53 protein-coding genes, 2 tRNA genes and 2 pseudogenes are annotated in these 51,426 nt (G+C 62.6%); 22 read left to right on the top strand and 35 right to left on the bottom strand.

The genetic code is table 11. From position 1 onward, the window contains the following. Positions 1-177: helix-turn-helix domain-containing protein (locus EA473_RS23295; protein ID WP_133306930.1), on the bottom strand; the 177-nt coding region annotated here is incomplete at its 3' end. Between the two features lie 56 nt (positions 178-233). Beyond that, positions 234-740 (bottom strand): DedA family protein, encoded by a 507-nt coding sequence (locus EA473_RS20240; protein ID WP_124197434.1) that lies wholly within the window; start codon positions 738-740, stop codon positions 234-236. A gap of 269 nt (positions 741-1,009) precedes the next feature. On the opposite strand from EA473_RS20240, the gene EA473_RS20235 reads away from it, so the two are divergent. After that, complete coding sequence (locus EA473_RS20235; protein ID WP_124197433.1) at positions 1,010-1,759, top strand: type IV pilin N-terminal domain-containing protein; 750 nt, start codon at positions 1,010-1,012, stop codon at positions 1,757-1,759. A 1,025-nt stretch (positions 1,760-2,784) separates the two neighbouring features. Then, positions 2,785-3,714, top strand: a complete 930-nt coding sequence (locus tag EA473_RS22455; protein ID WP_165875347.1) for a hypothetical protein — start codon at positions 2,785-2,787, stop codon at positions 3,712-3,714. 507 nt (positions 3,715-4,221) lie between these two features. Here EA473_RS22455 and EA473_RS20220 read toward each other — a convergent pair. Beyond that, positions 4,222-4,295 (bottom strand) — tRNA-Phe (locus EA473_RS20220). Positions 4,296-4,508: 213 nt separating this feature from the next. Here EA473_RS20220 and EA473_RS20215 point away from each other — a divergent pair. Next, positions 4,509-4,955 carry a DUF7344 domain-containing protein gene (locus tag EA473_RS20215; RefSeq protein ID WP_124197431.1) on the top strand — a complete coding sequence of 149 codons (447 nt, stop codon included), beginning with the start codon at positions 4,509-4,511 and terminating at the stop codon, positions 4,953-4,955. Positions 4,956-5,395: 440 nt separating this feature from the next. Here EA473_RS20215 and EA473_RS20210 read toward each other — a convergent pair. Beyond that, positions 5,396-5,469 (bottom strand) — tRNA-Val (locus EA473_RS20210). A 60-nt stretch (positions 5,470-5,529) separates the two neighbouring features. Here EA473_RS20210 and EA473_RS20205 point away from each other — a divergent pair. Continuing rightward, positions 5,530-6,021, top strand: a complete 492-nt coding sequence (locus EA473_RS20205) for a DUF192 domain-containing protein (RefSeq protein ID WP_124197430.1) — start codon at positions 5,530-5,532, stop codon at positions 6,019-6,021. A gap of 68 nt (positions 6,022-6,089) precedes the next feature. Continuing rightward, on the top strand, positions 6,090-8,087 hold the full coding sequence (locus tag EA473_RS20200) for an ABC transporter ATP-binding protein (RefSeq protein WP_124197429.1): 1,998 nt from the start codon (positions 6,090-6,092) through the stop codon (positions 8,085-8,087). 174 nt (positions 8,088-8,261) lie between these two features. Here the strand turns inward: EA473_RS20200 and EA473_RS20195 are convergent, their stop codons facing one another. Together EA473_RS20195 and EA473_RS20190 are read right to left on the bottom strand one after the other, a co-directional pair. Further along, positions 8,262-8,603: a DUF5789 family protein gene (locus EA473_RS20195; RefSeq protein WP_124197428.1), complete on the bottom strand. Its 342-nt coding sequence runs from the start codon at positions 8,601-8,603 to the stop codon at positions 8,262-8,264. 57 nt (positions 8,604-8,660) lie between these two features. Next, a complete protein-coding gene (locus EA473_RS20190; protein WP_124197427.1) occupies positions 8,661-9,623 on the bottom strand; it encodes a phosphatase PAP2 family protein in 963 nt (320 codons plus the stop codon). A gap of 107 nt (positions 9,624-9,730) precedes the next feature. On the opposite strand from EA473_RS20190, the gene EA473_RS20185 reads away from it, so the two are divergent. Then, positions 9,731-10,468 (top strand): creatininase family protein, encoded by a 738-nt coding sequence (locus EA473_RS20185; protein ID WP_124197426.1) that lies wholly within the window; start codon positions 9,731-9,733, stop codon positions 10,466-10,468. Between the two features lie 30 nt (positions 10,469-10,498). Here the strand turns inward: EA473_RS20185 and EA473_RS20180 are convergent, their stop codons facing one another. Both EA473_RS20180 and EA473_RS20175 read right to left on the bottom strand, forming a co-directional pair. After that, positions 10,499-10,939, bottom strand: coding sequence for a DUF5790 family protein (locus tag EA473_RS20180; RefSeq protein WP_124197425.1), 441 nt, complete (start codon positions 10,937-10,939; stop codon positions 10,499-10,501). A gap of 292 nt (positions 10,940-11,231) precedes the next feature. Next, the gene (locus EA473_RS20175; RefSeq protein WP_124197424.1) at positions 11,232-11,612 is read right to left on the bottom strand and encodes a dihydroneopterin aldolase family protein; all 381 of its coding nucleotides are present in this window, start codon (positions 11,610-11,612) and stop codon (positions 11,232-11,234) included. Between the two features lie 84 nt (positions 11,613-11,696). Here EA473_RS20175 and azf point away from each other — a divergent pair, with 84 nt between their 5' ends. Beyond that, a complete protein-coding gene (gene azf / locus EA473_RS20170) occupies positions 11,697-12,440 on the top strand; it encodes an NAD-dependent glucose-6-phosphate dehydrogenase Azf (protein ID WP_124197423.1) in 744 nt (247 codons plus the stop codon). 108 nt (positions 12,441-12,548) lie between these two features. Here the strand turns inward: azf and EA473_RS20165 are convergent, their stop codons facing one another. The 3 genes from EA473_RS20165 to EA473_RS20155 all read right to left on the bottom strand — a co-directional run bounded on the left by EA473_RS20165 (position 12,549) and on the right by EA473_RS20155 (position 15,348). Next, entirely contained in the window at positions 12,549-13,163 is a 615-nt protein-coding gene (locus tag EA473_RS20165) for a DUF309 domain-containing protein (protein WP_124197422.1), read from the bottom strand. Between the two features lie 246 nt (positions 13,164-13,409). Beyond that, positions 13,410-14,507 (bottom strand): aminopeptidase, encoded by a 1,098-nt coding sequence (locus tag EA473_RS20160; protein WP_124197421.1) that lies wholly within the window; start codon positions 14,505-14,507, stop codon positions 13,410-13,412. Between the two features lie 124 nt (positions 14,508-14,631). After that, positions 14,632-15,348, bottom strand: a complete 717-nt coding sequence (locus tag EA473_RS20155) for a queuosine precursor transporter (protein ID WP_124197420.1) — start codon at positions 15,346-15,348, stop codon at positions 14,632-14,634. 447 nt (positions 15,349-15,795) lie between these two features. Here EA473_RS20155 and EA473_RS20150 point away from each other — a divergent pair, with 447 nt between their 5' ends. Together EA473_RS20150 and EA473_RS20145 are read left to right on the top strand one after the other, a co-directional pair. Beyond that, positions 15,796-15,990: a cold-shock protein gene (locus tag EA473_RS20150; RefSeq protein ID WP_006087767.1), complete on the top strand. Its 195-nt coding sequence runs from the start codon at positions 15,796-15,798 to the stop codon at positions 15,988-15,990. Positions 15,991-16,330: 340 nt separating this feature from the next. Next, positions 16,331-16,606 carry a PadR family transcriptional regulator gene (locus EA473_RS20145; RefSeq protein ID WP_124197419.1) on the top strand — a complete coding sequence of 92 codons (276 nt, stop codon included), beginning with the start codon at positions 16,331-16,333 and terminating at the stop codon, positions 16,604-16,606. 28 nt (positions 16,607-16,634) lie between these two features. Here EA473_RS20145 and EA473_RS20140 read toward each other — a convergent pair whose 3' ends face one another. Further along, on the bottom strand, positions 16,635-17,132 hold the full coding sequence (locus EA473_RS20140; protein WP_124197418.1) for a DUF7382 domain-containing protein: 498 nt from the start codon (positions 17,130-17,132) through the stop codon (positions 16,635-16,637). A 425-nt stretch (positions 17,133-17,557) separates the two neighbouring features. Here EA473_RS20140 and EA473_RS20135 point away from each other — a divergent pair, with 425 nt between their 5' ends. Continuing rightward, positions 17,558-18,022 (top strand): DUF7311 family protein, encoded by a 465-nt coding sequence (locus tag EA473_RS20135; protein WP_124197417.1) that lies wholly within the window; start codon positions 17,558-17,560, stop codon positions 18,020-18,022. 176 nt (positions 18,023-18,198) lie between these two features. Here EA473_RS20135 and leuD read toward each other — a convergent pair whose 3' ends face one another. The 8 genes from leuD to EA473_RS20095 form a co-directional block, all read right to left on the bottom strand. Continuing rightward, the gene (leuD, locus tag EA473_RS20130) at positions 18,199-18,840 is read right to left on the bottom strand and encodes a 3-isopropylmalate dehydratase small subunit (RefSeq protein WP_124197416.1); all 642 of its coding nucleotides are present in this window, start codon (positions 18,838-18,840) and stop codon (positions 18,199-18,201) included. Continuing rightward, positions 18,837-20,258 (bottom strand): 3-isopropylmalate dehydratase large subunit, encoded by a 1,422-nt coding sequence (gene leuC / locus EA473_RS20125; protein ID WP_124197415.1) that lies wholly within the window; start codon positions 20,256-20,258, stop codon positions 18,837-18,839. The genes leuD and leuC overlap by 4 nt, the downstream gene beginning before the upstream one ends. Continuing rightward, positions 20,255-20,536: a hypothetical protein gene (locus EA473_RS20120; RefSeq protein WP_124197414.1), complete on the bottom strand. Its 282-nt coding sequence runs from the start codon at positions 20,534-20,536 to the stop codon at positions 20,255-20,257. Before EA473_RS20120 ends, leuC begins: the two co-directional genes overlap by 4 nt. Positions 20,537-20,546: 10 nt before the next feature. After that, complete coding sequence (gene ilvC, locus EA473_RS20115; RefSeq protein ID WP_124197413.1) at positions 20,547-21,605, bottom strand: ketol-acid reductoisomerase; 1,059 nt, start codon at positions 21,603-21,605, stop codon at positions 20,547-20,549. Then, positions 21,598-22,269, bottom strand: a complete 672-nt coding sequence (gene ilvN / locus EA473_RS20110; protein WP_124197412.1) for an acetolactate synthase small subunit — start codon at positions 22,267-22,269, stop codon at positions 21,598-21,600. Before ilvN ends, ilvC begins: the two co-directional genes overlap by 8 nt. Continuing rightward, positions 22,266-24,071 carry a biosynthetic-type acetolactate synthase large subunit gene (gene ilvB / locus EA473_RS20105; protein WP_124197411.1) on the bottom strand — a complete coding sequence of 602 codons (1,806 nt, stop codon included), beginning with the start codon at positions 24,069-24,071 and terminating at the stop codon, positions 22,266-22,268. Before ilvB ends, ilvN begins: the two co-directional genes overlap by 4 nt. 320 nt (positions 24,072-24,391) lie before the next feature. Then, positions 24,392-25,600 (bottom strand): LeuA family protein, encoded by a 1,209-nt coding sequence (locus EA473_RS20100; RefSeq protein ID WP_243645328.1) that lies wholly within the window; start codon positions 25,598-25,600, stop codon positions 24,392-24,394. 447 nt (positions 25,601-26,047) lie between these two features. Further along, positions 26,048-26,641, bottom strand: a complete 594-nt coding sequence (locus tag EA473_RS20095; RefSeq protein WP_124197409.1) for a winged helix-turn-helix transcriptional regulator — start codon at positions 26,639-26,641, stop codon at positions 26,048-26,050. Positions 26,642-26,909: 268 nt separating this feature from the next. Between EA473_RS20095 and EA473_RS20090 the strand changes: the two genes are divergently transcribed. After that, positions 26,910-27,200 carry a DUF5779 family protein gene (locus tag EA473_RS20090; protein ID WP_124197408.1) on the top strand — a complete coding sequence of 97 codons (291 nt, stop codon included), beginning with the start codon at positions 26,910-26,912 and terminating at the stop codon, positions 27,198-27,200. A 127-nt stretch (positions 27,201-27,327) separates the two neighbouring features. On the opposite strand, the gene EA473_RS20085 is transcribed toward EA473_RS20090, so the two are convergent. The 3 genes from EA473_RS20085 to EA473_RS20075 form a co-directional block, all read right to left on the bottom strand. Beyond that, positions 27,328-28,014, bottom strand: coding sequence for a VOC family protein (locus EA473_RS20085; protein WP_124197436.1), 687 nt, complete (start codon positions 28,012-28,014; stop codon positions 27,328-27,330). 126 nt (positions 28,015-28,140) lie between these two features. After that, positions 28,141-28,467 (bottom strand): hypothetical protein, encoded by a 327-nt coding sequence (locus EA473_RS20080; RefSeq protein WP_124197407.1) that lies wholly within the window; start codon positions 28,465-28,467, stop codon positions 28,141-28,143. 122 nt (positions 28,468-28,589) lie between these two features. Next, on the bottom strand, positions 28,590-29,084 hold the full coding sequence (locus EA473_RS20075) for a hypothetical protein (RefSeq protein WP_124197406.1): 495 nt from the start codon (positions 29,082-29,084) through the stop codon (positions 28,590-28,592). A 105-nt stretch (positions 29,085-29,189) separates the two neighbouring features. Between EA473_RS20075 and EA473_RS20070 the strand changes: the two genes are divergently transcribed. The 6 genes from EA473_RS20070 (at position 29,190) to EA473_RS20045 (ending at position 35,448) form a co-directional block, all read left to right on the top strand. Further along, complete coding sequence (locus EA473_RS20070; RefSeq protein ID WP_124197405.1) at positions 29,190-31,643, top strand: heavy metal translocating P-type ATPase; 2,454 nt, start codon at positions 29,190-29,192, stop codon at positions 31,641-31,643. A gap of 257 nt (positions 31,644-31,900) precedes the next feature. Next, the gene (gene nirK, locus EA473_RS20065) at positions 31,901-32,971 is read left to right on the top strand and encodes a copper-containing nitrite reductase (protein ID WP_243645327.1); all 1,071 of its coding nucleotides are present in this window, start codon (positions 31,901-31,903) and stop codon (positions 32,969-32,971) included. A gap of 23 nt (positions 32,972-32,994) precedes the next feature. Continuing rightward, on the top strand, positions 32,995-33,567 hold the full coding sequence (locus EA473_RS20060) for a halocyanin (RefSeq protein ID WP_124197403.1): 573 nt from the start codon (positions 32,995-32,997) through the stop codon (positions 33,565-33,567). A gap of 32 nt (positions 33,568-33,599) precedes the next feature. Beyond that, the gene (locus EA473_RS20055; protein WP_124197402.1) at positions 33,600-34,268 is read left to right on the top strand and encodes an SCO family protein; all 669 of its coding nucleotides are present in this window, start codon (positions 33,600-33,602) and stop codon (positions 34,266-34,268) included. Between the two features lie 3 nt (positions 34,269-34,271). Next, positions 34,272-34,799 (top strand): TlpA family protein disulfide reductase, encoded by a 528-nt coding sequence (locus EA473_RS20050; RefSeq protein WP_124197401.1) that lies wholly within the window; start codon positions 34,272-34,274, stop codon positions 34,797-34,799. Next, on the top strand, positions 34,792-35,448 hold the full coding sequence (locus EA473_RS20045) for a cytochrome c biogenesis CcdA family protein (RefSeq protein WP_124197400.1): 657 nt from the start codon (positions 34,792-34,794) through the stop codon (positions 35,446-35,448). Before EA473_RS20050 ends, EA473_RS20045 begins: the two co-directional genes overlap by 8 nt. Before the next feature lie 385 nt (positions 35,449-35,833). On the opposite strand, the gene EA473_RS20040 is transcribed toward EA473_RS20045, so the two are convergent. The 7 genes from EA473_RS20040 to EA473_RS20010 all read right to left on the bottom strand — a co-directional run bounded on the left by EA473_RS20040 (position 35,834) and on the right by EA473_RS20010 (position 42,023). Next, a complete protein-coding gene (locus tag EA473_RS20040) occupies positions 35,834-36,523 on the bottom strand; it encodes a hypothetical protein (RefSeq protein ID WP_124197399.1) in 690 nt (229 codons plus the stop codon). A gap of 70 nt (positions 36,524-36,593) precedes the next feature. Continuing rightward, positions 36,594-38,324, bottom strand: coding sequence for a cytochrome c oxidase subunit I (locus tag EA473_RS20035; RefSeq protein ID WP_124197398.1), 1,731 nt, complete (start codon positions 38,322-38,324; stop codon positions 36,594-36,596). Further along, a complete protein-coding gene (locus tag EA473_RS20030; protein WP_124197397.1) occupies positions 38,325-38,870 on the bottom strand; it encodes a cytochrome C oxidase subunit II in 546 nt (181 codons plus the stop codon). A gap of 551 nt (positions 38,871-39,421) precedes the next feature. Beyond that, entirely contained in the window at positions 39,422-39,799 is a 378-nt protein-coding gene (locus EA473_RS20025; protein WP_124197396.1) for a hypothetical protein, read from the bottom strand. A gap of 154 nt (positions 39,800-39,953) precedes the next feature. Continuing rightward, the gene (locus EA473_RS20020; RefSeq protein WP_124197395.1) at positions 39,954-40,199 is read right to left on the bottom strand and encodes a hypothetical protein; all 246 of its coding nucleotides are present in this window, start codon (positions 40,197-40,199) and stop codon (positions 39,954-39,956) included. Between the two features lie 415 nt (positions 40,200-40,614). Next, entirely contained in the window at positions 40,615-41,709 is a 1,095-nt protein-coding gene (locus tag EA473_RS20015; protein ID WP_124197394.1) for a sensor histidine kinase, read from the bottom strand. A 71-nt stretch (positions 41,710-41,780) separates the two neighbouring features. Next, positions 41,781-42,023: a HalOD1 output domain-containing protein gene (locus tag EA473_RS20010; protein WP_207890223.1), complete on the bottom strand. Its 243-nt coding sequence runs from the start codon at positions 42,021-42,023 to the stop codon at positions 41,781-41,783. Between the two features lie 279 nt (positions 42,024-42,302). Between EA473_RS20010 and EA473_RS20005 the strand changes: the two genes are divergently transcribed. Both EA473_RS20005 and EA473_RS20000 read left to right on the top strand, forming a co-directional pair. Beyond that, complete coding sequence (locus EA473_RS20005) at positions 42,303-42,986, top strand: hypothetical protein (RefSeq protein ID WP_124197393.1); 684 nt, start codon at positions 42,303-42,305, stop codon at positions 42,984-42,986. Positions 42,987-43,054: 68 nt separating this feature from the next. Then, complete coding sequence (locus EA473_RS20000; protein WP_124197392.1) at positions 43,055-43,477, top strand: hypothetical protein; 423 nt, start codon at positions 43,055-43,057, stop codon at positions 43,475-43,477. Positions 43,478-43,898: 421 nt separating this feature from the next. On the opposite strand, the gene EA473_RS19995 is transcribed toward EA473_RS20000, so the two are convergent. Continuing rightward, positions 43,899-44,108, bottom strand: coding sequence for a ribbon-helix-helix domain-containing protein (locus tag EA473_RS19995; protein WP_121741256.1), 210 nt, complete (start codon positions 44,106-44,108; stop codon positions 43,899-43,901). Between the two features lie 89 nt (positions 44,109-44,197). Between EA473_RS19995 and EA473_RS19990 the strand changes: the two genes are divergently transcribed. Next, positions 44,198-44,527: a DUF5789 family protein gene (locus EA473_RS19990; RefSeq protein ID WP_124197391.1), complete on the top strand. Its 330-nt coding sequence runs from the start codon at positions 44,198-44,200 to the stop codon at positions 44,525-44,527. Positions 44,528-44,741: 214 nt separating this feature from the next. Here the strand turns inward: EA473_RS19990 and aglJ are convergent, their stop codons facing one another. Beyond that, the gene (gene aglJ / locus EA473_RS19985) at positions 44,742-45,761 is read right to left on the bottom strand and encodes an S-layer glycoprotein N-glycosyltransferase AglJ (RefSeq protein WP_124197390.1); all 1,020 of its coding nucleotides are present in this window, start codon (positions 45,759-45,761) and stop codon (positions 44,742-44,744) included. A 200-nt stretch (positions 45,762-45,961) separates the two neighbouring features. Here aglJ and EA473_RS19980 point away from each other — a divergent pair, with 200 nt between their 5' ends. Next, a complete protein-coding gene (locus tag EA473_RS19980) occupies positions 45,962-46,252 on the top strand; it encodes an antitoxin VapB family protein (RefSeq protein WP_124197389.1) in 291 nt (96 codons plus the stop codon). Positions 46,253-46,693: 441 nt separating this feature from the next. Here the strand turns inward: EA473_RS19980 and aglM are convergent, their stop codons facing one another. Both aglM and aglF read right to left on the bottom strand, forming a co-directional pair. Then, entirely contained in the window at positions 46,694-47,995 is a 1,302-nt protein-coding gene (gene aglM / locus EA473_RS19970) for a UDP-glucose 6-dehydrogenase AglM (RefSeq protein ID WP_124197388.1), read from the bottom strand. A gap of 1,265 nt (positions 47,996-49,260) precedes the next feature. Then, positions 49,261-49,992, bottom strand: coding sequence for a UTP--glucose-1-phosphate uridylyltransferase AglF (gene aglF / locus EA473_RS19960; protein WP_124197386.1), 732 nt, complete (start codon positions 49,990-49,992; stop codon positions 49,261-49,263). Between the two features lie 222 nt (positions 49,993-50,214). On the opposite strand from aglF, the pseudogene EA473_RS19955 reads away from it, so the two are divergent. Further along, a pseudogene (locus tag EA473_RS19955) lies at positions 50,215-50,346 on the top strand (IS1595 family transposase); the annotation flags it as partial. 205 nt (positions 50,347-50,551) lie between these two features. Here the strand turns inward: EA473_RS19955 and EA473_RS19950 are convergent. Beyond that, positions 50,552-51,385 (bottom strand): annotated as a pseudogene (locus EA473_RS19950) (IS110 family transposase). Positions 51,386-51,426: the final 41 nt, after the last annotated feature.

Here is a 51,426-nt window from a genome sequence, read left to right as displayed (position 1 = left end):
AGAGATCGAACAATCGAGGTGCTCACAGATCGCGGGATCTGTGAGCCCCTCGTCAGCCTTTAGCAGGATTCGTGCGCGGGTGATATCCTCTGCTCTATGTTCACCCGTCGAGATAATCGCCTCAAGTTCGCTTCGTTCCTTGTCAGAGAGGTTGACGATGTGCTTTTTCCGTCCCATCCCTATAGAGAGGTGCTCAGAAGAGATAAGCTAAGCAGTCGACGCTTGCAAGTGCACTAGAATATCGTCCGCACTGCCCCAACCGCGAGGGCGACGATCACCGTATGATAGATTACCGTCGACGTGAACGCCCAGAACACGAGTGGCACGACCGGGTAGCGTGCTATCCCCGCCGGAACGAAGATCAGCCCGCGAAGATACGGAACGAAGTTCGTGACGAACACGCCGATGCCGCCGTACTGCTCGAGCCACTGCTCCGACTGGTTGATCCGTTCGGACGGGATGTGGATCCGCGGCGACGACTGGATCGCCGACAGGCCCTCGCGGCGCGCGAGGTAGTAGATGAGAAGCTGGCCGAGAACGTAGCCAATTGTCGAGACGAGGATGACTCCCGCGGTTTCGACGCGGTTCGCGGAGATCGCGAGCACGTATCCGGGCAGGATCACCGTCGTGGGGATCGGTTTCCCGACGAACGCCCCCTTCAAGACGAATACCACGAACAGTGCAGGAGGGCCTGCGTACAGGAGGAACGCGAACACCGCGTCGACGAGCGAGTCAAGCATTCGAGGTTTAGGAGCTATTTCGAGCCCAACGGGATAACGTCACGTATCCGTAGAAGTCCCACCGTTGGAATTGCGCTGAGGGCAACTCCGCCCCTCCGTCCCGAATTCGAACCCCGCCACACCGGCCGCCTCGCTGTAGTCGGCACTCGATTCGCCTGGTTCGAACCCTGGCGAGACAGTCGGAAAGGGAGTCATTTCACTTTCGATGTCCTCGTTTGTACTTATGTTCGGTTAGTAAGGTACTTGTGAAATACGTCGGAAATGGTGACTTGGACCGGCGAACCGTCCTCGCGTCGATCGGCACGGGAACCACCGGATTCGCGGGCTGTCTCGGTGCCCTCGACGACAGTACCGACTGCGAACCGTCCGAGGAGGAGACCACGTTCGACGACGCGATGGCGCTCGTCGACGAACCGGGCATGACCGCACCCCGGATTTCGGTTCGTGGGACGATCGTTGCGCTCCCGACTCGTGGATTGCTCCTCGAAGACCCGACTGGAGTCGCCAGGATCACGACGGGCCTCGAGTACGAGTTCGATATGGAGAGACTGGACCTCGGGGACTGCGTGAGCGCTGACGTCTCACTCAACAAACGATCGACCTGGGACAACCAGATGCCGATCGTCAGCGTGAGACGAGATCACTTCGAGAAGGTGGGAACCACTGAAAACGCTGCCACCAGTCGTTTCGACGACGCCAGTCCGCCCGACGCGAGTTTCGAAATCGACTTCGATTCCGAATTTGGATCGAGCACATCGACCGTTACCCTCACTCACGACGGTGGAGAACCGGTCGACGCGGCCGATCTCTTCGTCTGTCACGGGCCAGAGCGCGAGGATGCTCGACGGCCGACACTCGACCAGACGACCACCGATTCCTGGGCGGACCTCGCTGGCTCGACGGCAGACGTCACCAGGGGGGATGCGGTGTCGATAGAACTCACCGACGATACGAACGGAACGCTCCTGTGGCAGTCCGGAACCGGCTGGAACAAACAACTCCGCGGATTTGCGGTCTAACGGCGTCTCCGTCCGGAATCACACGTCTCTGTCCACGGGTTTGCTCGCTGCAAACGGCTGGACGCCAGGACCGGTTCTCGAGGGACACGTTTTCGCTGCGAGGCACAGACTTCCCTCACTCCATAGTCTCCGTTCAGGGTTGTCGCGCTGAGAGATACCGCCTCCCGGATACATCCTCTTCGCTCACGGTTCGGTCGCTGCGCTCCCTCACAGATTCGCAAAAAAGATACCGCCTCCCGGATTTGAACCACGCGAACACGGTCGCCCTGGCTCGAGCGCTGCGACGCTCGGAGTTCGAATCCTCGCTCAGAGTCGGCGACGAGAATCCCTGGCGCTCTGGACAGCGAAGCGGTATCGTCCGATACGAATATAACTCTCCGGAGTAGCGACAGTAGAAATAATCAGCACCAGTCCCATAGAACCGTCGGTGCCCCGGCTTCCGTCGCCAGCCGTGAGCAACGGTATCGGCTACTGGCCAAACCAGGAATGAGGAGTGACGGTACTCGAATGAGGCCGTATTGAGTTCGAAGACGAGTTTACGTGCTATAGTAGCCACTGGAAGTCAATGCACACCTGATCGCACGACGGCTGTGTGATCAGTGTGTAAATAGTTCCAGTTGTTACTATAGTTGGGCCGTCGTCGTCGAAGAATGTCAACCGAGTTATTGTTACGAGCTATTATACGGAGAATAATATATGAGGTCACCAGCCAGGCCGGCCTCGTCAGAGTGATCAATATTCGGTTTGGAGACTCGCTCGGTGCGCTTCAGACCGAGCTCCGAGTTCGGAGAGGCGGCCTCTGAATTCGATATCCTCCCTTCTACAGTCACACCTCACTGACTGACTCTACAGAACCGACGTCGGCATTTTCCGCGCTTCTTGAACTACTTGTACTTCCTCTCAAAAAAGAAGGTTTAATATTTCATTACATTATTGAGTAGATATGAGTCTGACGACTCCATCAGTGGTCACCGAGAGACCTTACTCGGTCGGATCGATGACACCAGACGTTTTAGAGGGGTGCTATGCCCGACAGTAACCGATCAGATCGAAAACCGACTCGCCGATCGATGCTTCGGGCGGCCGTTGCTGCCTCGGGGGCGACCGCGCTGGCCGGATGTCTCGGTGATGACATCGAGATCACGATCAACAGCGGTTCGGACGATGAAGGGGCCGGTAGTGACGATGGTTCCGGCACCGGTTCCGATGGTGACTCCGAGTCCACCGGCGATTCCGGCGAAGATTCGGAAGCCGCCGACCACGGTGACGACGGTTCCGACGATGATACGGAACACGCCGACCACGGTGACGACGATTCTGACGATGATTTGGGATCCACTGACGGCGGTGACGAGACGGATCCGGCTGAGGAGGATGATGACGAGACGGCTCCGGTTGAGGAGGACGACGACGAGACGGATTCGGCTGAGGAGGACGATAACGACGAGAAGGATCCGGACGAGGAGGATGACGACGAACCCAAACCTTCGTTCAGCGAGGACTGCATCAACGTCGACCCCTCGGACCTGACCATCGACGAGATTAGCGGCAATCGCTGGCGGGTCCGATCGGGGCGCAGTGCCCTCCTCATATTCGACGAGAAAGAAAACGCCGAGGATGCCAAAGCGATCATCGAACACTACGGGTTCACCAGCTACTGTTTCGTCGGTCGGCCGGATCCGCCGATGACCTACTGGCTCGAGAACGGGAACGCACCTTCCGCTTCGGGATCCTTCGGAGGAAGCGAGGACTGCATCAATATCGACCCCTCGGACCTGACCATCGACGAGATTAGCGGCAATCGCTGGCGAGTCCGATCGGGGCGCAGTGCCCTCCTCATATTCGACGAGAAAGAAAACGCCGAGGATGCCAAAGCGATCATCGAACACTACGGGTTCACCAGCTACTGTTTCGTCGGTCGGCCGGATCCGCCGATGACCTACTGGACGAGTTGACCGACATCGTCCGTCGGGCAATCGCAAGCTTCGAACCGGCCACATCTGGCCATCATTGTTCCCGCATGAACACGTGTTGCAGGGGGTATCGGTAGAACGGAGTCACTTCGGAAACCAATCCGTATCAATCGATCCGACGTGAAGCCGACAAGCAAGCCTCTCCGACACGGCCGGTCCCCCAACCAGCTCGAAGCAACCAATAGCCGCTGAACACTGACTCTCCTTCTTCATTTCTCTCGGTGGATCTCGAGATGACGGAAAATATGGGTGTTTCCTTCCGGATTTGAACAACGCGAACACGGTCGCTCGCTTCGCTCACGAGAACGGGGACAGCTTGATCTACAGTCGAGTGCTCCCGCTCGAATGGAAATCGTGTGAAAAAACCATACCGCCTCCCGGATTTGAACCACGCGAACACGGTCGCTCGCTTCGCTCGCGCTGCGTGTTCTCTAGTTCAAATCCACTCGGATGGATTTCTGCTGCTCGCGGTGTTGCTCGCAGCAGAAATGCCGCCTCCCGGATTTGAACCGGGGACAGCTCGATCTTCAGTCGAGTGCTCTCCCAGTCTGAGCTAAGGCGGCGCGTCTCTATCTCCGTCGATGGTATAAAAAAGGATTTCGAATCGAGAGCGGTGTTCGACTCGTTCACACGTCTACGAATGAAATCACCACGGAAACTAATACGTGATTAGTAACGACGGGAATACAGTCGGTATTCCGATCGTTAAACGCCCGCCTGTTGGATTATCGGATATTCAAGACACCCTTTTCCGCTTCGGCGAGTAATATCCTGTTATGGGTGCCCTTACCCCGAGTCAGGAAGGCCATGAGCTTTCGGCGGACACTATACTGGAGTTGCTGGCGAACCGACGGCGGCGGTATCTGCTCTACGCACTGCGAGGTCAGGAGGGCCCGATCGAACTCTCCGAACTCGCCGAACGGATCGCCGGCTGGGAACACGACGTTCCGCCCGACGAAGTCGCCAAAAACGAGTACAAGAGCGTCTACGTCTCCTCCGTCCAGTGTCACGTCCCGAAACTCGCAGACGCCGGCGTCGTCGATCACGACGAGAACAACCACACCGTCGTCCTGGCTGACAACTACGACCAACTTGAGCCCTATCTCCGCGTCGTCATCCGCGACGAACCGGAGAACTCGAGACTCCACTCGGCTCTCGAATCCGAATCCGGAGACGGGTTTTTCAGCCAGATTCGAGAGAACGTCGCCCGACTCAAGCACTGACTACTCCCGGCAACTGCAGGCTCCTGACTGATAGTCTTCGATTACAGCGCCGATTTCTCGAGGTGTCAGGCGGACCACTGCCCGTTATTGTCGATGGGACACGGGACGGTCGCGGTTGCATCGGTACCGACATGGAACAGTTATAGTATCAACTGAAACGATTGATATACCGATCGCCGATCTGTCCCGCGATCGGGTGTGCGATGACGTTCAGTGGCTACTATAGCATCAGCCACGGGTGGATGTCAATTCCAGCAGGAAGAGTGGCTCGAGCGAGTTCGAACGACGCGACCAGTGGCTCGAGCGAGTTCGAACGACGCGACCAGTGGCTCGAGCGGGTTCGAACCACGCCGTCACCTCGCTTCGCTCGGTGCCGTCTGATTCGAACCCGCCCTCACAACAGATTTCTGCCGCTCACGAAGTTGTTCGCGGCAGAAATATGGGCTCGGGCGGGTTCGAACCACCGACCTCGGCCTTGTAAAGGCCGCGTCATAACCAGCTAGACCACGAGCCCGTATTCGAACAGAACTGCCCCGTCCGAATAACCTTTACTTTCTCGCATCGGACCAGTGGCATGGTCGATGAGCGCGTCTGGACGGCTCTTCTCGCCGTCGTTGCCCTCTTCGTCACCGGTTTCCTCCTCGTTCAGGTCGGCGTCGTCTCCACGCCATGGAGTCAGGATAGAGCGGTGGTGTCCGTCCTCGACGACGACGGCGACCCGAAAGCCACCGTCGAGGTCGAAGTCGCCGACACCGTGGAAGAACGGTACACGGGCCTGAGCGATCACGAATCCCTCGAGTCCGGCGAGGGTATGTTGTTCGTTCACGCGAGTGAGGGTGACCGGACGTACGTCATGCGGGAGATGGACTTCGACATCGACATCGTGTTCATCGACGCGGACCGCGAGGTCACGACGATCGAGCACGCACGCGCCCCGGAACCCGGCGAGGACGGTGAAGACCTCCGATACTCCGGCCAGGCGAAGTGGGTTCTCGAGGTCCCACGCGGGTACACGAACGAAACGGGGATCGACGTCGGTGACGAGGTCGTGATCGATTCGGAGTAACTGACTGCGCGCTATATGTTTCGATTCGTAGCAAACCCTTATTGGTGACCGTCCCTGACCGAAACGTAATGTCCGGGGTCGACTGGGACGAAGACGATCCCTTCGAGGAGCAACGCGAACGTGTAGAGAGTCCGATGCGCCGACTCCTCGGGGAGTACGGTCGTCCGTACTGGTTTTCGGTAGGCGTCGGGCTCGTCTCGAGCGTTCTCGCCCGCGCGCTCGATCTGCTCCCGGCGCTGTTGCTCGCAGTCGCGATCGACGCGATTTTCGGTGACGCGACGTTTCACGAGCAGGTCCCGCTCGTCGTTCTCCCCGAGGCGTGGCTTCCGACGACGGAGGACGGCCAGTTCTGGTTCGTCGCGACCGCGATCGCGTTATCGTTCGCGCTGGGGGCGATCTTTCACTGGCTCCGAAACTGGGGGTTCAACGCGTTCTCGCAGGACGTCCAGCACGACGTTCGGACTGCAACGTACGACAAGATGCAACGACTCGACATGGAGTTCTTCTCGAACAAACAGACCGGCGAGATGATGTCGGTACTCTCGAACGACGTCAACCAGCTCGAGCGGTTTCTCAACGAAGGAATGAACTCCGCGACCCGGTTGGTCGTGATGGTCGTCGGCATCACGCTCTTGCTGTTCTGGCTCAATCCCCAGCTCGCGCTCGTCTCGCTCGCACCCGTTCCGCTGATCGCCGTTTTCACGTACATCTTCGTCATGAAGATCCAACCCAAGTACGCGGCGGTGCGCTCGTCGGTCGGGAAGGTCAACTCGCGCCTCGAGAACAACCTCGGCGGAATCGGGGTAATCAAGTCCTCGAACACCGAGGAGTTCGAGTCGGGTCGGGTCGAAGACGTCTCCCAGAAGTACTTCGATACGAACTGGGATGCGATCCAGTTGCGGATCAAATTCTTTCCGGGACTGCAGTTGATCTCCGGTACCGGGTTCGTGCTCACGTTCGTCATCGGAGGGTACTGGGTGTTCACCGGAAGCGGGCCAGGGCCGTTTACCGGAACGCTTCAGGAGGGTATTTTCGTCGCGTTCATCCTCTACACCCAGCAACTCGTCTGGCCGATGGCCCAGTTCGGACAGGTCGTCAACATGTATCAGCGCGCGGAGGCCTCGAGCGAGCGGATCTTCGGCCTGATGGACGAACAGGGGCGGATCGAGCGCGATGACGACGCCGACGACCTCGAGGTGAGAGAGGGACGAGTCGAGTACGATCGGGTGAGTTTCAGCTACGATACCGTCGACTCGTCGGATTCGACGGACGGAGCCGAGACCGTTCGCGACGACTCCGGATCCGAACGAATCATCGACGACGTCTCCTTCGACGTCGACGGCGGCGAAACCGTCGCCCTCGTCGGCCCGACCGGTGCCGGCAAGTCGACGGTCCTCAAACTCCTGCTCAGGCTGTACGACGTCGATCGGGGAACGATACGGATCGACGGCCAGGACGTCCGCGACGTCTCGCTCTCGAGTCTCCGGCAATCGATGGGCTACGTCGGCCAGCAGTCGTTTCTCTTCTACGGAACCGTCGAGGAGAACGTTACGTACGGAACGTTCGACGCGAGCCGCGAGGAGATAATCGAGGCGGCGAAAGCCGCGGAAGCCCACGAGTTCATCCAGAACCTCCCCGACGGCTACGACACGATGGTCGGCGAACGGGGTGTAAAGCTCTCGGGCGGCCAGCGCCAGCGCGTCGCCATCGCGCGTGCCGTACTGAAAGATCCGGACATCCTCGTCCTCGACGAAGCCACGAGCGACGTCGACACCGAAACGGAGATGCTCATCCAACGCTCGATCGACGATCTGACCGAGAACCGGACCACGTTCGCGATCGCCCACCGACTCTCGACGATCAAGGACGCAGATCAGATCCTCGTCCTCGAGGACGGCTCCATCGTCGAACGCGGAACTCACGGCGACCTGCTCGAGAACGACGGGCTCTACTCGCATCTCTGGGGCGTCCAGGCGGGAGAGATCGACGAGCTACCCCAAGAGTTCATCGAACGAGCGCAGCGACGACAGGCTCGGACGGAAGTGGACGTCGACATCGACGACTGATACGGATTGCTGTAACTGTGTACTGGAACGACCGGACCCCGTCCCGCGGTCACTCCGGTAATGACTTGCAGCAGTCCGTATGAGACGGATCGCTAACACTGTGTCCCGGTGCGACCGCGAGAGGGCCGCGGTAGCAGCGGCGACGACCGTCAGCCGCCCGAACGAACTCCGACTTCAGAACGACTCCTGTTCGCGCTGTCCCTCCTGGTCCGGCGCGCCTTCGTCCTGGCGATCCTCGCCAGCCGCGGGCGGCGTCCGGTCGCTGTAGTTTTTGCGGCCGATCGCCGCGTCGCCGACCATGTTCATGATCGCGGTTTCGACCTCGTCGAACGAGCCGTACTCGTCCTCGTTCAGCGGCTCGAGCAGCTCCGCGAGCGTCACCGTCTCCTCGCTGATCTCGAGTTGCTCGTCGCCGTGTTCCTCGAGTAATTCGTCCTGCTCGACCGGGTACTCACGGCTCTCGAGCGCCTCGCGGACGTCACCCAGTTCGATCCCGAGTTCGCGGTCGTCGGTCATATCCGGGGGTTGTTGGCGAACCCTGAAACTGGTTCTCCCTGCGTACGCCGCTTGCGGTCATCGCGGGGGTCGATCGCCGTGCGTTCTCCGCGATCGCCGACGAAACACGACCGCAGGTACGACCGCGAGAGAGCCGACGAGCGCGGCCGACGCGACGACGTCGAGTCGCCCGCCGAAGACGCCGATGCCGACGAGTCCGACCCCGGAGAGACCGACCCACCCACGATCGACTCCTCCCGACTCGGGAGCGGGGCGGCCGACGAGCCACCCGCCGAGTCCCCCGGTAGCGAGTGCGACGTACTGGATCGACCGGACCGACAGGCCGCTGGCGACCAGCGCGATGACCGCCAGCCCGAGCGCGACCGCAAACGACGCCGTCGTCCGGTCGGTCGGAACGCGCTCGAGGACCGATCGCACGACGACGAGGTAGGCGAGACCGATCGCGAATCCGGCAGCCACGTCAGCCGGGTAGTGGACGACGAGAACGAGCCGGGAGAGGCCCACCGCGCCCGCGACGACCGCGGCGACCGCGAGCCGGGATCGAAGGGTTCCGAGACCCAGCGCCGTGGCGAGCAACCCGTAGGTTACGGTGGCGCCGACTGCGTGACCGCTCGGGAAAGCGTAGCCGTCGATGGTAACTGACGAGACGTAAAACGAAACGAGTACCGACGGAAGCGCGTCCGGCACGGCGGCGACGGCCGTCGGTCGCGGCAAAGCGAACGTGTACTTCAGTACGATCACGAGCGCGAGACCGCCGACGACGACGCCCAGGATCCACGGCCCCTCACCGAGTTCGGATCGCGACGCCGACGGTGTGGTCGACCCCGCAGCGTCGTCCTCGAGTCGGGATCGACCGGGGTCGCTCACCCCGCCGCGCCAGGCGAGAAGCCAGGACGCGACGAGACCGGCCGTGATCAGCACCCAGACGTCGCCGAGTCGCGTCACCAGCGCGGCGACGACGAGCAGCCAGTCCGGAAGGGACGCCTGAATCGCCTCGAGAACCGCTTCGCCGCGATCCATGCGTCGGAAGTCGCTCCGCGTCCGGTTAACGACCGAATCGGCACGTGCAGGGTCAGGCAACTCGACCGACCGACGGTTTCATGCCCACACGGTCGGAGTACTCGCGCATGGATCTCACCGAGGCGACGTGGACGGACGTCTCCGAACTCGAGACGGATCTCGCCGTACTTCCGGTCGGGAGCACGGAACAACACGGGCCCCACGCCCCGCTGGGAACCGACGTGCTGACCGCACGCGCGGTCGCGGACGCCGGCGTCGAACGGGTCGATCGCGAGGTCGTCCGCGCCCCGGCGATTCCCGTCGGTATCGCCGAGGAACACCGTCAGTTCCCCGGAACGATGTGGGTGTCCCCGGAGACGTTCCGCAGATACGTTCGAGAGTCGATCGAGAGTCTCGCATACCACGGCTTCGACCGCGTCGTCGTCGTCAACGGCCACGGCGGCAACGTCGACGCCCTTCGCGAGGTCGGCGGTCGCCTCTCCCGCGACGGAACGGCGTATGCGGTTCCGTTCACGTGGTTCGAGGCCGTCGGCGACCACTCGGCCGAGATGGGCCACGGCGGTCCGCTCGAGACCGCACTCGTACGTCACTGCGAACCGGATCTCGTCCGCGAGGATCGAATCGACGAGGCGAAAGCCGGCGCTGCAGACGGCTGGGGCGAGTGGGTTAGCCACGCGAACCTGGCGTACGATTCGGCCGAATTCACGGAAAACGGCGTCGTTGGCGACCCGAGCGACGGCACGGAACGCCGGGGTGAAGAACTGCTCGAGTTAGCCGGCGACGCTCTCGCACGGCTGCTCGAGGCGGTCGCCGAGCGAAACGTCCCGCGGCCCGACGACCGATAGCGACGAAGCCGGTGTGTCGGCCGGAGAGTGTTACTCGTCGGCTTCGTCGGCTTCGTCGTCGCCCTCGTCGTCCGCGTCGTCGACTCCCGAATCCTCCAGCGTTCCGCGAAGCGTCGGGATCGTCGAGGTGAGATCGCTCACCTGTTCGCTCGCCTCGGAGATATCTTCGATGGCCTCTTCCAGGTCGGCGATTTCGGCCTCGAGGTCGTCGGCGTCCTCGAACGCGTCGGCGCGTTCGCCCATCGTGAACCACTTTTTGGCGTCCCGGAGGTGATCCTCGGCGTCGCCGACGTCGAGCGCGGAGTTGAGGCCGTTGAGGACCCCGAGGACGTTGTCCGCGTCCGTCTCCCAGACGTCGTCTGCCGCAGGAAGCGCGTCCCAGCCGGCAGCAAGCGAAGACTCGACGTCTTCGCGCATCTCGTTTGCCGCCTCGCCGAACAGTTCGTCGTCGCCGAACGTCGCCTGACTCATGATCGCTCTTTCGAGGGGATCGGGGTTAAAAGGTCGCCCGAAAGTGAAAGTGAAAAATGTCTCGAGGAACGCGCCACTGCCGAAATAGCGGTCCAGTTTCGAAAAGGACGTCCCGCATCGTGGCGTCGAATGCTGTCCGAGAGCGGACCGAGACGAGTGAGTCGAGACAGCGGACCGAGACGACCGGGTCGAGGCATTCGACTCGAGCGGGCCAGGACAGTCGACTCGAGCGCGCGACCCCAATTCGACGGCCGTAACCCGCTGTGCAATCCTCTTCACCGATCCCGAACCGTCATCGGCCCCGCACTTCCTCGAGTCGCATCAGGGGATAGCCGTCTTCCATCGCCATCCGAGTGTGGACCTCACAGCCGTCGTACTCGAGGACGATTTCGACCTCGAGAAAGCGCCCCGTCAGTTCGGTGTACTCGGCCGTCGCCTCCGCGAGTTCGGCCTCGAGGGCGTCTCGCTGAACTGTGACGGTCACGTCAGTGCAGTGAGGTTGGTTCTCGATCGCTTCTTCGATCGCCGTCTCGATGCTCGCGGCGCTCTCGAGTGAGAGCGGCGTGCCGGCGAACTGGTGATAGAGCGACCCGAACTTGATGCCGGCCTCGAAGCAGGCCGCTTCGGCGGTCGTCGGCGTCGTGGCGTCGGTAGCTTCCGTTTCGTCGGTCATACGAGAGCGGTCGGTTGCGGTCGAGAAGGTGGTTCCGATCCGAATCGTACGTTACTTATCGACGCTTTCCCTCGAGTCGAACGAATGGCACAGTCGGTCCTGCTCACGGGGGCTGCGGGACGCGTCGGGGAGGCGATCCTCGGCGACCTCGCGGACGAACACGAGTGGCGGTTGCTTGATCGCGATCCGCCGACGGGAGAACAGCCGGGGGAGTTCGTCGTCGCCGACATCACCGACGAGGACGCCGTCCGCGAGGCGATGGACGGAATCGACGCCGTGATCCACCTCGCCGGTGACCCCCGAGCGGAAGCGCCGTGGGACAGCGTCTTTACGAACAACATCGACGGCACGCAGACCGTCTTCGAGGCCGCCGTCGACGCGGGCGTCGATAGGGTCGCTTTCGCCTCCTCGAACCACGCCGTCGGCGCGTACGAAACCGACGACCGGACGCCGGAGATGTACCGTCCGGACGACGATTACCTCCTCGACGGAACCGAACTCCCTCGCCCGGGGAACCTCTACGGAGTCTCCAAGGCTGCGGGCGAGACGCTCGGCCGCTACTACCACGACGAACACGACCTCTCGGTCGTCTGCGTCCGCATCGGTAACCTCACCGAGGGCCATCCGCCGATCGACTACGAACGAGGACAGGCGATGTGGCTCTCTTATCGCGACTGTGCACACCTCTTCGACCGATGTATTCGTGCCGACTACGGCTACGAAATCGTCTACGGCATCTCCGACAACGACCGCAAGTACTACTCGATCGATCGCGCTCGAGAGGTTCTGGATTACGACCCACAGGACAACTCCGCCCACCACGATTGAGACGGATTCCTGTACCGATGTCCCGGCGCACCCGCGACCCGGGCGGCAGTCGGGCCGGTAATGGGTTACAGTAAATCGTAGGGTTGTCCTCGAGGCACCGTCGTTCTACTAAAATAATCCCTCGACGTCTTCTTCGCGCGACCGACGCCGGTCGACGTGATCCGCGAGTCGCTGGAAGACGATCCCGCGGTGGTCGTCTTCTCGGACGAAGTCGAACAGAAGCGTGATAAACCGGCTATCGTCAGCTCCAGCCTCGAGGTCACGGCGCGCGTAGGTTCGTGCCTGCTCGACGGCCGCCTCGTCGTAGCCGTACTCGTCGGCGAGGACGACCGCCGCGATCGCCGTCGGCTCGAAGTCGAGGTCGGCGAGCGTCGGGACGTCCCCCTCGTGCTCGAGTGAGAGCGGCCGTCGTCGTTCGATCACCTCGGGATCGGCGGCCAGAACCTCGAGAGCGGATCGAACCGGGCCGAGCTCTAGGTTCCGGTAGCCGTCGGGCAGTCCCGAGAGGTACTCGAGCGCGCTCTCGGCCAGGCCGACGGCCCCCTCCCAGTTGCGTTCGCGGGCGTGATAGACTGCCGCGGTGAACTGGATCAGCCCGTGGAGCAAGCGCTCGTCGTCGGTTCCGGTCTCGAGGTCGAGCCAGCGCGCCTCCCAGGCGTCGTGGGCGGCGTGGTAGTGGCCGTCGTTGTAGATGGCGATACCGGCCCGGAGCTGATCTCGCATACCTGAAGTACGGACTCGAGTACCGAGAGCATCACGGTCGGTGAAGAAATACGGAGGCCGGATACGTACCGCCTCCGGCGGGGCGGGCAGACACTGTGGAAACGGGGAACGGGACGCCGAGCAGGCGTCCTCGGCCGGTTACTGGCCGCCACCGGTGGGGCGGTACTGAATTCGAGGGCAGAGAGACGTATAATTATGCAGCCGGTTCGATCAGTTGGGTCCCGCGTACCCTGCGTTAGGTGGTCCTTACTTGTCGAATTCGTCCTCCCAGCGGAACCGTCCGTCTCGCTGGACGACCTCGCCGTCTATCTCGAGGCGGGAGTCCTCGCCGACGTCGGTGATCAGGTCGACGTGGACGGCCGACTCGTTCCCCGATTGGCCGTCGGGAAGACACGCGTCGTACGCCCGCCCGAGCGCCAGGTGGACGGTCTCGGCCATCTTCTCGTCGAAGAGGATGTTATCCGTGTAGCGATCGATTCCGTGGTTCATTCCGATCCCCAGTTCGCCCAATCTGCGTGCACCGTCGTCGGTTTCGAGAACGTCGCCGATCACGTCCGCACCCCGTTCGGCGTCGTAGTCGACGACGTCGCCGTCATCGAACTCGAGGCGAACACCACGGACTGCTTCGCCTCGAACCGTCATCGGCACGTCGAACGTGACCTCGCCGTCGGTCGCGGACGGGGCGGTGAAGACCTCGCCGCTCGGCAGGTTGTGTGAGTCGTAGGCGACCGACGCGGCGCTGTTGACCGCGGTGCGGTCGTCGATTCGCATCGTGAGGTCCGTCCCGCCAGAGACGAGGCGAACCTCGCAGCCGTCGTCGAGAAGGTCTTTCAGCCGCGCCATCTCCGCGGCCAGGGACTCCCAGTCGCGCAAGATCGCGTCGTAGGCGAACTCCTGGTACTCCGCGTAGGCCATGCCGGCCTGCTGGGCGAGCGAGCGAGTCGGGTGAACGGTCGAGACCCAGCGCGTGTCGTAGCGCGCTTCCCGGATTTCGGTTCTGGCGGTACGATACGCGTTGCGGGTTTCACTCGAGACGTCCGCGAGCGCGCTCGTGTTCCGGCCGCCGCCGAGCGAGAGGTAGGCGTCGGCCTCCTCGAAGAGTGCGAGTTCGTGTGTGGAATCGCCGTCGAACTCGTCGTCGTGTGCGCGGAGATAGGCCCGGGTAACTTCCCCGGAGCCGTACGTTGCGAGCAGGTTGGCTCCGCGCTCGCCGAGTTTCTCGGCGACTGCGACGGCGAGATCGTGCGCTTCGGGCCCGACCGAGAGGACGACGTCGTCACCTGTCTCGACGCGGGCACTCCAGTCGACCAATACGTCGGCGTGTTCGCGTACACGTTCGTCCATGCCTGTGCGTACAAACGACGGAAACCGTATAGTACCAACTGAACCGATCTCCACGACGGTCCAGCGAACCGACGACGAGATGGAGGACGGGCCGCGTCGCACGACGAACAGACTGCAGGCCGTATCAGGCGGGCGCCTCCGCGACGGTGCCGCCGTCGCGCGAGCGAACGAACGTGACGACGGCGTAGACGACGGGCGTATCGAGGACGGCGATGGCGAGTTTCAGCAGGTACTGACCGACGATCAGTGCGAGGAGTTGATCGGCCGGAAGGACGATACCGACGCCGAGGAGTGCAGGTGCGAGCGCGAACGCGATCGTCACGAAGATGACGGTGTCGATCGCCTGACTCGTCCCGGTCGAGACGAGATTGCGCAGCCAGAGCTTTTCGACGCCGGTGTGGTCGCGGATCCGGTGGAAGATCCAGACGTCCCAGTTCTGACTGACGAGGTAGGCGAAGAGACTCCCGAGGACGACGTTGGTCGATGCGCCGAGTGCCGTCTCGAACGCGGCGGGATCGACGCTCGCCTCGGCCGCCGGCGCGGCGATCGTCGACCAGACGAGCGCCAGGACGACGAAGTTCAGCGCGAACGCAACGTTGACGACGATCTGTGCGGCGCGTTTGCCGTACAGTTCGGTGTAACAGTCACTCGCGACGAACGTCAGGGCGTACGCGAGTGCAGCCCCGGGCAACACGAGTTCGGCCCCGGTCACCGGAAGCGAGGCGGGTAGATCGAAGGCGAGAACCTTCGAAGCGGTCAACTGGGCAGTGACGAGCGCCGCGACGAACAAACCGATCAGCGACACCTGCGTGACAGTCGGCGTCGCTCGTGTCGAGGTCATATTCCTCCATTTCGCCGGGTGTACGTAAATGATACTATTCGAAGCCGCCTCGAGTATTCCATGGATAATACTCGACGATACCCGTTCAGAACCTCGAGTCCGACTACCACGATCACTGACTCGACGTTCGCTATCAGACAAAATCGGACACACGGTCAGTTCGGATCGACGGCCGAGAGCGGATCTGTATTCGAGCTTGGTCCAGTCGACCGGGGTTCGTCCCGGACCGATCGTGCCTGTTCGACCGTCTGACCGCACTTCAGCCCCCAGAAACGTAGTTCTTCTTCGGGTTCGACATCCCCATTCTCTCTACCGTGACAAACCGTTCGGACACACGGTCTTCGAATAGGGAGCCTGTAACGGAAATTCTACGGGAAATTATCGACGATCCGAAACCAAAGTTATAACACAACTGTTATACGTGTGGCAGCGGTTTGTACGGTTGCAATGGCGAAAGGAAACGTTGATTTCTTCAACGACACAGGCGGTTACGGTTTCATTTCGACGGACGACGCGGACGATGACGTTTTCTTCCACATGGAAGACGTTGGCGGTCCGGACCTCGAAGAAGGCACAGACATCGAATTCGACATCGAACAGGCCCCCAAGGGCCCCCGCGCCACCAACGTCACCCGCCTGTAAAACGGCCTCTCACGTTCGGTAACGGGTTTCACATACGACCATTCATTCTTCGGACGAATCGACCTCGAGCTGGTGCTCTATAGTTACGACTGGAACTAGTTCTACGCTGATCGTACAGCCCTCGTGCGATCAGGTGTACACTGACGTTCAGTGGTTACTATATCCGACGACGGTTCCACTGATACCGAACTCTCACCGGCTCGTCTCGTCGAGTGTGATGTGTAATTACTAACAAAAATTCCGTAAGAGAGGCCAGTAATCCCAACGAAACCGGTTCTATGTTCAGATACGCGATAGATAACAAATAGTCACTCCCATGGTGTGATCACATGGGTGAAACATGGACCAACTGACTGGGTTCCAGCGAGACCTCCTGTACGTCATTGCAGGAGCCGATCAGCCGTCTGGACAGGACGTCAAAGAAGACATCGAGACGTACTACAGCGCCGAAATCAATCACGGCCGACTCTACCCGAACCTCGATACGCTCGTCAACAAAGAACTCGTCACCAAAGGCCAACTCGATAGACGGACGAACTATTATGCGATCAGCGATCGAGGTCGACAGGCGATCGAAGACCGACGGGAGTGGGAGAAACAGTTTCTCGATACGTAGCGATCGTAACCACTGACCGTCACACCGATTAGCCGTCGATGAGTACGATCTCCGGGTTCGTCTGCTTGTCGACGTAATTACTGTCACTCGGTGGAACGATTTCCACCTCGAGCGTTCCTGTGTCCTGGTCCTGACGGAGTTCGGCGTCGTCGGGAATCGTTATCGAGGACGAGCCGGTTACGTGGACCGGGTCCTCTAGCTGTGCTGAACCGGCGGAGACGATGACGGTTGCGTCCTCGACGGCGTTTCCTTCTTCGTCGACGACCGTGAACGCGAGCGTTTCGGCCAGATCGCTCTCCTGAAGGACGTGATCGTCCTCCCACTCGACAGTCACTTCTGTCTCGCCGAACTCACCGACGCCCCCGAGCATGTTCATCATGACCGAGAGGGCGGCGATGCCAACGACGAGCGCGATCACGAGCCGGATCGGAAGTCCCTCGATTGCGCGGTCGTCGGATTCGAACGATCGGGATCGGTGCGTCTCGCGGCCGGATCGTAGGGTGACCCGGGTATCGTCTGAACGCATACCCCCTCTCGCCTCCTTTCCGTACTTAAACGTTAGACCGGGAGCAGGTGAAAAGACGAGTCGAGTGGTCGAAGGTTTACATACTGAGAGGAGACCAGAGGGCGTGTGACCGATATCGAGGCACTCGAGTCGTGGATCGAAACGCACGAGCAGCGACTCGCGGCGCTGACGAGACGGATCGAGGCCACTGGCGACTCCGTCGACCGGGAACTGTCGATCGATGACGGGTCTCGAAGATCGCTCGGAACTGGGGCAAAAACGGCGCGGTCGTCGAGGGAGGATCGGTCGGAGGATCTCATAGGGATTATCGTAGGAGTTCATAGTTTCCCGCTGAAGAACCGAGACGCAGTGTCGAAGGCCCGGTTTCGAGACCTCCGGGAGGCTACGATAATCCCTATCAGTTCGCTCGTCCGGCCCCGGTTTCGATGATCCGATACGTTCTCGCCGTTTTGCTGGCGGTCGCCCTCGTTTCTCTGTCCGTCCCCGCGATCGAACACGGCGCGACCGTCAAGAGCGAGCACACGGTCGACCGCGACGTCGCTGCGATCGACCGCGCAGCCACGTCGCTCGTCGCACACGAGGACCTCCCGCCAGATGGACACCCGCCACCCCAGCGGATCGTAACGGTGACGCTTCCGACGGATTCGGTGACGACGACACCGATCGAGCGCTTCGAGATCGAGCGGGCGGGCGCGTATGCGAGCGTCGTCACCGTTTCCCTCGAGGGAACCAGTCCGCGAACGTTCGTAATCGACGCCCCGATAGTCTACGCGACGCCGTCGGAAAACCGGTCGGTCGACCTCGGTGGAACCGGGACGGACGTCGAGCTTCTCTTCCAGCTCGCCGAGGATCCAGCCGGGACCGAGGTCGTCGTCGTCACTCGAAACTGATCTATTGCACATCGACGCCCATACGCTCGCATATTGCCCACCGGCGCTCGCACGACTCGAATTCGGTCACCAAAACGCTCGCTGGCCTCGAGTCGTGTCTGAACAGGAGAGGCGGACGAGACGCCGACGCCGGTCGGTACGATCGATGCCGACCAGTCGGTGATCGCCGTCGGATATCAGTCTGCTGGGTCGGGGATCTGGTCGTCCCCAACGTACGGCAGTTCCTGGGCCTTCTTGCGGACTTCGCCCGCGTTGGACTTCATCAGCGCCGTCGTGTCCCAGACGCCTTCGACGAGCGCCTTGCGCTGGGCTTCGTCGACGGTGACGTCGATTGTCTGTCCACCGTAGGTGACGGTTTCGGCCTCGACGTCGATCTCGATCTCTCCGTCGGGGTTCGCCTCGACCCAGTCCTGCAGTTCCTCGATCGTCTCGCTGTCGGCGGTGACGGTCGGGATGCCGAGCGCCAGGCAGTTACCCGCGAAAATCTCGGCGAAGCTCTCGCCGATGAGCGCGTCGATTCCCCAGCGCATCAGCGCCTGGGGTGCGTGCTCGCGCGAGGAGCCACAGCCGAAGTTGCTGTTGACGACCATTACCGACGAATCCTGGAACCGTTCCTCGTTCATCGGATGCTCCTTGAGGTCGTCGTTCTCGTCGAACCGGAGGTCGAAGAACGCGAACTCCCCCAGTCCGTCGAAGGTGACGACCTTCATGAACCGCGCTGGAATGATCTGGTCCGTGTCGATGTCGTTGCCGCGAATCGGAATCCCCGATCCCGACGCGGAGTCGACCTCGGGAATGTCTACTTCGTTTCCACTCATACCGTCTGCACCTCCGTTAGGTCGCGAACGTCCGTGACTTCGCCCGCGATCGCCGCCGCGGCCACCATCTGCGGGTTCATCAGGACGGTCCGTCCGTCTTTCGATCCCTGTCGGCCGACGAAGTTCCGGTTCGACGACGACGCGCAGGCCTCGTCGCCCTCGAGCTGGTCTTCGTTCATGCCGAGACACATCGAACAGCCGGCGTTGCGCCACTCGAAGCCGGCCTCCTCGAAGACGTCTTTCAAACCTTCCTCCTCGGCGGCCTCCTGGACACGCTGGCTGCCGGGAACGACGAGCGCGCGGACGTCGTCGTGGACCTGGCGACCCTCGACGATCGCCGCCGCTCGACGGAGGTCGGGCATGCGGGCGTTCGTACAGGAGCCGAGGAAGGTGACGTCGATCTCGTAGCCGTCCATCGTCTCGCCGGGTTCGACGCGCATGTGCTCCTGGGCGCGTCGAGCGGTGTCTCGCTTGTCCTCGGGAAGTTCGTCGGGTGCCGGAATCTCCTCAGTGATGCCGATCCCCTGACCGGGAGTCGTTCCCCAGGTGACGACCGGCTCGAGTTCGTCGGCGTCGATCGTGACGACGTCGTCGTACGCCGCGTCGTCGTCCGAGCGGATGGACTCCCAGTAGGGTTTGAGCTCGTCGAACTTCTCGGGGTTCTCCTGGAAGTAGTCGGTCTCCTCGAGCCACTCGTAGGTGGTCTCGTCGGGGTTGACGTAGCCCGCACGAGCGCCGCCCTCGATCGACATGTTACAGATCGACATCCGACCCTCCATGCCGAGGTCCTCGATGGCGGAGCCGGCGTACTCGTAGACGTAGCCGACGCCGCCCTCGGTGCCGAGTCGACGGATGATCTCGAGGATGACGTCTTTCGCCTCGACGCCTTCGCCCAGTTCGCCGTCGACTTCGATCTTGCGGACCTTCTGTTTCTCGAAGGCGAGCGTGCCCGTCGCGAGCACGTCCCGGATCTGGCTGGTGCCGATCCCGAACGCGAGCGCGCCGAACGCGCCGTGGGTACTCGTATGCGAGTCGCCACAGACGATCGTTTTGCCGGGCTGGGTCAGCCCCTGCTCGGGGCCGATGACGTGGACGATCCCCTGGTCGCCGGAGGTCGGATCGGAGAAGTCGATGCCGGCCTCGCGGACGTTCTCCTCGAGTTCGGACATCATCTCTTCGGCCGCGTCCTCCTCGTAGGGTCGGGACTGGTCGGCCGTCGGAACGATGTGGTCGACGGTCGCGTGGGTCAGTTCGGGGTAGGCGACCTCGAGGTCGCGCTCGCGCAGCATGCCGAACGCCTGCGGGCTGGTCACCTCGTGAATGAGGTGGAGACCGACGAACAACTGGTCCTGTCCGGTCGGGAGTTCGGTCACCTTGTGGCGATCCCAGACCTTGTCGTACAGCGTCCCCTCGCTCATTCGTCGTCCCCTACCGGCCGTCGGCCGCGTTCGAAGACGCGGTTCGCGTCGTCGGCCTCGTTCGGCGGCGTGTGATCGACGCCTTTCATCGTCCGTGTCGAGTCCTCGTCCGCGTCGGTCTCCGTAGACCGGTCACCCGCGGCCCGTTCACCGCCGTCTGCGGCCACGATCGGCCCGCGGTTGAACAGCTGTCCGGCCGACCGCCCGGTGTACGGGTTCGTGTGGCTGACGTTTGCCATCGTCCGTTCGTCGTTCTCGGTGTCCGTCTTTCGTGTCATCGTTTTCGTGTTACTCTTTCGCCTGAACGCGTGTGCGCTCCTCGTCGTCCGTTTCGGTCTCCTGTGCGCCCTCCTCCCAGGCGAACAGGGCGCGCAGTCGCTCGCCGACCTGTTCGATATCGTGATCCTTCTCGGCCTGGTTGAGCTGGGTGTAAACCGGTCGGTTCGCCTGGTTCTCCGCGATCCACTCCGTCGCGAACTCGCCGTTTTGAACCTGCTCGAGCACCTCTTCCATGTTGTCGCGGACGTGATCGTCGATCACGTCGTCGCCGCGAGTGAGACCGCCGTACTCGGCGGTGTCGGAGACGGAGTCCCACATCGCGCCGAGTCCGCCCTCGTACATGAGGTCGACGATGAGTTTCATCTCGTTCATGCACTCGAAGTAGGCCATCTCGGGGCTGTAGCCCGCGTCGACGAGCGTCTCGTAGCCGACCTTGATGAGTTCGGCGATACCGCCACAGAGGACGGCCTGCTCGCCGAAGATGTCGGTCTCGGTCTCCTCTTTGAACGTCGTCTCGACGACGCCGGCGCGAGTGCAGCCGATTCCTTTGCCGTAGGCCAGCGCTCGCTCTCTCGCGTCGCCCGTGTAGTCCTGATAGATCGCGAGCAGTCCGGGCGTTCCCTCGTCATTCTCGTAGTTACGACGGACGAGGTGACCCGGCGACTTCGGCGCGATCATCGTCACGTCGACGTGCTCGGGCGGCTGGATCTGGTTGTAGTGGATGTTAAAGCCGTGGGCAAACTGCAGCGTATTGCCCTCCTCGAGTTCGGGTTCGATCTGTTCGTACACCGCGGGCTGGACCGTGTCCGGAACCAGCACCGAGACGACCTCGGCCCGCGCTGCGGCCTCGACCGGCGTCGCGACCTCGAGTCCGTCTTCTTTCGCGGCCGCACGCGAGGAGGAGTCCTCACGGAGGCCAACGACCACGTCGACGCCGCTTTCGTGCAGGTTGAGCGCGTGGGCGTGGCCCTGGCTGCCGTAGCCGAGTACGGCGACCGTGGTGTTTGCGAGGTACGATTCGTCGACGTCGTCGTCGTAGTAGATGTCGGTGGTGAATTCGTCAGTCATCGGTAGGTGTCTGCGTATATGCGTTGGTCTGGTTCGCCGTTTCGGCGGACGATACCTCGGTTGCGGGGCCGGACCCCGCCGTCTCGTCGGTTCCGCGCGCGAGCGCCGTCGTACCGGTTCGCGAGATTTCGCGGATCCCGAACTGGCCGAACGTCTCGATCGCCGCGTCGATCTTCTGTCGCGCGCCCGTTATCTCGAACGTCGCCGTCTCCGGGCTCGAGTCGACGGTCTTTGCGCCGTACATGTCCGCGACGGCGGCGACCTGGTCGGGTCGTTCGGCGTCGACTTTCACGAGCGCCAGCTCCCGGCGCATCGCGTCGGGCGCGAGTTCGCGCACGGAGATCACCGGAATCAGCTTGCGAAGCTGTTTTTTGACCTGGTCGATTCCGGGATCGGGCTCTTCGACGACCATCGTGATCCGCGCGCGGTCGTCGTCGGTGGTGGGACCGACCGTCAGGCTCTCGATGTTGAACTGCCGTCTCGAGAACAGTCCCGAAACCTCGGCGAGCACGCCCGGTTCGTGTTCGACCAGCGCGGAGATGACGGTGCGTCGCGGTTCGTGGGTCGCCTCGACCTCGGGGTCGATGCGGATCCCCTGTTTGTTGCGCCGTCCTTCCGGCGTCGGGCGCTCCTCCGGCGGCGGTCCCTCGAGTCCTCCACTCATAGCTGGTCCTCCGTCAGTGCGAACTGACCGTTGTCGCCACCGCTTGGCACCATCGGGTAGACGTTCGCCTGCGGATCGATGTGGACGTCGATCACGGACGGCCCGTCGTAGGCGATCGCGTCGGCGATGGTGTCGGCGACCTCGTCGTAGTCGTCGATCCGGAACCCTTCTGCGCCGAAGGCCTCGGCGAGTTTGTCGAACTCGGGCATCCAGCCGTAGTCCGACGCGGAGTGGCGACCCTCGAAGAAGGCGTCTTGCCACTGCCGGACCATGCCGATGTACTCGTTGTTGAGCACGGCGACGGTGATGTCGAGGTCCTCGCGGACGGCCACGGACAGCCCCTGTAAGGTCATCAGGAACGAGCCGTCGCCGTCGATGCAGACGACCTCCTGGTCGTCGTCGGCGGCGACCCGCGCGCCGATGGCGGCGGGCAGCCCGTACCCCATCGTTCCGAGGCCGTGACTCGAGACCCACGTCCGGGGCTCGGTGAACGTCCAGTACTGGCAGGCCCACATCTGGTGTTGGCCGACGCCGGTGGTCACGATGGCTCGATCGCTCGTGGCCTCGTCTAACGCCTCCACGACGAACTCCGGTCGGACGGGTTCGTCCTCGGGAGCCTCGTAGGCCATCGAGTAGTCGGACTTCCACTGCTGGCACTGGGCGCGCCACTTGGTCGCCTGCGGCGACGATTCGACGGCCTCGGCCAGTTGTTCGACGACCGTTCCGGCGTCGCCGACCAGCGGGTAATCCGCGTGGATGTTCTTCGAGATTTCGGCGGGATCGATGTCGACGTGGATGACCTCCGCGTCGGGCGCGAAGGTCTCGATGCCGCCGGTCAGGCGGTCGTCGAACCGGGTGCCGATCGCGATCAGCGTATCGCAGTGGGTGATCGCCATGTTGGCGTAGCCGGTGCCGTGCATGCCCGCCATCTCCATGGCGAGTTCGTGGTCTTCCGGGAACGCGCCGATCGCGGGCATCGTCGTGATGACCGGGATCTCGTGTTCGATAGCGAACTCGCGACAGACGTCGCTTGCCTCGCCTTTGATGACGCCGCCGCCGAGCAACAGCGCGGGTCGGTTCGCGTTCTCGATCCGCTCGGCCGCGGCCGCGACGGTCTCCGGGTCGGCCCGTTCCTGAACCTCGTAGGTGTCGGGCACGCGCGGCTCGTCGGGTTCGCGGTCGGTGTCGGCGTTCGTGACGTCTTTGGGCAGGTCGACCAGCGTCGGCCCGGGCCGCCCTTCGCGGGCGAGCGCGAACGCTTCGCTCACGTCGGTCCCGACGCGGTCGGCGTCCGCGGAGAAGGTGTTGTCCTTCGTCACCGGCGTGGTGACGCCGACCGTGTCGGTCTCCTGGAAGGCGTCGTTGCCGACGAACTCGGTCGGAACCTGTCCCGTCAGCGCGAGCATGGGGTCGGAGTCCATGTCGGCGTCGGCGATACCGGTGACGAGGTTCGTCGCACCCGGCCCCGACGTCGCGAGACAGATGCCCGGCTCGCCCGAGACGATGCCGTAGGCGTCGGCCGCGTGAGCCGCCCCCTGCTCGTGGGCCATCGTGATGTGGTAGATGTCCGAATCGTAGAGGGCGTCGTAGACGGGCATGATCGCACCGCCCTGCACGCCGAAGGCGTACTCGACGCCCGCGTTCTCGAGGGCTCGAACGACCGCTTCGGCACCCGTCGTGACGGGGGTCGGCGTCGTCTCCGACCCCGCTTCGCCGTCGGTCGCCGGTGGCTCGTCGGCCGCCGGCTCGTGGTCGTCGTGCTGTTCTTCGGTCGAGGTAATCGGTGCTGCGCGTTCGCTCATCGATTATCTCCCACCGCCGTGTGGCGGTCCGTTGGTCGCGGTGTTCGGTGTGGTGTCATCTGCTGTTTGACTGGTCGCTCTGAAAACGGTGCGAACGTGAAACCGGATCGACGGGATAAGGAGTAAGGGGCTAGGCCGCCCCTACAATACGAATCGAAGCGAACGCGCCGGTGTCGACCGTGTGAACGGACTGACGAGCGCGTCGAGTCATCGTTAGTATCGTAGCTCCCTCGAGGGATATAACTTTTGTGAGTCTCCGCGCACGATCTCGAGCGCCGTAGCCGGTGCTCGCGAACGGTGGCAAACGGGGAGGACATCGTTTAGATGCGCACCTCCTCCTGTTCGTGCGTGCGTTCGACGCCGGCTTCCTCGGCGAACCGTTCCAGGTCGTCGACCGTGACCCGACGTTTCTCCGCGCCGTAGTCTTTGACGCGCCGGGTCACCGCCTTGACCTGCTTGGCCGTTGGGTCGAACCCGCACTCGAGCAGACGCTCCCGGACCGAGTGGGTGCCGGTGTGTTTGCCCATGACCAGTCGCCGCTCCGCGCCGACCATCTCGGGGGTCATGACGCCGGGTTCGAAGGTATCAGAGTTCTCGATGACGCCGGCGGCGTGGATGCCGCTCTCGTGGGAGAAGGCGTTGTCGCCGACGATGGGTTTGTTGCCCGGCGTCGGCATCCCGCTTTTCTCCTCGACGATCTCCGAGAGTTCGATGATTCGCGTCGTATCGATACCGGTGTCACACTGGTAGAGCGACTCGACGGCCATCACGAACTCCTCGTAGGCGGCGTTGCCGGCGCGCTCGCCGATCGAGTTGACCGAAACCTGGGCCTGATCGGCACCGGCCTCGATGCCAGCGAGCGCGTTAGCGGTGGCCAGCCCGAAGTCGTCGTGCGTGTGGACGTCGATCCGCGCGTCCGTGTGGGCACGAACCTTCTCGATCATGGCCCGGAACCGACCAGGGGTGGCGACCCCACAGGTGTCGGGAATGTTGATCCAGTCGGTTCCCGCCTCGGTGACCGCCTCGATCACGTCGATCAGGAACGCTTCGTCGGTTCGCGTCGCGTCCATCGGCGAGAACATACACGTCGCCCCCGCCGCTTTGATGCGCTCGACCGACTCGACTGCGCGCTGTACGACCTCGTCTCGCGTGGCGTGCATCGAATCCTCGATCTGGACGTCGCTGGTACTCACGAACGTGTGTACCATCTCGACCTCGGAGTCGAGTGCGGCTTCGATGTCCGCGTCGACGACGCGGGCCAACCCGCAGGTGGTCGTCGACGTCGAGGAAGCGATGTCACGAACGGCTTCGAACTCCGCGTCGGAGTTGACGGGGAAACCAGCCTCTATGACGTGGGTTCCCATCTCATCCAGAATCGAAGCGATCTGCCGTTTGTCGTCGTACGAGAACGACGTTCCGGGCGACTGTTCGCCGTCCCGGAGGGTGGTATCGAAGACACGTGCTGACTCTATTTCGTCAGTGGAATCTAACGTGCCCTGGAAGAACTCGACCCCCCTGATTGGTATCAGAGGATGAGCTGTCTGGTGAAGACATTGTATCCGATTCGAGGTTCGACGACATATATAAAGGTGACGCTGTTTCGACCGGGTGGCTGACTGTCACCACAACACACGATCCCTCGAAAACCGAAAAAACGCCAGACACCAACGGCCTAATATTTGACTTACGTGCTAGTACTGTACTGGTGGGCGACCACCGTCGACCGACGACGAGGGGGGTCGACACACATATTTGGCCGATCGACCGGTGAAATTCGGTCGGGCGCGCCAGCGCGCACCCCGAACTGAACACCCAGTCACTCCGGATCCCGCTGCCGCCAATGGAATCTTCGATCGTGAGATTATGAGGGTATTCAGTGGACAATCGTGTTTCGATGATCGGTCGATCAATGTTGTTTGCCGCTCGACCGATCCGTTCCGTTCGCCGCTCGGTCGGACCGTCCCATTCACTCGCGTTCACTCGAGGGCATCCCGATGGGATTCGTACCGGCTGACGTACCGGTCCTCACAGGACGGACAGCAGAACGTCTTGGTCTCGCCGCCGACCGTCGTCGTGACGCCGTCGCCGCTGACGGTCTTCCCGCAGACGACACACTCGAGCGCGAAGTCCGTCGCCGAGACGCCCACGGCCCGGTCAGATCGGGCGAGGACGGTCACCTCGTACCCCCGAACGGTCTCGAGGTCGAGTCCGGACTCGAGCCACGAACGGACGTACGTATCGGGGAGCATTGCGTGGACGACGATACGACCGTCGACGCCCTCGAAGAGCGCCTCGATCTCCTCGAGTTCGGCGACGGCCGCGTAGACGTCGTCGACGGCCGTCGGAACCGGCTCGAGTTCGACGAGAACGGGCGTGTTGCCCCGAAGTTTCTCTCGATCGACGTCGATCGTGAATCCCTGGATGATCCCCTGTTCCTCGAGCCGGGAGATACGGTCGGAGACCGCCGGCGGCGTCAGGCCGACGTTATCGGCGATCTCCTTGTACGGACGCCGGGCGTCCTCGGTGAGCAACTCGAGGATCTCGAGGTCGGTATCGTCGAGATCGCGCATAGCCGTCGATTGGGCCGGGTCGCGTAAGAGTGTACCCGTCGATCAATTCGCGGCCGGCTTCTCACCGCCCCTCGACAGGTCGAGTCGGGCGGGCGAGTGCAACCTCGAGTCGACCGAAACCGCCGACGACGAAGGCTCGAGTCGAAACAGAACAGGGTCGAGACGGCCAACTGAACGGCTGCGAACCGCTCGAGTCAGCTGGCGGAGCGACTCGGGGTCCAGTCGAAACAGAGGAACGTTTTTGCCGCCGCGGTTCGAGCCAGCCAGTATGAGCGATTTCGACCTCGACCTCCGGACGGTCGAGGAACACATCGACGAGGAACTCGACCTCGAGGGAAGCATCGTCCTCGGCGTTCTCGACGGCACGACCTCCGCCGAAGAGTGGCTCGAGACCATCTCGAAAGGAAACGTCCTGTTGCTGTGCGTCGAAGGCGACGTCAACGACCTGGCCAGTGGCTTCGCCCGCGACGTCCGCGAGTCGGGCGGAAACCTCGTCCACTTCCGCGGGTTCCTGATCGTGGCCCCGCCGGGGGTCGACGTCGATACGGATCGGCTGTAGCTCCTCGAGACGTTCCGCAAACGCAGCGACCGAACGAACGCAGCGACCGAACGAACGCAGCGACCGAGCGGTCGAAAAACGAGGGCACGGACGTGACGACCGGATCGACGCCGTCTATTGGAACCCGTCAGTTCGTCGTAAACGTCAGGAAGTGTCCGTCCGGGTCGCGGACGACGACCCGCTCGTCGGCGACGTGATCGACGCGCCGGACGTCGTCAGAGACCGCCTCGAGCGCCGCGGTCGGCTCGCTCGTTTCGAACCCCAGATCGACGTGGACGCCGCCGCGGGCGTCGGCGATCCCGAGGTGTGGCTCCCAGAGTTCGAGGTCCATCGGACCGGTCATCCGCACCCGCTCGCGGCCGTTGCCGGCGTCGACTTTCTCGAACCCCAGGCTCGCGTAGAACGCCTCGGATCGCTCGAGATCCTCGACCTCGAGGACGACCTCGAAGATTCCGTCGATCCCCGGCCCCTCGACGTCGCGCTGGCCCAGTTCGACGCAGTGACCGTCCGGATCGTAGAGGTACAGCGACTTCGCGGAGCCGAACTGTGCCTCCTCGAGGTCGTACTCCTCGCCCAGACGGGCCCACCAGTCGTCGTACTCCGCGGCCGGAATCGAGAACGCGTAGTGGGTGTGCACGCCGCCGCGGGGAAATTCGGACGGCCGTCGGCAGACGAAATCCGTCTCGCCGGCCGCGAAGACGAGTTCCCGCTCCCCGTGCGACCGGAGTTCCATCGACAGCGTCTCGCCGTAGAATTCCCGCGCCCGCTCGAGATACTTTACCTCGAGGGCGAGCCAGGAGAGTCCGGTGAGCATGCGCTCGTGTACACGCGGGAGAACCATATACTGTCGGCCGGAAACGAGTTACCGAAACAGCCATCGATATATCCGAGAGCTGCCAGAATTTGGCTACTATCGCACTCGAGGAGGGACGAACGCCGGTCAGTTCTTCGAGTTGGACCGATACTCCTTGCAACCGCCGCGGAAGCGACTACATTCTGCGCTTCGCCCATCGACGCAGAGGTCCAGATCCCGGTATTCCTCCGCGAGGACGTCGTCGAGGATATCGATCTCCCGATCGCCGTAGTCACTATGCGCGATGAAATACGGGACGATGTACTGTTCGGCGATCCGTCGCCCGCACAGCCCCTGTTGTTTGAATTGCAGTACTTCCTCTCGAATGTCTTCACGGGTCGGTTCTTTGCCGAGATCCATCTCGGCGACGCGCCCCTGGGACAGCCCCGTAACGATGCGGCCCGGTTCGATCATTTCGTGTCTGGAGCCACGCCCAGGATGGTCAAATAGTTGTCGTCGATTCGAGTCACTCGAACCGTGCTACCGTCTGGCGATCGGGTGTTCAGTGACGGACAGTGGCGACTGTCGCTGACGGGTTACTCGACATCGGTGCCGTAGAGTACCGCCAAGAGAAATAGCAATACGGTTTCCGCCGTCTTGCTAACCATCGCGATGGTATCGGCCTGAAGGTGGGCGACCATCGATTCGACGAGTCCCACGTCGTCGTGATGGTGTGGATCGATGTGCGGCCAAAACGCGCCGTGATCGAGGACGGTGTGCCAGGCAACGTATCCGAGCAGATACACTCCCATCAGCGCGATTCCCAGTAGGTAAACCCGCCGTTTCCCGACACCCTTGAAGGCCAGAACGATGCCAGCGAAGATCGCCAGTCCGGAACCGACGAACAGTGGCGGACGCGGATCGTACACGGTTCCGTATTCGATGTAGCGGAGTAGGTGTTCGTACCCGTACTCCGGATGCAAGAGGTGGAGCCAGGCAACGAGGACCGCGAGCCCGCCGGCACAAACCCGTAAGAACCGAGTGTGGTGCTCGTCGAGAGATCTCGAGATCTCGGTGACGTCCGCGACCATGGCGACTGATATCGGCCCACTGTCAAAGTCGGTTCGGTGTTTAAGGCGGTGGGCGATCTGTACCGGCGCAAGTCTTTCGACGCTCCGCGTGAATGAGCGAAACGAATGGGTTCTTGCGATCTCTGTGACCTCCCCACGCCCGATCCGCCCGTCACGGACGACGATGTCGATGGGTGCTTTTGCTGTCGGGGATGCTGTACGGTCGCAGCGAGACTCGACCAGGTCGATGGACCCGCAGCGTCGTCAGTGGACTCACTCGAGCAAAACTCCGACGACGGGGACGCTCCGGACGACGCCCTCGAGACGTATCTCGCCGTGAGCGGAATGCACTGTACGACTTGCGAGGCGTTTCTCAGGCTGTGTGCCGACGATATTGACGGCATTTACGTAGTGGACGCCAACTACGCGATGGGGATGGCCCGGGTCGTCTACGACCCGGACGCGGTGTCCGAAGCCGAGCTCCCGGAGGTACTGTCAGGACACGGCTACACGGTCCAGTTTCGTGACGACGCTGGAGATCCAAGCGTCGACGATGCCGCCAGAGAGCGCCAACGTGACACCATCCAGCGGCTGATCGTCGGCGGGTTCTTCTCGATGCTCGTGATGCCGTGGTACTTCTTCTTTCTCTATCCCAGCTACCTCGGTATGGAGATGGGGCTGCTCTTTACCGACGCCGCGACTCCCCTCACGCTCTACCTCCCGATGGTGTTCATCGGTCTGTTCACGTCCGTCGTGCTCTTCTATACCGGCTTTCCCGTACTCCGAGGCGCCTGGGTGAGCATTACGACGAGACAGCCGAACATGGACCTGCTTGTATCGGTTGCAGCACTGTCGGCGTACGCGTACAGTACGGTCGCGATGACGACTGGCAGCACGCACCTGTATTACGACGTCAGCGTCGCGGTGATCATGGTCGTCACGGTCGGCCGATACTACGAGGATCGAATTCGACGACGAGCGACGGACGCCATCTCGACGCTGACGACCGCCCGCGTCAGCGACGCCACACGACTCACCGCCGACGGCAGGGAAACCGTCTCCGTCGGTTCGGTCGAGCCGGGTGATCGACTCGTCGTCGCACCCGGAGAACGCGTTCCCGTGGACGGCACCGTCGTCGAGGGAGTTGCGGACGTCGACGAGTCTGTCTTGACCGGCGAGTCGCTGCCGGTAACGAAAGAACCGGGTGACGAGGTCGTTGGCGGATCGGTCGTCGCCGACGACGCCCTCGTCGTCGAGGTCGGCCCCGAGGCGGAGAGCACCGTCGACCGGATCGCGTCGGCGCTGTGGGAGATCCAGAGTCGGTCGCCGGCAGCCCAGCGACTGGCGGACGCACTCGCGACGGTTTTCGTCCCGCTGGTACTCGTCCTCGGGACGAGCGTCGCGCTCTGGCAGCTCCTGACCGGCGGCACCGTCGCCGCCGCCTTGCTGGCCGGCCTGACGGTCCTGGTCGTCTCGTGTCCGTGTGCGATGGGTCTGGCGACGCCGCTTGCGATCTCCGCCGGGTTGCGCGACGCACTCGAGCGAGGCGTCGTCGTCACGAACGAGTCGGTCTTCGAGACCGCACCCGACGCCGACGTCGTCGTCTTCGACAAGACCGGGACGCTGACGACGGGGACGATGCACGTGACCGACGTCGCCGGATCGGACGAGACGTTACGGATGGCGGCTGCAGTCGAGCGGTTCGCCAGTCACCCCGTTGCCGAGTCGATTCTGGAGGCGACTCTCACCGACTCGACCGGTGACCGCTCGAGAATAACCACTGACGGCGGCGTCCCGGACGTCGAACCCGAATTTCGAGACGACACCGCCGCCGAACGTAAACTGCCCGATGCAGAGGAGTTCAGCCGCCACCCCGGCGAGGGTGTCTCAGCGACGATCGGTTCGCGGCGGGTCGTCGTCGGGACGCCGGACCTGGTGGAGCGGGAAGTGGGGGCCATCCCCCAGAACCTCGCCGCTCACGTCGCCGCGGTCGATCGCCAGGGCGGGTTACCGGTCGTTGTGGGCTGGGACGGCCGGGCCCGGGGCGTCGTCACGATACAGGACCGGGAGCGAGCCGAGTGGGAATCCGCGATCGAGACGGTCAGCGACTGTGAAGTGGTCGTCCTCACCGGGGACGACGGAGCGAGCGCAGAGCGATTCCGGGACCACCAGGCCGTCGACCGCGTGTTCGCCGGCGTCCCGCCGGACGGAAAGCTCGAGACCGTTCGCCGTTTCGTCGCGACCGGGACGACGGTGATGGTCGGCGACGGTACCAACGACGCACCGGCGCTGGCGGCGGCCGACCTGGGGATCGCGATGGGCGACGGGACCGCTCGCGCCGCCGACGCCGCCGACGTCGTGGTCACCGACAGCGACCTCACGGCGCTCGAGGACGTCTTCGCCCTCGCGACGGGGACGCGTCGGCGGATTCGGGAGAACATCTGCTGGGCGTTTCTCTACAACGCCGTCGCGGTCCCGCTCGCCGTCGTCGGCCTCATCAATCCCTTCTTCGCCGCGCTGGCGATGGCTGCCAGCAGTATCATCGTGGTCTCTAACTCACGGCGGACCGTGATCCGGTGATCTCGAGAGTCTGACATTCGGTCGTAGCACTGCCAGGGTTGTCCCGGCGAAGCCGGTATTTTCCGCCCATTGGGCTCTCTTCTGTCCGACCAGTTCACTGCAGTGCCACCCGGGGTATAAATAGACCCACGATATCGCGGGTAGATTGTCAACGATTCTTGGTATCCAGGAATCTCTTGGCCCATATATGATCCTCGTACTCCTACTGTTAGGTGTGAACGACGATGTCCCAATCACCCACTCTCCACCGACGACGCATGCTGCAGGTACTCGCCGCTAGTGGTACCGCCGCGGTTGCAGGCTGTATGGCTACTGACAACCCTACTGACGAGGACACGAAGCCGTCCGACGACGGCAGCGACGACGAGGGTCTCCCCGCTGCTGAACCCGTCGACGTGGACACTATCGGTGGCGACCCCACAGACGTCCCCCCACCGGTCGACTGGGACGAACCCCGCACCCACGACCTCACCGTCGAATGCAGCGAACACGTCGCTGAAATCGAGCCGGGCGCCACGTTCCACTTCATGACGTTCGAGGGGCAAGTCCCCGGACCGATGATTCGGGTCCGCGAAGGCGACACGCTCAACCTGACGTTTCGCGTGCCCGAGGAGTCGAACATGCACCCACACAACATCGACTTCCACGCCGTGTACGGGCCGGGCGGCGGAGCCGAACACACGACGCTCGCTCCGGGCGACGAGGAAGCGACCATCTCCGCCACGATGGACTACGCGGGCGTCCACATCTACCACTGTGCCGTCCCCAACATGGACCACCACATCAGTGCGGGCATGTTCGGAGCCATCCTCGTCGAACCCAGAGACGGACTCCCCGAGGTCGACCGCGAACTCTACCTCGGCCAGCACGAACTCTACACGGATGGCGACACCGGGGAAGAAGGACACCACTCGTACGACTTCGACGCCGGAGCCGCGGAGGACCCAACGTACGTCCTCTTCAACGGCGAAGCGTACGGATTCACCGAAGACGGTACCCAGGGGCCGATGCACGCCGAAGTGGGCGAGACGGTTCGCCTGTACTTCGCTAGTGGCGGTCCTAACCTCACCAGTGCCGTCCACCCCATCGGGAACGTCTTTAGTCGCCTCTACCGCGATGGCGACCTCCTGAGCGACCCCGCACGAAACGTCGAAACGACGCCCGTCGCACCCGGGACGGTCACCATGGGCGAAATGGAGATGAAAGTTCCCGGACCCGTGAAGGTCGTCGACCACGCGCTCTCCCGCGCCGGCCGCAAGGGAGCCCTCGCGGTCATCGACGTCGAAGGGGAGGAAAACCCCGATATCTACGACGCGAGCGGCGAATAACTGCCCCGCGGCCCATTCACACTATGGTCGTCCCAATCACACTATCACGACGGAGGCTGCTGGCCGCGAGCGCCTGCTGTGGCGCGGGCACGCTCGCTGGCTGTCTGGCCACTGAGAGCGGAGATGACGGCGGGTTGCCGATGCAGGTCACCGTCGAGATGATGTCACAACCGCAGCCACAGTTCGAACCACGACTGGTTCACATCGCGGTTGGCGGTACCGTCGAGTGGAAACTCCATTCGGGCGACCACGATGCCACGGCGTACCACCCGGACACGCACGGCCCTCTCCGCATCCCCGAAACGGCGGAGTCGTGGGCCAGCCCCGAACTCACAGCGGTCGGATCGACGTACGAGCGCACGTTCGAAGCCGAGGGCGTCTACGATTACGTCGATACGACGGCCGTCTGCATCGCCCACGAGGTAGTTGGGAGCGTCGGCCGCATCATCGTTGGCTGGCCCGACTACGACCCCGAGACCGAGCCTGCGCTGCGGGAACCACAGGAGGAACTCCCGAACGTCGCCCGGAGCCGAATAGCCGACCTGAACGAACAGACACGCGAAATCCTCACCGAGGAACCCCCCGGAGACCAATGACACCCCTTTCCCCACCCCTACAACGTCGTGACGTGTTGCGTGTCGCTGGAGCCGCGGCGCTGTTGCCGACGGCAGGGTGCCTGACCAGCGGCGACCGCAGGCCACCGAACACACACCTCTCGCCACCCGAAAACTACGACGCGCTCCGCGAGGCTGACCTCTCGTATCCGATATACGGCGAGGAGCTACCCGACGCGACACTGCCAGACGTGTTGCGCGACGAAGCGGAGGTGTCCGTCGCCGACCTCGCCGACGGCCGCCACCTGTTGCTCACGTTCCTGTACACACGCTGTGCAGGTGTCTGTGTCGGGCTGGCATCGCTTCTGGTCCACGCCCAGGCCCGTGGCGCCCGAGACGGGTTCACCGACGACATCAACCTCGCGGCCATCACGTTCGACCCGGAATCCGACACCCCCGACGTGTTACGCGAGTGGGGAGATGGGCAGGGGTTCGACTACGACCTCGAGAACGTCTCTCTACTTCGACCCGAGACGCCCGAGCGCGCGCGGCGCGTCGTCGAGGACACGTACGGCGAGGCCTACGAATACGAAGAAGAGGGAGAGGACTCGGGGATGCCGTATATTCACAACGGCCTCATCCTGTTGGTAAACGAGAACGGCATCGTCGAGCGAAGCTACGAGAGCGGGCCACCACAACCCGCCGACGTGCTGGAGGACGTCGAATCACTCGTGGACACCTGACCCATGAACCGACGCGAACTGCTGGCCGGATTCGCTGGTCTTGGAACCGTCGGTGGCGGCGTCTGGCTACTACGCGGCGGTGATCCGTCGGGCGACGTGGAGCCACGGCGCCTGAACACCGTCGAGGCCCCGGGGAGCCCCGGCTCCCCGATCACGGTTCCCGAACGCGGTCGCGTCACGTTCCTCGAGTTCTTCGCTACGTGGTGTAGCGTCTGCGCGCAAGCGATGCCCGCACTCGGCGAGGCGTACGACCGCGTCGGCAACGACGTGCAGTTCGTCTCGGTGACCAATCAACCGGTCGGACACGCGGTCTCCGAGGCGGACATCCGTGACTGGTGGCGCGATCACGATGGGCGCTGGCCGGTAGCGACCGACGACGACCTCACGCTGACGCAGGCACTCGACGCACAGACGATACCCACAGCAGTCGTCCTCGACGAGAACAACCACATTACGTGGTCCGGAACGGGCGCACACGCTGCCGATACGATCGTGACGACTCTCGAGGAAGCAGGCGGTCACGATGCTTAGCTCCGAGATCGTTGGGGCCACGGGCATCGCGTTCGGCGCGGGCATAGCCACGTTCTTCTCGCCGTGCTCGAACGCGTTGCTCCCCGGATATGTCGGCTACTACGTCACGGCCACCGATGGCGATGACCCGCCGATTACCGGGGCGCTCGTGCGAGGAGTTGCGGCGGCCCTGGGGGCGGGGCTCGTCTTCGCCGGGCTTGCAGTGCTCGTTCTGGTCGTCGGAGAGTCGATAACACCGTTCGTTTCGGTCATCGAGCCGCTCGTTGGCGTTGCCCTCATCGGGTTCGGTGTGGCTGTTGTCCTCGGTCTGGGCCCCACACTGCACCTCCCACTCCCGGAACGCAGCGAATCAGTCGCAGGATTCGTGGCATTCGGTAGCGGGTACGCAATTGCTGCCGCAGGGTGTGTCCTTCCGCTGGTCCTCGCCATCATCGTACGAGCGTTGACCTTCCCACCGGGCCACGTCCTGGTGGTCATCACGGCGTACGCCACCGGGTTCGGTCTGCTTCTGGTGGGCGCGACGGTTGCCATCGCGGTTGGACAGCGTGGGCTTCTCGACCGGATCGGGCACCGCCGACGGCTCATCCACACGGCCGCTGGAGTCGTCCTCGTCGTCGCAGGCGTCGGCCAGTTGCTGATCGCATTCTGATACGGATTACTGTAACTGTTTACCGGCGCACCCGCCGCCCGGGTCGCGGGTGCGCCGGCAATGACTTACAGTAAACCGTATGAGAGGGAGTATCGTAGCCAACCGAACGGTTCGTCGCTCATCTGCCGACACCGTGTTTCGATCCGCCGGCGGGACTTCTACGATAATCCCTCTGCGGTGCCGACACATGCCTCGCCACCCAGTGCTATCGGACTACCTTTCACGATACCGACGCACCACGAGGCGTTTCACAGAGATGCAAGGAGGAAGCCCACGGCGTTAGCCGTGAGAGGAATCCGACCTCGTTTCGGTCGAATCAGCTGTCCAGGAGGTTGACAGTGGAATAGTCGACGATGCAGTCCGATGAACCGCTCGAGTCGCGTCCTCAGAACGTTCTGATCTGACGACGAAGCGTCTCCCCGTCTTCGTCCTGATAGTCGACGACGAGTTCGTGGCCCGTCCTGGTCTCCTGAAGGTCGTCTACGTGTACCTCGAACTCGAACGGCGGCTCGTCAGCGGTTGCGACGGTCGCGTCGCCGGAGGTCGCGACGACGCGGTCGATTCCCTGGGCACCCTCGACGTGACAGGTGACGAGATCGTCGTCGACGTCACAGTCCAGGGTCCCACGAACCTCCGACCGATCCCCATCTCCGTCTCCGAGGGCCGGGGAGAACTCGAACATCATGATTCCCGGCGTGAACGTGCCGAAGAGGAGTACGAGCGCGAAGAAGATCGAGAGGTTGATCTTGCCCGAGTGGCGGTTCACCGCTCGAACGGTCGGGTGTTCGGCGGTCCGTCGGAGCCGTATCGAGACGGGAACGACGACGAAGTGAGTAAACGGTCCCCAGAGGAGCAACAGGAAGCCGTACGCCATCACGTACGTGAGAAATCCCCATTCGGGCCTGACGGACAACACGACGGCACCGCTCGTCCAGGCGAAAAAGCCGAGAAAGATCAGTGCAGCGCTTTTTAGCCACCGCCAGACCGGCGTGTTGGCGTAGTAGACGCTCAACAGGTCGCGCCACATTCGCTCGGGATACCGTCTGAGCGACGGCGAAGTTCGGCGATCAGCCATTTTGAGTGTATTTTGACGCTGCCATGAAACCGTTTACCGAAAACCGTCGCACGGTGAACGCGGTGGGAGATCAGGCGCCGATAGACCACAACTGGACGAGGAGGAACCAGTTGAGCACGTAGAGGACGACGAACGTCGCCATGAAGATCAGACACATCGCGAAGGTTCCGCGCATATCGACGGCGTGGACCGGCTTTCCACCGTCCGGTGTCAGCCCCCCGTCGGGGCGTAAACCGGCGTCGTCTCCTCTCTCGAGCCGAGCGCCGAACAACAGCGACCCGAGCGCCACGAGAAGAAAGAGGACTCCGGCGAGTATCGCCAGCACGGCGAAGACGCCGAACAGTGACATGAGCGGTGCGGCCGCGGAGATGCTGAAATCGGCACCGGGGATGTTCCGGACGACGCTCGAGGTGCGTCGCGGCACGCCGTAGAGGATGCCGAGGTAGATCATGGCAAGCGTCGCGATACCCATCGCCCCGGCGTAGAAGTACGGTACCAGCGACGCGAGCGTTCCGGAGACGAAATCGCGCCGGAACATCGTCTGGATGACGAAAAAGACCAGCCCCATGAAGGCGAGCGTCGTCCCCACCGCGACGGTGGCGTGGAAGTGTCCGACCGTCGCGAAGGTGTTGTGCCAGGTGATGTTGAGCTGGAGTTGGCCCATCAGGACGCCGGTGATGCCGCCGACGAATCCGAACAGGATGATGCTGAAAATCGTCGCGGAGAAGACGGGATTGCGCCAGGGAGCGGAGGTGAGCCAGCCGAACAGGCCGCCACCAAGACCGCGCTGGCGGCGGCCGGCCTCCAGCCCCGCCGGGATGGCGAAGGCGTGTATCATGCTCGCGAACGCGGCACCGTAGAACGCGTACGACGTGTTGAAGAGCTTCCAGCCGACGCCGAGGGCCGGGTCCGCCATCAGGTGGTGGGCCGCCCCGAGGTTGATGAAAAACAGGTAGAGGATGAACGCCGACCGCGAGACTTTCTCGCTGACGACCACGGCGCCGCCGACGACGTGAGTCAGGAAATACCACACCGTGATCATCGCCAGCAAGTTGATCTGCTGGGAGCCGTGTCCGATCGTCCAGAAGAGCGTCCGATAGGCACCGCTGTTTATCGTCTCGATGATGCCGACCTTCCAGACGAGGCCGTAACTGAAGGCGGCGATCCCGCCGAGAATGGCCTGAACGGCGATGATGCTCGTGATGAACGCACCGAAGGTCACGAGCGGAAGCGTGTCGTCCGTCCCCCAGCGTTTTTCCTTCCAGATGGTGGCGAGAAACGGCACTGCAGCGATGGTCGCCCCGACCAGGAAGACGATGGCGCTGGCGAAAAAGCCCGTCGGGATGTTCAGTGGGACGTAGGCCGTAAGCAGCGGTGCGACCTCGGCGCCGGACGCCGTCCAGATGAAGTAGTTGATGCCGAGAGCGCCAGCGACCATCGTGACCCAGCCGGCTTTGGCGACCTTCGTGAGCGGGAGTCGCCGGCCGAGTACCATCGGACCGCCGACGTAGAGAATGGCGATCTCCATGAACACCAGCCAGAAGATGAGGAGGTTCCAGGCGTGCATGCTGAGATGGCGGTAGTAGTTAGCTTCGCCGATCAATCCGATCAGTTCCCAGCGGGTCATCGCGACGGTGATGGCGAAGATCCCACCGACGACCATCGCGACGACCGCCGTCAGTCCGAAGAGTTTGACGTGGTTCTCGGCCGTGCGATGAATCTCGAGGCCGGTCACGGAGCAGGTCCGGAACCCCTCCTCGTCGTAGTCGTTATCGAACAGCTGAGAGAGCGTCGCGACCATTTACGGTTCCTCCACGTAGAGGGTGCCGTGCATGCTGTTGTGACCCTGGCCACAGAACTCGTTGCAGATGACGTGGTAGGTTCCCGGATCGTCGAAGCTCATCGGGATAACCCACTCGGTGTCCGGGAGGATCTGGAGGTTGATCTGCTGGCTCAGGCTGTGTTCCGGACGAATCGAGAAACCGTGCTGGACGTCGTACGCTCCCAGATGGATGTCGTACTCCTGGCCCGCTTCGAGCACCACCGGGAGGCCGTCCCAGTTGAACCGGAACGCACCGATGTAGACCGAGTCTCCTGGCGGGATGATGTGTCCCTCCTCGTTCTCGTCAGCTTCGTCTATGTACGCCTGGACTGTTTCCCGATACTCGGATGGATCGACCTCGTACGTCTCGCCGACGGGATTCTGGTCACCGAAGCGGGTGAAGCCGCTCATCCAGCCGAAGATGGCCAGCGACCAGACGCCCGCGATGCCGAGCCACATGCCTTCGCGCCGATTGACTGGTTCGTCCCACCAGTTGCCTTCGGGTTTGTCGAATGGTCCCGGCATGAATCACCTCGCAGGCACCGAGAATACGTCTATCAGTCCCCATCCAACGTACGTGACGAAAAAGAAGATTATCCCAATCACTGCCAGCAGCCATATTCGGTTGTAGATTCGTTGCATGACGGGGATCTCCTCGGTATCTTCGTGGCTCATGGAATACGATAGCCAATGTCATGACCAGCTGGTTTAAACCTTTTCCCAATGTTGGACCCCTATTATCCTTGTCATACCCATAGTAATAAACTACCCATGGGAAAATTTTATTTTAATAAATACGGAGAGTACTACAAACTGCGTCGGAAAATTTCGGCCCGCAATTTGGAAAACACCGGGAAATGCCTCGAGAAGGTACTGCATCTCACCACTGTCTCGTTACTGCAACCCCGCTCTGTCTCAGTACGTTCACCTTGTTCTCGTCCGTACGCGATATAGGCAAACGAACGCGTCGCAGAAGACGCCACCGACGACGAGCATCGTCAGGACCACGAGCCATCCGGGGTCGGCCACCCGGACTATGGTGGGAGCGGCGCATCGAGTAACGGGAAACTGTGCTTTCAGGTCGTCGTCTCCCTGTGGACGGCCGCCACCATCGGGAAGTCCCTTCTGGTACACTCCTGCAAGAAATCCGTCATTACCGCCAGATTCATCCGTCTACTCGTCGAATACGGATCTATGCCCGAACAGCTTTCGCTGCGGTCAGACGGTGGATTCACTCCGCGGAGAGTAGCCGTCCTGATTGGGGCGCTCGTCGGTTTCGCTGTGACGTGGGCGTTGTTCGTCGTCGCACCGCCTGACGGTTCCGTCTCACCGTTCGCGATGGGAATCAGCTTCCTCGCAGGCGCGTACCTTCTGGTCCTCGTGTACTCGTACCTGAAACAACCCAGTACGAGGTCGTCGTAGTCTAGCGGTGCCTGATACAGTTTGCTGTCCATGGATCGACCGGGTGCCGTTCCGCGGTCTCAGGTAGACAGGTACAGCAATCCGTATGAGCAGTTGGATGGACGTCGGTTCCGAGGAAATCGGCCGCTCTCCCCGGATCAATTCTCCGTCACGTATCGCGCCGCCGAATCGCTCCTCGAGCGCCCGTCACTCCGACTCGATGATGACGGAGCCTCGAGGCCCGGCCGAGAGAGCAAGCATCCCGATGCCGGCGACGCAGTCGGGACAGTACGTCTTCGTGACGGCCTCGTACCGCCCGGCGAGTGCGGGACACGGTTCGCTCGAGAGGCGGAACACCCGGTCCTCCCGGATCGGGTCGCCACACCGGTCGCAGACGGGGCCGGGTGGGCCGTCGGAACTCGCCGCGTCGGCGGCGTCGGACCGCGAACTCATCGGGGCCGCCTCCCGAACCGGCCGCTAATCGGGACCGGGGGCTGATCGAGCGCGATACTAAACTGTCGTGCGAGACCTTTTTGTCTCGGTGGCAGTAACGAAAGCATGGCAGCCAAACGTCGCGTGTTTGGAAGCCACCCGCCTCGGGTGCTCCACCACCCGGGGCATTTCACTACGCATGCCCCCGCGGACACGTTCTGGGGCGAGCGGCTTCCATCGTGACAGTATATCTGAACGATAATATAATTACTGGTATCTCGTGAAGGAAGTGAGGTGACCGGTTCTCGAGACGAAGCGGCGATGCCCGTATCGACCGTCGGGGAGACGCCGTATCATACGGATTACTGTACCTGTTTACCGGCGCACCCGCCGCCCGGATCGCGGATGCGACGGCAATGACGTACAGAAAACCGTATCACGCCTCGTCATCGGTGGTCGATGGCAGCCGAAACGAGAACGTCGATCCGCCGTTCTGTTCGGACTCGACCCAGATGTCGCCACCGTGTCGTTCGACGACTCGCCGGCAGAGTGCGAGGCCGATTCCCGTCCCGTCGTGCTCTTCGTGGGTGTGGAGTCGCTGGAATATCTCGAAAATTCGGTCTCCATCGTCTCGATCGATACCGATCCCCCCGTCACTGACCGAAATGATCCACTCGTCCCCGTCACGCGTGGCAGAGATCGATATGCGGGGTTCCTGCTCACCGCTGTACTGGAGGGCGTTTTCCAGCAGGTTCTGGAAGAGTTGGCGGAGCTGGCTGGCGTCACCGTCGACGGTCGGAAGCGACTCGGCAGTGATATCGGCACCGGTTTCGTCGATCCGGACAGCCAGATCCGTCAGGACGTCGTCCAACACTGCGTCAAGGTCGACCGAACCGAAGGACGTTCCCTGCGTTTCGACCCTGGAGTACGTAAGCAACCCCTCGATCATCGCCTCCATTCGCTCGGCACCGTCAACTGCGAACTCGATGAACGCTTCGGCGTCTTCGTCCAGTTCGTCGCGATACCGACGCTCGAGCAGTTGCAGGTAGCTCGTGACCATCCGTAACGGCTCCTGGAGGTCGTGAGAGGCGACGTAGGCGAACTGCTGAAGTCGCTCGTTGGATTCTTCCAACCGACGCTGGTACTCGTACCGGTCCGTGATGTCGAAATGTGCAACAGCGACGTACCGCTGATCGTCGTCGGTGAACGACGCTGCGCGCATGAGAAACCACCGTTTCCTATCGGGGGAGTGACACGGGTATTCGAACTCGAAGAGTTCTCGTTCGCCCGCCAGGATCTCCGACAACCCAGCGGCAGCCGTCTGTGCCGTCTCCGTCTCCGCCTGTCCGGTGATCGCCAGGTAGTTGGTTCCGATCGTATCCGGCCGAATTTCGATATCGTTCGCTTCGCCGAACTCCTGCCATGCGCGATTCGTGTACAGGATCGTCCCTTCGTCATCGAGGATTGCGAAGTTGATCGGGAGGGTGTCCACGGCCGCTGGAATGAGCGCTTCTGGCTCCCGGCCATTCATATCCGGTTTCAGCCGACTGACGGGGAAAAGGTTGTCCCGGTCCGTCGCAGGCGACGACACGTCCGCGACAATCACTCGCAATCTGCTGGTCGGAGGAGAAGATACTCGCCCCTCTCGACAGTAACGTGAAAGTCGCTGTAGACGAATTTGACTGTCCCGTTCTGCCGGGACTGACACAGATCGTCCAGCAGTTCCGGATCGATCGTCCTGTATAACGGAGTCAACTCCCGCGGCTCACACTCTTTGAGCGAACTTACAGCATCGATCGCCGCCGTACTCACGGATTCATCCGCTGGAATTTCGTACTCCACCACCAACTGCTGTTCCGGATTTCCGGGGGCCATTATCGGTTTCAGTAGTCGTGGTCGGATAAATACCGAGTTTGAAAGTGAAACAACTGCACGAGTTACAGACTGACCGTCGATCCGTCCGACGATCAGGCGGGCAACGACGTGCAGTGGCCAGGATTGGGATTATCGTAACCGTTCGACGGTTCCCTCCGACGAACCGGGGAACAACGCCGAATACCGGGCATCGAAGCGGTTCCTTGCCACATGTGATACGCTTTTGCCCGGAGAAACCGTATCACCGGTATGACGCTTCGCGTCGACGAACGTGCGACCGACTTCGAGGAGATCGATCGGTTCGACGGCGGCGTCGGCTGGATCGCACATTCCGACGAACGTATGCAACGCGCGAGCCACGCCCTCGAGGTCGACGGCGAGTGCTGGCTCGTCGACCCGGTCGACGCCGAGGGGCTCGACGAGTTGCTGGCCGAGTTCGGCCCGGTCGCCGGCGTCGTCGTCCTGCTCGACCGACACAGCCGCGACGCGGAGACCATCGCGAACCGCCACCGGGTCCCGGTCTATCTTCCTCGCTGGTTCGAGGGCGTCTCCGAGGAGATCGACGCGCCGGTCGCCCGGTTTTCCGACCAACTCTCCGATACCCGCCTCGAGGCGCGCAAACTCGTCGACAACCGCTTCTGGCAGGAGGCCATCCTCTTCGATCCGGAACGCGGAACGCTCGTCGTCCCCGAATCGGTCGGAACGGCGGAGTACTTCCTGGCGGGGAACGAACGCCTCGGCGTTCACCCGATGCGCAGACTGATTCCCCCACAGGAGAAACTCGGACGGGTCACTCCGGAACGAGTCCTCGGCGGTCACGGCCCCGGCGTCCTCGAGAACGCCGACGTGGCGCTCGAGGACGCACTCGCGGGTTCGAGGCGACGAGCGCCGCTGCTGTATGCGGGAGCAGTGCGAACGGCGCTCCCGTTCTGACGGTGCTCGCCGACGACTCCGGCACCGGCGGGGCATACAGCTAACTACGCTCGGACCCTACGAGACGTATGGTTTACATCACGCGAGGGCTCGTCGAAGTCCTGCTCGATCTGGCCAGCGACGCCGATCCGGATCGCGTGACGACCGGCGTGTCGGTCACGCCGGCCGGCGAACTCGAGGGGGCCGACGCCGTTCCCCCGGAGACGCCGGTCTTCACCGACTTCTTTCTCCCCGATCCCGGCAACTCGGTCAACGCCGTCTTCGGCGTCGACCTCTCGACGCCAGCACGACAGGCCCAGGGACAGTTCGTCTCTCACCCTCTCCGCGAACTCGAGGTGACGAAACGGGACGACCTCGCGCAGGTGATCTTCGTCGCGGTCCCGCCGTGGACCGACGACGAGCGTTCCTTCGGCGCGTTCGACCGAACCGGCGACCGCCAACCCCTCGAAATCGTCGACGCGCGGCCGCCGGCACAGTCGCTCTCGGAGTGATCGCGCGTCGAAATACGGTCCGTCGAAGAAAAATTCCCGCCGGATATCCGCGGCCCAGTCACCGGATCAGCCGCCGGTCGGCGACGGCCAGTCGCCGTCGTCGATTATCCGACCGATGATGCCTCGCCGGTTCGATTCGCCATCGTCCGAATCGTCGGATGGGAAGTTCGGAACGTGTGGCATGGAGCTCGCCCTCCAGGTCGAACTACGTGCTCCGACTCGGATAACGGTTGGGCCGGCATCGGTCGGGTGCTATCGAGGGGGTCACCATCTCGATCACTCGAGGAGTCGCCACTCGTTCACTCGAGGGGGACGCAATCCCGATCACTCGAGAGCCAGTCAATTCGACCACTCGAGGAAACCAGTATTTCGATTGCTCGAGGCGCGGTGAGTCTCGATTACGCGAGGCGGGGTCACCTCCCTACTCGAGGTATCCGAGTCCCCGGAGCTGTTCGGTGATCTCTTCGAACTCCGCTTCGGTCAACTCGCCTTCTTTCTGGTGCTGGATGACGATACTCCGGAGCAAAAACCGGACGAGATCGCTCGTACTCTGGAAGCTCGTCCCCTCGATCGTTTCTTCGACGCGCTCGGCGAGATCCTTCGGGATCGAGACGGTGGTGTACTCGGTCATATTCGTTACTCCGTCGCTGCCCCCAAATGCGTGTCGACAGCCGAGACGCCTTCGTAGCGGTTTTCATAACGGGACGCGAACTGTCACCTATGGGAGTCCGGCCACCATCGAGCGGAGACGACGACGAGCCCGAAAGTATCGAGTTCGGTATCGCCGCGGTCGACGCCCGCCTTAAAGACGCCGACCTCTCCTTTCCGGCGACCAAAGACGACGTCGCGGCCGAACTCGGCCACGAACGGATTCCGTACAACGTCCACGGGAGCGACGTGGCACTCGGGGAGATGCTCGCGGAAGTCGACGCCGAGGAGTTTCGCTCCCGCCAGGAACTGCTGAACGAACTCCACCGCCCGTTCGAGGAGTATCGAAAGAAACACTCCGGCGGCGTCTTCCAGCAGATGCGGTCGATGCTCCCGTTCTGATCCGGGGGCCAGTCGCCGACCGATTCCCGCTCGAGGGGTGGCCAGTTGGTCCCTGTCCGGCGTCGATCGGGGGTCGATTTTCCTCCAGCAGCCGCCCGTCCGACGGTCCGGGATGACGCCGCTCTCTGCTCTGGTCGTACCTACTGTGTCCAGTCGTTTCTGTCGGACTCGCGTACGCCTTTCGTCGGCCGGCAGTCGTCTTCAGCAGTCCGTCTCAATCGTCCTTTCGGTCGCGCTCCTCCCGGGTGATCTGCTCCAAGCGGCGACGCTGTTCGCGGTGTAAGGTGACGAGCATGTCCGAGAGGACGCCGAACATGAGCAACTGGACACCCAGCAGGATGGCCGCAGCCGAGACGAGCGCGAGGATTTCGTGGCCCTGGCCGTACTGGACCCACTGGTAGAGGACGTACACCGCGACGAAGCCGCCGGCGACGATCCCCGAGACGCCGAGGCTCCCGAAGTAAAACAGCGGGTTGTTCGTCTTCGCCAGCGAGTACAGCGCCAGGATGATCGTCCCGCCGTCTTTCACCGGGTGCAGGTTCGTCTCCGATTCCTCCGGGCGGGCGCTGTAACTGACCGGGACGACCGTCGTGTCGACCCCGTGTTTCACGCACTCGACGGCGATTTCGGTCTCGATCGTAAAGCCGTCAGAGTCGAGCGAGAGCCGTTCGAACGACTCGGTCGTAAACGCCCGGTAGCCCGAAAGGATGTCGTCGTAGTCGGCCCCGTGGATGAACCGGAACGAGCGGTTTATCAGCCGGTTGCCGAAGCCGTTGAGCGCACGCATCGCGTCGTCGTCCATGTCCGCAAACCGGTTGCCGATGACGTGTTCGTACCCTCGCGAGAGCGGCTCGAGCATCGTCTCGGCGTCGGCCGGATCGTACGTTCCGTCGCCGTCGAGCATCAACACGTACGGGACGTCGACGTACTCGAGGGCCTCGCGGACCGCCTGTCCCTTGCCGTCGCCGGACTGGATCAACACCTGCGCGCCGCGTTCGCTCGCAATCTCGCGCGTGTCGTCTGTGGAGTCGCCGTCGACGACGACGACGTTCGTGTAGCCGTGGTCGTAGAACCCGTCGATGACCTCGCCGATCGTGGCCCCCTCCTCGAGCGTCGGAATGAGAACGCAGACTTCGTCGGGCGTGATCTCGCGCGTCGCCGTGGCCTCGCTCATGGCGATAACCTCCCCGCGATCGAGTTCAGCCGAATCCGCGCGAGCCTCGACATTCTCCATCGCCAGCCACTCGTCGGTCAGACTGCAAAAGGATACTGGTCGCGATTACGCGCTCGATTTCACTCGTTCGGTCCGATCGGAAAATTACTTTTGAGTACACGACCACCTGATACGGATTACTGTAACTGTGTCCCGGCGCACCCGCCGCCCGGGTCGCGGGTTCGCCGGCAATGACTTACAGTAAACCGTATGAGAGAGTGATGAAAACCATCGGTCTCACAGACGAGGTCTACGAACGATTACGCGTTCGAAAGCGTGGCGACGAGAGCGTTTCCGACCTCGTCGATCGACTGATCGACGAATCCAATCCCGACTGGAAAGCGACGTTCGGAACGCTTCCCGACGAGGAGGCAAGCGAGTTCGAAACGATCGCGTTGCGGTCGGCGGCCAGCCACGGGCAGGCAACTCGTCAACAGCACGCGATAGCGGAATTGTCGGACCCGCTCGACTCCGAAGCGAAGCGCGAAGACGAATCCACGAACGAGACGTAAACTCCTCGATACGACGTTCCTGATTCACCACTGAGGAGGGCGTTTCGACGTGTACGAGTACCTCGAGTCCCAGCCGAACGACGTCGAGTACATCACGACGACGCTCAATCTCAAAGAGATCGCGGTCGGCCGAATGCTTGTGGGAGAATTCGACCCGAACGAGATCCGGTCCCAGTTCGAGTGGGTTCGCACCGTTCCGATCACGGTCTCGTCCGCGTGGGAAATCGCTGCCATCGAAGTTCCGCTTCATCGAGCGGAAGACGTCAACGGCGATCGAATCAACGCCCTCACGGCGGACGCGATGATTGCCGGCGTGGCGTCGGAGTACGACGCGACCGTCGTCTCGACGAACGTAGACGACTTCCGGGCGCTCGGCGTTCCGGTCGAATCGTATCCGCAAGCCCGATCGTCCGTGCGTCGATCAGTTCTGTTGGTCCGTTCTCACCACGTCAGCCCTTCGTACACCTCGAGGGCGTCCCGGTCGACGTCGATCCGCCGGCCGTCGACGAGGACGCGCCGCGCCATCCCGTCGAAGGAGAGGTCGTCGAACTCGGGCCAGTCGGTGGCGACGACCGCCCCGTCGGCACCCGACAGCGCGTCGTCGGCCGACTCGGCGTACTCGATCTCGAGGTCGGGGTACCGCTCGCGGACGTTCCCCATCGCGACCGGGTCGTAGGCGACTGGCCGCGCGCCGCGCTCGAGGAGGACGTCGATCACGTCCAGCGCGCGGGACTTTCGCACGTCGTCCGTACCGGGCTTGAACGAGAGGCCGAGGACCGCGATTCGTGCGGCCTCGAGGTCGACGTGGTCGGCGAGCAGGCCGACGAGCCGGCGCGGCTGGGCGTCGTTGACGGCGACGACGGCGTCTAAGAGTGCGGGGTCGTACCCCTGTTCGCGCGCACCGGCGCGGAGGGCGTCGACGTCTTTCGGGAAACACGAGCCGCCCCAGCCGAGCCCCGAGCGCATGAACCGCTCGGAGATCCGGTCGTCGAGGCCGACCGCCGCGAGCACCTCGTAGGCGTCCGCGCCGTACTCCCGCGCGACGTTGCCCAGTTCGTTGACCAGCGACACCTTCGACGCGAGGAAGGCATTGTTCGCGTACTTGATCAGCTCCGCCTCGCGGATCCCCGTCTCGACGAGCGCGGTCTCTTCACGGGCGAGGATCGGCGCGTACAGCTCACGCAGGGTCGCCGCGGCGTCGTCGCTCGTCGCGCCGATGACGACCTTCTCCGGCTCCAGAAAGTCCGCGACCGCCGTCCCCATCCGGAGGAACTCCGGGTTCATCGCGAGTTCGAGTCCGTCGCCGACGGCGGTCCCGGCTTCGGCCTCGAGGATCGGACCGACGACGTCCTCCGTCGTACCGGGGAGGACGGTGCTCTTGACGACCACGAGGTGATCGTCGACCTCGAGCTTCGGTGCGAGCGCCTCGCCGAGCATCTCCGCGCCGGCGCGCATGAGCGCTAACTCGAGGCTGCCGTCGTCGGCCTGGGGCGTCGGGAGACAGAGGAACGTGACGTCGGTCTCGCGGACGTCGGCGTACTCCGTCGTCGCCTCGAGTCGGGAACCGGCGTGGTCGGCGATGCGTTGCTCGAGACCCTCCTCGTGGATCGGCGCTTCGCCGGCGTTCAACGCGTCCACGACGTCCTCGTCGATCTCGACGTTGACGATGTCGTGACCGAGGTCCGCGAGGCAGGCGGCGACGGTCGTCCCGACGTAGCCGCTGCCGACGATAGAGACGTGCATACGACCTGAAACGACGGGCTGACGTTAGTCGTTTTTGGGTTGTGGTTCCGAATGCGGTGGGGTGGGAACCCTCGAGTTCGGTGGTGAGGGGGGTATGGATGGATGTCACACGGCCTATAGTAACAACTGCAACGATTTACACCCTGATCGCCAGACGAATCGGCGATCAGGTGTGCAATGACTTGCAGTGGCTACTATATTGCACGTCATTTCCGGTGGCACGTGACCGTCTGCAGCCCCACACCAAATCGTTACGATAGATCCTCTCAGTATCGCTCGACACGCAATCCGTCGACGTGTTCGAAGTCCCGGTCGTTCGTGACGACCGGGGATCGCGCTCGAACATGTCCCGGTCCGTAGCGACGGGCGACTTGGTCCGTAACCACGGGCGACTCGGTCCGTAACGACGTCGAAAGCCCTCGGCCGTCTCGAGTCCCGCGACTCGCTGCGCGCTTCGGGCGCTGTGCGCCCTGCAGTGCTTGCGTCGCCGGGGTTCCTCGAGACGCCCTCGCCCTTTCAGTCCGCCAGGAACGGACACCAAAGCGTCCTCCGCATGCCTGCCCTTCCCCGGGTCGCACGACCCGCGCCGTAGCGCGGGCACGTGCTCCCGGCCACGGGAACCCTGTTACGGACAGTGCGCGTGTACCGTAACCGAATCACTAGACGAGTTTCGATCTATATTCACACCATTTCCAATAGATATAAGTCACGTTCTGTCGAACATAGTGATGGAAGTCAGTACTCCAACAGGTACAGGGGGCATGTACGGAAATGCCCCGGGTGCTAGAGCCACCCGAGGCTGGCTTCCAATGCGGTGTCGCAATGGAGCCATGTTCAACTCATACACGACGAGACATAAACGTCTCGCACGACCGTCGAACCGCCCACAAACGCGATTTGCGCTCAAGGAGCTTTCGCTATGGAACCTCCCGAGGGGTCGATGACCGACAGAACATCGTCGGACACCACGTCCGGTACCGGAGACGACGACCCTCCCGGTCCAACGCGCTGTCCCCGCTGTAATACCCCGATAGCCATGGTCTCGAGTACCGGGCCACTGACCCACATCGCCTCGCCCTGTGGCTGTCAGGTTTCAGCGAGCGTTCTCGACAAGGGGGACTCGAGGTAGAAACTGGGGCTGAGCGACAGGACACACCGTTTTTGGGCCGAAATCGATTCACGATCGACTACTGAACTGAATCGATCGTCAGCGTTCAAAATAGCGATAACGACATCAGTATCAACGGACACGCTTTGATAGAGTGCTACTCGGCAGGCGTTGGGGTTTTCTCCTCGAGTCGCTCGGCGGCTCGATCGCGATCCTCCGGGTAGCCGACGTCGATGCGCCAGCCATCCATCCGGATCGCGTCGATCGTCCGCCCGGACTGGATCAGCAGGTCGATCGCGTCCGGGAGTTCGTACTCGCCGCGATCGCTCGGCTGCACGAGATGACAGGCGTGGAAGATCGCCGGCGTGAACGTGTAGAAACCGGTCATGACCAGGTTCGACGGCGGGTCGTCGGGCTTTTCCATCACCTCGACGATCTCCCCGTACTCGTTGGTGTCGAGAACGCCGTACCGGGAGGCCTCTTCCATGGGGACCTCCTCGACGAGGAAGGCGGCGTCGGCGCGGTCCTCGCGCTGGCGGTTGACGACGTCCCCGAGGTTGCCCCGGAAGACGTTGTCGCCCAGCATGAGCACGAAGTCGTCGTCGACGTGTGGCTCCGCCTGGAGGATGGCGTGGGCGAGCCCCAGCTGTTCGCGCTGGTGGGTGTACGTTATCGGGACGCCCTCGTACTCGTCGCCGTAGCGCTCGATGATCTGTTCTTTTCGGTAGCCCACGACGACGATCAGTTCCGTGACGCCGATCTCGAGGAGGTTGTCGAAGACGTCCTCGAGGAGGGGTTTGCCGTCGACTTCCACGAGGACCTTCGGCTTGTCTTCGGTGAGCGGCCGGAGGCGAGTGCCCTTGCCTGCGGCCAGGACGACTGCTTGCATACCCGGATACTCTCGAGTGGTGTTGTATATACTTTGTGAGCTACATGACTATTCATTGCCTATTGCTCAACCTGCGCCTGAAGACGCAGGTATGCGCTATAGTAGCCACTGAAACGATTTACACATCGAGCGCCGATTCATCTGGCGATCGGGTGTGCAATGACTTTCAGTGGCTACTATAGCAATCTGGCCCGTCCACACGCGACGTGAATCGCACGACAGCGTGACAAGCCGCCTGTGTTCATCCTCGTTGATCGTGGTACTGGGCAGCGCTACGTGATCCCAGCGAAAGCCGCCGACGAATCGACGATTCGACTCCTGCTAGCGGTCGGCCAGCAGGAGTCGCTCACCCTCCTATGAAAATCCCGCACCGGGCTATACCACACCACTGACAATAGTTGTTCGGGTGAGCCGCCCGGCTCACCCGAACGCAACTACAAAATCACCGGACAGCGGCCATTTTGGAGAAAGAATCATCCGGTAGGCGGGGGCAATCCTGTTGCGGTAGCGGTGGCTGTGCGGACGAAAGCAAGCCGTGCCTGAGCGACGCAACTGTCGCTCAGGCACTCACCTCCGGTGGATCGTACGGTTCCTGTCGCTTCAGCATGTAGAAGATGGAGACCAGCATCTTCCGAGCTGTTGCAACAATCGCTATCTGCTTGTTTTTCCGCCGTTTCAACCGTGTGTAGAAATTGCCGAGGTAATCGTCGTACCGGACGGAAACATGGGCACATTAGACGAGGGCCCAGCGCAGTGGCGCTGAGCCCTCTTTGCTGATGCTTCCATGGACTTCCATGTCGCCGGACTGGTGAACCATTGGATCGAGTCCAGCGTAACTCACCAGTTCTTCCTGCCGGTCAAACCGATCAATTTCACCGATTTCTGCAACGATTAACGCAGCCGTGGACTGGCCAACACCCGGAATCGACAGCAGCCCAGCGGCTGCTGGCGATTCCAGTGTCTTCTGCTCGATCTTTGCTTCGAGCTTCTCGATCTGTGCGTCGTACTCGTCGATCACGGAGAGGTACGCTTCGACGATCGTTCGATCAGCATCACTGAGCGAGAGTTCCGCGAGGAACTCTCGCCCAGTTGGGCCGAACAACTCGCTGTCGTAGGCGTTGTCGGTGCGCTTGAGGACAGCTCTGACGCGGTTTTTCTCTGCTGTCCGTTCTTCGACGAGCGCCTTCCTCGTTCGGACGAGATCCCGCAACATGCGGATCTCGTCCGACGGGACGTAACTCTCAGCGAGCATGTCCGCCCGAAGCATGTGTGCGAGTCGTTTCGCGTCGATGCGATCGGTCTTGACCGTCGCATCGGCGATGACCCTGTTCTTTGAAGGGTTGACGAGTGTTACGTCGAGATGCTCGTAATGAGTGACGGAAGTTATGGGCATGGGCTGAGATGGGCGAGTGATGGGAGGAGACCGGCGGGGCG

The sequence above is a fragment of the Natrarchaeobius chitinivorans genome, assembly GCF_003841505.1.
GTDB lineage: Archaea > Halobacteriota > Halobacteria > Halobacteriales > Natrialbaceae > Natrarchaeobius > Natrarchaeobius chitinivorans.
This window is presented reverse-complemented; position numbering and strand designations above follow the sequence as displayed.

Bases quoted from the DNA above. Each gene is read 5' to 3' on its own strand.
- EA473_RS20240 (WP_124197434.1), bottom strand. From the start codon at position 740: ATGCTTGACTCGCTCGTCGACGCGGTGTTCGCGTTCCTCCTGTACGCA.
- EA473_RS22455 (WP_165875347.1), top strand. From the start codon at position 2,785: ATGCCCGACAGTAACCGATCAGATCGAAAACCGACTCGCCGATCGATG.
- EA473_RS20215 (WP_124197431.1), top strand. From the start codon at position 4,509: ATGGGTGCCCTTACCCCGAGTCAGGAAGGCCATGAGCTTTCGGCGGAC.
- EA473_RS20205 (WP_124197430.1), top strand. From the start codon at position 5,530: ATGGTCGATGAGCGCGTCTGGACGGCTCTTCTCGCCGTCGTTGCCCTC.
- EA473_RS20200 (WP_124197429.1), top strand. From the start codon at position 6,090: ATGTCCGGGGTCGACTGGGACGAAGACGATCCCTTCGAGGAGCAACGC.
- EA473_RS20195 (WP_124197428.1), bottom strand. From the start codon at position 8,603: ATGACCGACGACCGCGAACTCGGGATCGAACTGGGTGACGTCCGCGAG.
- EA473_RS20190 (WP_124197427.1), bottom strand. From the start codon at position 9,623: ATGGATCGCGGCGAAGCGGTTCTCGAGGCGATTCAGGCGTCCCTTCCG.
- EA473_RS20185 (WP_124197426.1), top strand. From the start codon at position 9,731: ATGGATCTCACCGAGGCGACGTGGACGGACGTCTCCGAACTCGAGACG.
- EA473_RS20180 (WP_124197425.1), bottom strand. From the start codon at position 10,939: ATGAGTCAGGCGACGTTCGGCGACGACGAACTGTTCGGCGAGGCGGCA.
- EA473_RS20175 (WP_124197424.1), bottom strand. From the start codon at position 11,612: ATGACCGACGAAACGGAAGCTACCGACGCCACGACGCCGACGACCGCC.
- azf (WP_124197423.1), top strand. From the start codon at position 11,697: ATGGCACAGTCGGTCCTGCTCACGGGGGCTGCGGGACGCGTCGGGGAG.
- EA473_RS20165 (WP_124197422.1), bottom strand. From the start codon at position 13,163: ATGCGAGATCAGCTCCGGGCCGGTATCGCCATCTACAACGACGGCCAC.
- EA473_RS20160 (WP_124197421.1), bottom strand. From the start codon at position 14,507: ATGGACGAACGTGTACGCGAACACGCCGACGTATTGGTCGACTGGAGT.
- EA473_RS20155 (WP_124197420.1), bottom strand. From the start codon at position 15,348: ATGACCTCGACACGAGCGACGCCGACTGTCACGCAGGTGTCGCTGATC.
- EA473_RS20150 (WP_006087767.1), top strand. From the start codon at position 15,796: ATGGCGAAAGGAAACGTTGATTTCTTCAACGACACAGGCGGTTACGGT.
- EA473_RS20145 (WP_124197419.1), top strand. From the start codon at position 16,331: ATGGACCAACTGACTGGGTTCCAGCGAGACCTCCTGTACGTCATTGCA.
- EA473_RS20140 (WP_124197418.1), bottom strand. From the start codon at position 17,132: ATGCGTTCAGACGATACCCGGGTCACCCTACGATCCGGCCGCGAGACG.
- EA473_RS20135 (WP_124197417.1), top strand. From the start codon at position 17,558: ATGATCCGATACGTTCTCGCCGTTTTGCTGGCGGTCGCCCTCGTTTCT.
- leuD (WP_124197416.1), bottom strand. From the start codon at position 18,840: ATGAGTGGAAACGAAGTAGACATTCCCGAGGTCGACTCCGCGTCGGGA.
- leuC (WP_124197415.1), bottom strand. From the start codon at position 20,258: ATGAGCGAGGGGACGCTGTACGACAAGGTCTGGGATCGCCACAAGGTG.
- EA473_RS20120 (WP_124197414.1), bottom strand. From the start codon at position 20,536: ATGACACGAAAGACGGACACCGAGAACGACGAACGGACGATGGCAAAC.
- ilvC (WP_124197413.1), bottom strand. From the start codon at position 21,605: ATGACTGACGAATTCACCACCGACATCTACTACGACGACGACGTCGAC.
- ilvN (WP_124197412.1), bottom strand. From the start codon at position 22,269: ATGAGTGGAGGACTCGAGGGACCGCCGCCGGAGGAGCGCCCGACGCCG.
- ilvB (WP_124197411.1), bottom strand. From the start codon at position 24,071: ATGAGCGAACGCGCAGCACCGATTACCTCGACCGAAGAACAGCACGAC.
- EA473_RS20095 (WP_124197409.1), bottom strand. From the start codon at position 26,641: ATGCGCGATCTCGACGATACCGACCTCGAGATCCTCGAGTTGCTCACC.
- EA473_RS20090 (WP_124197408.1), top strand. From the start codon at position 26,910: ATGAGCGATTTCGACCTCGACCTCCGGACGGTCGAGGAACACATCGAC.
- EA473_RS20085 (WP_124197436.1), bottom strand. From the start codon at position 28,014: ATGCTCACCGGACTCTCCTGGCTCGCCCTCGAGGTAAAGTATCTCGAG.
- EA473_RS20080 (WP_124197407.1), bottom strand. From the start codon at position 28,467: ATGATCGAACCGGGCCGCATCGTTACGGGGCTGTCCCAGGGGCGCGTC.
- EA473_RS20075 (WP_124197406.1), bottom strand. From the start codon at position 29,084: ATGGTCGCGGACGTCACCGAGATCTCGAGATCTCTCGACGAGCACCAC.
- EA473_RS20070 (WP_124197405.1), top strand. From the start codon at position 29,190: ATGGGTTCTTGCGATCTCTGTGACCTCCCCACGCCCGATCCGCCCGTC.
- nirK (WP_243645327.1), top strand. From the start codon at position 31,901: ATGCTGCAGGTACTCGCCGCTAGTGGTACCGCCGCGGTTGCAGGCTGT.
- EA473_RS20060 (WP_124197403.1), top strand. From the start codon at position 32,995: ATGGTCGTCCCAATCACACTATCACGACGGAGGCTGCTGGCCGCGAGC.
- EA473_RS20050 (WP_124197401.1), top strand. From the start codon at position 34,272: ATGAACCGACGCGAACTGCTGGCCGGATTCGCTGGTCTTGGAACCGTC.
- EA473_RS20045 (WP_124197400.1), top strand. From the start codon at position 34,792: ATGCTTAGCTCCGAGATCGTTGGGGCCACGGGCATCGCGTTCGGCGCG.
- EA473_RS20040 (WP_124197399.1), bottom strand. From the start codon at position 36,523: ATGGCTGATCGCCGAACTTCGCCGTCGCTCAGACGGTATCCCGAGCGA.
- EA473_RS20035 (WP_124197398.1), bottom strand. From the start codon at position 38,324: ATGGTCGCGACGCTCTCTCAGCTGTTCGATAACGACTACGACGAGGAG.
- EA473_RS20030 (WP_124197397.1), bottom strand. From the start codon at position 38,870: ATGCCGGGACCATTCGACAAACCCGAAGGCAACTGGTGGGACGAACCA.
- EA473_RS20025 (WP_124197396.1), bottom strand. From the start codon at position 39,799: ATGGACAGCAAACTGTATCAGGCACCGCTAGACTACGACGACCTCGTA.
- EA473_RS20020 (WP_124197395.1), bottom strand. From the start codon at position 40,199: ATGAGTTCGCGGTCCGACGCCGCCGACGCGGCGAGTTCCGACGGCCCA.
- EA473_RS20015 (WP_124197394.1), bottom strand. From the start codon at position 41,709: ATGAATGGCCGGGAGCCAGAAGCGCTCATTCCAGCGGCCGTGGACACC.
- EA473_RS20005 (WP_124197393.1), top strand. From the start codon at position 42,303: ATGACGCTTCGCGTCGACGAACGTGCGACCGACTTCGAGGAGATCGAT.
- EA473_RS20000 (WP_124197392.1), top strand. From the start codon at position 43,055: ATGGTTTACATCACGCGAGGGCTCGTCGAAGTCCTGCTCGATCTGGCC.
- EA473_RS19995 (WP_121741256.1), bottom strand. From the start codon at position 44,108: ATGACCGAGTACACCACCGTCTCGATCCCGAAGGATCTCGCCGAGCGC.
- EA473_RS19990 (WP_124197391.1), top strand. From the start codon at position 44,198: ATGGGAGTCCGGCCACCATCGAGCGGAGACGACGACGAGCCCGAAAGT.
- aglJ (WP_124197390.1), bottom strand. From the start codon at position 45,761: ATGGAGAATGTCGAGGCTCGCGCGGATTCGGCTGAACTCGATCGCGGG.
- EA473_RS19980 (WP_124197389.1), top strand. From the start codon at position 45,962: ATGAAAACCATCGGTCTCACAGACGAGGTCTACGAACGATTACGCGTT.
- aglM (WP_124197388.1), bottom strand. From the start codon at position 47,995: ATGCACGTCTCTATCGTCGGCAGCGGCTACGTCGGGACGACCGTCGCC.
- aglF (WP_124197386.1), bottom strand. From the start codon at position 49,992: ATGCAAGCAGTCGTCCTGGCCGCAGGCAAGGGCACTCGCCTCCGGCCG.